The sequence below is a fragment of the Streptomyces sp. MMG1533 genome (assembly GCF_001279775.1).
Lineage (GTDB): Bacteria > Actinomycetota > Actinomycetes > Streptomycetales > Streptomycetaceae > Streptomyces.
In genome coordinates this window covers 57,079-114,333 of sequence record NZ_LGDG01000245.1, presented here as the reverse complement: position 1 = coordinate 114,333, position 57,255 = coordinate 57,079, and the positions used below count along the sequence as shown (strand labels likewise).

Below are 57,255 nucleotides of genomic sequence, written 5' to 3'. Positions count from 1 at the left end.
CATCATCAAGGACAGTCCGGCCCGGACCAGCGGGTCGTCGTCGACGAGGAGCAGTCTGATCGCAGTCATGGTCCCTACGTAATCACGGTTGCACGGCCTGCGAATCACCGTTGGGCCGGGCGAGTCGGGGGACGCGGCCGCACCGCCCGCCGTGGCGGTCACCTCCACGGCAACCACGCCCGCACACCGAACCCCCCGTCCTCCTCCGGCCCGTGTTCCAGACGGCCCCCGGCCAGGTTCGCGCGTTCGGCCAGTCCGATCAGGCCCTGGCCGGAGCCGGGGACGTGGGGTACCTCGCCGTCAGGCGGCGAATTGCGGACGGACATGGTCAGGCCCTCCCCCGGGACGCCGCCGACGGACACCGTGACCTCCGCACCGGGCGCGTGCTTGCGGGCGTTGGTGAGGCCCTCCTGGGCGATGCGGTAGGCGGTACGGCCGACCGAGGCCGGGACCGTCTCGGGGGCGGTGACACGACTGTCGAGGGTGACCTTCATGCCGGCTTCGCGGGACTCGGCGACCAGCGTGTCCAGGGCGGCGAGCGTCGGCTGGGGGCGGCCCGCGTCGTCGGAGTCGCCCGCCCGCAGGACGCCGATGATCTCCCGCAGGTCCTGCAATGCCTCGTGCGCGCTCTCCCGGATGACGCCGGCCGCCCGGGCGACCTCCTCGCGGGGCGCGTCCGGCCGGAACTCCAGGGCGCCCGCGTGCACGCTCAGCAGCGTGAGCCGGTGCGCGAGCACGTCGTGCATCTCCCGGGCGATGGCCTCGCGCGCCAGCCGCTGCGCCTGCTCGGCGCGCAGCCGCGCCTCCGTCTCGGCGCGCCGGGCGCGGTCGCGCAGGCTCAGCATGAGCTGCCGCTTGGACCGTACGAGCAGGCCCCAGCCGACCACGGCGGCGGTCAGCAGCACGAAGACGGCGACCGCGACGGCGTACGGAAGCTCGGGGTCGGGGCGCGTCCAGAAGTAGAACGGGATCAGCGCGATGGTGATGCCGCCCACCCAGGCCACGTACCGGAAGGGGCGGTGCACGGCGAGCGTGAACAGGGCGATCATGCAGGCGCCGCCCGCGGTGTCCGAGACCAACCCGACAGGGATCGTCGCCACGGCCAGCCCGACCGGCCACCGGCGGCGCAGCCACACCGCGGCGCAGGCGAGCGCGCCGAGCCACTGGTCGACGACGGCGAGGGAGTGCGGAACGTGCGGGTTGGCGGTCACGGCGTCGGCGCCGACCAGGCCGACGAGGACGGCGAGCAGGAAGCAGGAGAAGTCGACGATCCAGTCGTGCGCGGTGCGCCGGGGGCGGCGGCCGGGCCGCCCCGCGTCGGGGGTGAACTCGTGGATCACCGCGGACGGCAACAGCCGGCGCCGCCCGGGGAAGGCGGGCGATTCGGGCACCGTCGCGTCGTCGCTCACGGTCGACAAATCTACGCAGCGCAGGCTCCCGTCGTCCCTCCGCGCACCGGATCGTCGACCAAAGTCGGGGCACCGGAGACTTTCGGCGCGGTGGGCCCGACGGGTCGGGGACTTCCGTCGGACGTGCCTCGCCCCGCGGCCGATGTGGGTGGGGGGTCCGCGGGGCGAGGGTCTTTCCATGAAGCAGCTGCTGGAGCTACTCGGTTTGCTTGCCCTGGTGCAGGGCGTGATGGGCCTCTTGCACGAGTTCACCGACTGGCACGTGGGTCTCGTGCAACGGGTCGGTCTCCTCGACGGCTACGAGATCTACGCGAGCGTCACCTTGGTCGTGCTGGCGTTCGCGCTGTTCGCCGTCGCCGAGAACCGGAGATGACGTCCGGCTCAGCAGCCGTAGTCGACCAGGTCGAACGAGGCGTGGTGGTCGGCCATGGTGGTCGGCCGTGCAGTAGTCCTCCTGATACGCCTCATACTCCTCACCGGTGACGATGCGGCGAGCTCCGCGCGTGGACGAGCCAGGGGTGAACTCATGGTCCGTCTCCATCCTGCGGGCGGGCAGCCCGCGGCGCACCGCTTCCCCTTGCGTCACAGCGGTGACGGTGACCCCATGGCCCCACAAGTTAACTTCCCGAAAACTCATCGGACTTGACGGGAAAATCTCCGGAGTTGTCATTGACATGCCACTGTCTACGCGCGTCATCATGAGGGCATGAGATTCCCCCCACGAATCACCCGCATCGGCGCCGCAGCCGCCGTCCTGTCCGCCCTCCTCGTCGGCGGAACAGTCGCCGCCACCCCGGCGGCCGCCGCGGTCGGCAGCATCTGCTACAGCGACCTGCCCTCCCAGGCGTACGACACCCTCGAGCTGATCGAGCAGGGTGGTCCCTACCCGTACTCGCAGGACGGCACCGTCTTCCAGAACCGGGAAGGCATCCTGCCGAGCCAGTCCTCTGGCTACTATCACGAGTACACCGTGATCACGCCGGGTTCCTCCACGCGCGGTGCGCGCCGCATCGTCACCGGTGAGGAGACCCAGGAGGACTACTACACGGCCGACCACTACGAGTCCTTCGACCTGGTCGACTACGGCTGCTGAGTCCCCCACGGCTCAGACCGAGGAACGGTGCAACCCGCTGGAGGTCCGGCCCCGCGCCTGGCCGGACTTCCGGCCGCCACCGGTATACGGCACGCATCACTGAACTGGCGTACGTGGCACCCGGCCGGTGAAGCAGGCCCGCCGCTCGACGACAAACTCGCGACCGCGCAGTACGGCGAGTCGTGGGACAGCGGCGCGGCTGGGCGTCGGCCGAGTCCCTGACCGCAGAGCTCCTTGCCCCGCGTACCCCCCACGCCGTCATAGGCCGCGGGGCAAGGCAGTTCAGCTGCGAGCTACGGCAGTTGTGACGTCACTCGCCCCCGCTCGGCCTCGGCGGCCGACTCTCATCGCCGGTATCGCCCCACGAGGCCCGACACCTGAGCTTGTTCTCGTGGGGCACGCAGGCAGGCGCGTGCCCCTTGGCAGCGGCCGCGACGCCACCCCGGCTCTCCGGTGAACGCCTCTGGCGCATCCCGATCACCGGCGACACGGAGAACGTCGGCACCGCGGACGGGGCGGATCACGTCCCCGTGAGGCGACCTGCCTCCCTGCCCGCGGCCCGGCCGCCCAGCCGTGCGGTCAGGCGGTCGCGCAGTTCGTACCCCTCCGTCCCGGACACCTGCTCGTACACCGCAAGGGCCTCGGCCCAGCAGGTCCGGGCCCGCGCGGACTCCCCCCGCTCCTCCATGGCGTCGCCCAGCACGACCAGGACATCGGCTCTGCGCCGGGCTCCCCCCACCCGTCCCAGCACCGCGAGCGCCTGTTCGGCCTCCGCGGCCGCCTGGGCGGGCCGGCCCGCACCGAGGTGTATCTCGGCGCGCCGGTGGTGCGCCATGCCTTCCCCCAGCGCCTGCGCGCACTCCTGGTAGATCCCGAGCGCCTGCTCCAGTTGCTCCAGTGCTTCGGGGATCTGCCCCGCGGCGGACAGGGCGAGCCCCAGCGCGTACCGCGATTCGGCGAGGGCGAGGGTGGCAGCCTCGGAGCCGAGCCGCTCGATGGCTTCCTCGGCGAGCGCGACCGCGCTGCGGACGTTGCCCAGACTCGCCTCGACATGGGAGAGCTGGCACAGGGCACTGGCCACGCCGAACGGATTCTCGTCCTCGCGGAACCGTGACAGGGCCTCCCGCAGACAACGGTCCGCCTCCGTGTAGCGGCGCTCCTGGAGCGCGATGACACCGCGGTCGTACGGCACCCAGGCGCTGGTCACCGGGTCGTCGATCGCCACGGCCAGCGCCAACGCACGCTGCGCCTCCGCATCGGCCTCCCGCAGGTTCCCCGCCGTCAGGTGGACCGCGGTGAGCGCGGCACAGGCGCGTCCCTCCGCCTGGGCGTCGCGCGCCTCGCGTGCGGCACGCTGCGCCACGGCCGCCGTGTCCTGGTACTGGCGGAAGTTCCCGGATCCCACGATGTCCTTCACGCTCCACAGCAGATCGATCGACCTGCGCAGTTCGGTGCCGTGAGCGAGCTGACGGGCGCAGGACAGGATGCACTGCGCCTCGGCCGCCAGCCAGCGCCGCGCGTCGTCCAGGTACGAGAACTCGACGCCTGGATACCGGGCGGGTTCCAGATGCTCCACGGTTCGGTCGCCGGGATGCTCGACCGCGTACACCCCGGTCGCGGTCGCGAGATAGAAGTCGAGGAGGCGGGTCAGTGCCGCCCGTCGCTCACCGGGGGGTTGTTCGTCCCGCTCCGCGCAGGCGCGTGCGTACAGCCTGGTGAGGTCGTGGTAGCGATAGCGGCCCGGGGCCGCCGCCTCCAGGAAGCCGGTGTCGACGAGCACTTCGCAGATGTCCTCCGTGTCCTCGGGCGGCTGGTCGAGCATGGCGGCGGCCGCGGCGAGGGAGATGTCCGGTCCGTCGGCGAGGCCGACGAGACGGAAGGCGCGCGCCTGCGCCGGATCCAGCTGCCCGTACCCCATCTCGAAGGTCGCCTTGACCGCGAGATCTCCGGCCTGCAATTCGTCGAGGCGGCGGCGCTCGTCGGAGAGTTTGGCGGCGAGCACGGACACGGTCCAGGTACGGCGGACCGCGAGGCGCAAGGCTGCGATCCGGATCGCCAGCGGAAGGAACCCGCAGGCGGCGACCACGTCGAGGGCAGCACTGTGTTCGGTTTGGACGCGTTCGCCCCCCACAATCCTGGTGAACAGTTGCAGCGCCTCGTCCGGGCTCATCACATCGAGGTCCACGAGATGAGCCCCGGCCAGATCCACCATGCGGACGCGGCTGGTGACGAGCGTGGCGCACCCCTCGGTGCTCGGGATGAGCGGCCGTACCTGTGCGGCGTCGCGTGCGTTGTCCAGGAGCACCAGCACCTGGCGGCCGTTCAGGACCGACCGGTACAGCGCCGAGCGTTCCTCCAGCGAGTCGGGGATCGCCGAGTCCTCCATGCCCAGAGCGCGCAGGAAAGACCCGAGGACCGTCTCGGCCTCCGCCGGCCGGGCCCCGGTGCCTTGCAGGTCCACGTACAACTGCCCGTCGGGGAAGTCCTGGCGTGCCTGGTGGGCGACGTGCACGGCGAGGGTGGTCTTGCCGACGCCTCCGATGCCCGCCAAGGCGGAGATGGCCAGCACGGCCCCAGGGGAGTCGGCGAGGAGTTCACCGAGTTCACGCACGAAGGCGTCGCGGCCCGTGAAGTCCGGGACGGTCGCGGGCAGTTGCGAGGGCCGCACGACGATCGATCTCGCTTCGCGGGGCGGCACGGCCACGTCCTCAAGGCTCCGGTCGGCGCCAAGGATCCGCTGCTGCAGGTCGCGCAGGCCGGGGCGCGGGTCCACGCCGAGCTCGTCGGCGAGCAGGCGCCGGGTGTCCGCGTACACGGCCAACGCCTCGGCCTGGCGCCCGCTGCGGTACAGGGCCAGCATGAGCAGCTCGCGCAGGCGCTCACGCAAGGGGTGGGCGGCGGTGAGGGCGGTCAGCTCCGAGACCGCCTCCGCGTGAAGGCCGAGTTCCAGGTCCAAGCCCAGCCGTGTCTCGCAGAGTTGTAGCCGCCACTCTTCAAGCCTGACGCGCTGCGCTTCGGCATAAGGGCCCGGCACGCCTGCCAGGGGCTCTCCGTCCCAGAGAGCAAGGGCCTTGTTGAACATGTCACGCGCCTGCGCTCGTTCGCCGGCCGAACGGAGTCTCTCCGCTTCTGCCACAAGGCGCTGCGCATCCGCCAGATCGACGGATCCGGCCTCGGTGCGCAACGCGTACCCGCCCGACTCGCTGGCCAGCACTCCTGGGTCGAGCACCCTGCGGAGCCGGGACGCGTACGTACGAAGGGCGGCGAGGGCCTGCGACGGCGGGTCCTCGCCCCACAGCGCGTCGATCAGCTCGGAGGCCGTGGCGGTGCGGCCCTCGCGAAGCAACAGGGCGACGAGCAGAGCGCGTTGCTTCGAAGAGCCCGTGTTCAGGGGCTCCGCCCCGCGCCACGCCCGAACGGGACCGAGCACGCTGAAGCGCAGCGCCGGCGTGCCCTCGTCGCCCTGGCCCAGTGCCCTGTCCCTGACGACGGGCCGGTCGGTGAAGGGCCGCGGCGCCGGCCGCCGGACCTCGGGTACCCGACGCCTTTGGTGCTCGGGCGCCGGTCGCCGGACCTCGGGCAGCCGAGGAGGTCCTTGGGGCTCGGGCGCCGGGATCGGTGCTCGGGGAGCGTGGTCCGCGCCCCGCCGCATGACGCCCCATCGCCGCACGGCCTCCGTGACCAGGGCCCTGACCTCGTCGATCCCGCGCTCGTCCCGCGCTTCGCGGGCCGTTTCGCCTTCCACTGCGGCGAAGCTGAGCAGCGCGGCGACCGACTGCGGATGCTGGGCTCCCATCGTCGCCGCGGCCTTCTGGGACGCCACGGCCAGAACATGCGCGGCGCGTTGCATCCGGTCACGGTCTCCGGCGGCCCGCGCGGACTCGAACTCGGCAGTGGCCAGCGCGACCAGCGCCGACAGAGACTGCGGGTGCTCGCCGCCGAGCAGGTCCACCAGGCGGCGGACGGCACGTTCGAGGTCGTCCAGCAACCGGTCCGCGTCCTCGTGGCGGCCCTGTCGCCGCGCCGCCTCCGTCAGAACGGAGAACACCAGGAGGCGGACATCCGGCCGCTCCTCGGGGTGCTCGGCCGCGGCCAGCCGCTCCAGAGCCTGCGTGGCCGTCCGGTCGGCCCCTTCGATGTCTCTCAGCCGCATCTTGAGCGCCGCGAGGTTGGCGAGCGTGCGCGCGGCCGTCGCGGCGCGGTCCGGGTCGAAGTGGTCCGGGTCGAACTGGAGCGCGGAGGACAGCACGGTCGCGGCGGCGGCCAGATACCCGCGGTCGGCCAGCGTCACGGCCAGTTGGTTGCGCGAGGCGGTGTCGAGGTTGAGCCCGTCGGTGTCCCACGCCAGTCGGGACACCACGTGCTGGAGGAGGGCCTGCGACGAGCTCTGCAGGCCGAGGCTGTCGAGCAGTGCGGTGAGGAGGGCCAGATCGTGGCTGAGGACCGGGTGGTGCAGCACGTACTCGTCCGTGCGCAGGCGTTCGACGGCATGCATGACCTGCGCGGTCGCGGTGCTGTCGCCCTGCAAGGCGAGCGTGGCGTAGTAGACGGCGTCCTGCCAGGCCTCGTTCATGCGCCGCCCCTGTTCCCCTCGCCGTCGATGAGCGCCTTCACGGCCATGAACTTGAGCTCGGCGATCTGGGACGGATCGATGAGGCTGCGCTGCGCCCAGGCGTCGAGCTGGAGCAACAGCGCCTCCGTGCCGACGAACCGGGCGGGCGTCGCACTGTCCCGGGCGGGCTGGTCGCGGTCGGGGGCCGGTGGGCAGTCGCGGTCCGGACCCGGGTGCTTGCGGTCGGGGGCAGGGTGGTCGCGGTCGGGGGCAGGGTGGTCGCGGTCGGGGGCAGGGTGGTCGCGGTCGGGGGCCGGTGGCCTGAGCACGTCGATGAGGTGGACGACATCGAGGTGGTCGAAGCGGCGGATCGCTTCCCTGATGGTGGCGGCGAAGAGCACGTTGGCGGCGCGGGCCTCGGCGGACCGGTCGGCGGCCTGCTCGATGAGGATGCCGACGACCGAGGGCTGCCGGGTGCCGTCGTCCCCCACGCCCTCGACCGGCCCTCCCGAGTAGCCGGAGTAGTCGCCGAGATGCTGGTCCGCCGTGAGCTGCAGCGCTTCGATGGTCGCGCCTCCGACGCAAAGGTGCGGTGCGGCCCCGGCACTGACCCGACCACTGAGGTGCACTTCGTGCGCGGCGGGCCGGTAGGGGCCGCGCCAGCGGTCTCCGTCGCGGGCGACGTCGGCCATGGGGATCGGCAGCGTGACCTGGTGCCCCGCGCCGATCTCGACGAGGGCCAGGTCGGCTTCTTTGTCCTGGCGGCAGATGCGGCCCTCGACCCGCTCTCCGTCGGCCAGTTCGATGCCGACACTTTCGTCGAGGGCCAGGCCGCGCAGGCAGTGAAGTGCGGTGAGCACGAACCGGCGGGTGAGCAGAAAGCCACCGCCCAGCCGCTGCTGAGCCTGGTAGAGGTCGACCCAGTAGCCCGTGCTCGTCACGGGTTCCCCGGGGTGCGCTCCACGGTGAGGGTGACTTCGAAGGATGCCTCAGCCGACGCCTTGGACAGGATGACCCCGGCTTCGGCCGCGAGGGTCAGACCGAAGGTGACGTCCAAGCTGGTGACACGCCAGCCATCGCGCTCGGGGACCTGCGCCAGGGACTGCTGGGCGATGGAGGAGGCCTGGACGATCGCCTCCTCGATCTCGGCGGCGCGCTCGCCGAGGGACGACGTCGCCCGTGTTCTGCTGGCGATCTGCCTGTTCCCGGCTGTGTCGAGTGCGACCGTCTCGACCCTGACATCGGCCATGACCGTACTTCCCCCGTGTGCCCGGCACCTTCGTCGGTGATACGTGATCTCGGCGAGAGCCTAGTCGCGGGGCTCGGGCGGTGCGACCGCTTCCCGGACAAGTACCGGGTCGTCAGGCCGACTTGCGTGGGCGGTCCGGTGCAGACAGTCGCCGTGCCCAGGTCTGCGGACCGGGCGCGACTCTCAGGACGAGACTCACCATCCGGGAGGGCAGGTCGCGGTAACAGATGCTGCCGACCGCCGTGGCGGCCGCGTTCGCCGATGTGGCGGTGCCGGTGCCACCCACGAGAAGGGCGGGCATGAGAGCTGCTGCGGCGCCCCCTGAGTTTTCGGGAACTCAACCTGCGGGGAGCTCGTACGAGCCGTACTCCGGGCGGCCTGTCACGTCGTACGTCTGGATGGAGACGCCCGCTCCCGTGACCTCCCCGCCTGTGTGCCGGAAGGCGGTCGGCACGGAGCCCTCGGCGAAGAGGCGGCGGCCGGCGCCCAGCACGACCGGGAAGGTCAGCAGGTGGACGGTGTCGACGAGGTCGAGAGCGAGCAGGGACCGGGCGAGAGCACCGCTGCCGTGCACCTGGAGCTCGCCGTCGGTGCGCTCCTTGAGGGCGGCGACCTCCTTGGCCAGGTCGCCGCCGATCACGGTGGTGCCTGCCCAGGCGGGGTCGGTGAGGGTCTCGGAGGCGACGTACTTCGGGAGGGCGTTGAGCTTCGAGGCGACCGGGTCGGCCGGATCGGTGTTCTTCGGCCAGTACGCGGCGAAGATGTCGTACGTGCGACGGCCGAGGAGGAAGGCGCCGACGCGGTCGAAGACCCCGCTCACGAACCGGCCGAAGTCGTCGTCCCAGTAGGGGACGGTCCAGCCGCCCTGCCGGAAGCCGTCGCGGGTGTCCTCCTTGGGGCCGCCGGGGGCCTGGTGGACGCCGTCGAGGGTGACGAAGGAAGTGAGGACGAGCTTGCCCATGGTGGGTGCCTCTTCTCTCGGGTGGGGTCTGTTTCATCAGGGCAGACCCCACCGGCACCCGCAACTCATCGGTCGGCGACGGGTCAGTGGGCCGGAGGCGGGTCAGTGGGCCGGAGCCGGTCTAGACGTGTGAGCTCGGTGTCCGTTCGCCGCCAGCGTCCGGGGGCGCCGGCCGCTGGGATGGAGCCATGACGACTTCCCAAGGATCCCTGAACGGCAAGGTGGCCCTCGTGACCGGCGGCAGCCGTGGCATCGGTGCGGCGACGGCTCTGCGGCTGGCCCGGGAGGGCGCGGATGTGGCCCTGACGTACGTGAACGGCAAGGAGGCGGCCGCGGACGTCGTACGGGCCGTCGAGGCGCTGGGCCGCCGGTCCGTGGCCCTGCGGGCGGACTCCGCGGACGCGGAGGAGGCGGCGGGGGCGGTGGCCCTTACGGCGGAGGCGCTCGGAGGGCGTCTGGACGTGCTGGTGAACAACGTGGGGGTGGGGCTGCTGGGGCCCTTGGAGAGCCTCTCGCTCGCGGATGTGGACCGGGTCCTGGCCGTCAACGTGCGCGGGGTCTTCCTGACCTCACAGGCGGCCGCCTCCCGGATGGGCCCCGGCGGCCGGATCATCACCATCGGCACCTGCATGACCCAGCGTGTGCCGGGACCCGGCGGCACGCTCTACGCGATGAGCAAGTCGGCCCTGACCGGCCTGACGAAGGCCCTCGCCAGAGAGCTGGGCGGGCGGGGCATCACGGCGAACGTCGTGCATCCCGGGCCGATCGACACGGACATGAATCCGGCGGACGGGCCGTATGCGGCGGGGCAGGCGGCGATGACGGCACTGGGGCGTTTCGGCAACGCCGAGGAGGTGGCGTCCACCGTGGTCCATCTGGCGGGCGCGGACTACGTCACGGGCGCGGAGTTCTCGGTGGACGGAGGGCACGCGGCGTGACGCCGGGGCGGTGGGGCGGTGGGTTTCGCCCCCGCCGCCCCTTCCCGTCCCGTCCCTGGGGGCTGCGCCCCCAGACCCCCGCTTTCGGCCCGAAGGGCCTCGTCCTCAAACGCCGGACGGGCTGAAATCAGCCCCTCCGGCGTTTGAGGAGCGGGGTCTGGGGCGGAGCCCCGGATGGACGGGAAAGGGAAGGGGCGGCGGGGGCGGAAACCCACCACCCCGGTGTCAGCCGCCCAGCTCCTGATGGCGCGCCGTCAGTGCCGTGGCGCCGCTTTCCGTCAGCGAGCCGAACAACCGCAGTCGCGAGATCCCGCCGTCGGGATAGATGTCCACGCGCGCGTGCGTGCCGACGGCCGGGGCCGGGAGGACGAAGCGGTGGTTGGTGTCGGGCTGGAGACGGGTGCGCGGGAGGATCTCGCGCCAGTCACCGTCCTCGCCGTCCTTCACGGCCACCGAAGCCCAGCCCGCGCTGTTGCCCTTCAGATACGCGGTGTCGATCTCCAGCGCACGGATCCGGGACTGGGCGGCCAGGCGGTAGCGGATCCAGTCGTTGCCCTGGTCGCGCCGGCGGCGCGTCTCCCAGCCGTCGTCCATCTTGCGGGAGCGGCCCGGCTGGATGGTGTTGGTGGCCGGTGAGTAGAAGAGGTTGGAGGCGTCCTCTGCCTGGCCGCCGTTCTCCAGGGCGACCACGTCGAAGGTGCCGAGGACCTCGAGCCACTTCGGGTCCGGGACGACCTCGCCGTACACGCGCAGGCGGGCGATGCCGCCGTCGGGGTGCTGGTTGACGCGCAGGTGCGTGAAGCGCTGTTCCACCGCGACGGAGAAACCGTTCGCCGCATGGCCGCCGACCGCGGTGCGCGGGACCAGCGCCGTCCACTTCACGTCGTCCCCCAGCAGCTCCTCCGGCGACGGGGAGCCCGGCACCGACGTGCCCTCGATCGACACCGCCTGCGGGTAGTTGCCGCGGAAGTGGGCCGTGTCGACGACGATCCCCCGGATGACGCCGGGGGCGCCGAGGCGGACCAGCGCCCAGTCGTGGTCCTCGGCCGTCGGCCACGGGTGGTCGGCCGAGGCGCCCCGGCGGCGCCTGGTCTCCCAGCCGTCCATGATCTTGCCCTTGTGCCCGAAGTGCTCGGGGTCGAACTCGGCGGGCCCGGGCACCAGCAGGTTCTCGCGCTGGGCGAAGAACTCGTCGTTGGCGGCGATCACTCCGGCGCCGAGCTGCCGGTCGGCGAGGTTGGCGTACCGGGTGAAGGGGAAGTCGGCGGTGCGGTAGTCCGCGTAGGGGTCACCGCCTCCGTAGGGGTTCGCGTCGCCGGTGAAACGAGCCAGGGGGAGTTCAGGCTGCGCCGTCACGAGGTGTGCCTTTCAGGAGTCGGCCGCTGCGGGTGCGGGAGCGGTGGATCAGGGGATGCGGGTGAGCAGTTCGCCCTTCGGGTCGGTGAACTCGCCGTCCGCGACGATGCGTTCGCCGCGCAGCCAGGTGGACTTCACCACGCCGGACAGGGTCTTGCCCGCGTACGCCGTCACGCGGTTGCGGTGCTGGAGGGCCGCCGGGTCCACGGTGAACGTCTCGTCGGGTGCGAGGACCGCGAAGTCGGCGTCGCGGCCCACCTCTATGGCGCCCTTCCGGCCGAGGCCCACGAGGGCAGCGGTCCGCGTGGACATCCAGCGGACCACGTCCTCCAGCCCATGGCCGCGCCTGCGCGCCTCGGTCCACACCGCCGCGAGGCTCAGCTGGAGGCCGGAAATCCCGCCCCAGGCGGTCGCGAAGTCGTCCGTCTTCAGGTCCGCCGTCGACGGCGAGTGGTCCGTGACCACACAGTCGACGGTGCCGTCCGCCAGTGCCTGCCACAGCAGGTCCTGGTTGGCGGACTCGCGGATCGGCGGGCAGCACTTGAACTCGCTGGCACCGTCCGGGACTTCCTCGGCGGTGAGGGTGAGGTAGTGCGGGCAGGTCTCGACCGTGATGCGGACACCCTCCGCCTTGGCGGCCGCGATCAGCGGCAGCGCGTCGGACGAGGACAGATGGAGAACGTGTACACGCGCGTCGAGGCGCTTGGCCTGAGCGATGAGCCGGGCTATCGCCGTGTCCTCCGCGTCACGCGGGCGGGAGGCCAGGAAGTCGGCGTACCTGGGGCCGCCGTGCTGCGGGGCGGCGTCCAGGTGGTGCGGGTCCTCGGCGTGCACGATCAGCAGGCCGCCGAAGGAGGCGATCTCGGCGAGGGACCGGGCCAGTTGGTCCTGGCCGAGGTGCGGGAACTCGTCCACGCCGGACGGCGACAGGAAGGCCTTGAAGCCGAAGACGCCGGCCTCGTGCAGCGGGCGCAGGTCCTTGACGTTGTCGGGCAGAGCGCCGCCCCAGAAGCCGACGTCGATGTGGGCCTTGTCGGCGGCGACCTCCTTCTTCGTGCGGAGGTTGTCGACCGTCGTGGTGGGCGGGAGGGAGTTGAGCGGCATGTCGACGAGGGTGGTGATGCCGCCGGCGGCCGCGGCGCGGGTGGCGGTCCAGAAGCCTTCCCACTCGGTGCGGCCGGGGTCGTTGACGTGCACGTGGGTGTCGACCAGGCCGGGCAGCAGGACGTGGTCGCCGACGTCCTCCAGGCGGGCGCCGGCCGGCACCCCGGCGTCGTACGGCAGGACGGCGGTGATCGTGCCGGCGGAGACCGCGACCGAGGCGGCGCGTGTCCCTTCCGGGGTGATGACGCGCGTCGAGCGCAGCACCAGTTCTACGTCGGACACCCGGACCCCTCTCGCTCTGCCTCTGTCGCCGTTTTACTTCCGGGAAACGGGATTTACTTCCACGTAACGGAATTCAACGTTCTGTTGAAGGAGTCTTCACTCCCGCCCCCACGCCGTCAAGGGCACACTTCTTCAGGGGACCACAACGGCGCCCACTCTGGACGTTTCCACAAGACGGAATTAGAATTCCGATAGACAGAACGTAGCTACGCACAAGCAGGGAGTCAACCGACCGACGGGTAGGCTTCTGCTCTTCCCGCCTGTCCCGAAAGGAACGCGCCGTGCCGACGTCCAGCGCCAGCACCACCGACTCCGCGAAGTCCGCCAGCGGCGGAGTCCAGTCCCTCGAGCGCGCCTTCGACCTGCTGGAACGGATGGCGGACGCGGGCGGCGAGGTGGGGCTGAGCGAGCTCTCCGCGAGCAGCGGTCTGCCCCTTCCGACCATCCACCGCCTGATGCGCACCCTGGTGGCCTGCGGGTACGTACGCCAGCAGTCCAACCGCCGCTATGCGCTCGGCCCGCGGCTGATCCGCCTCGGCGAGTCCGCCTCCCGCCTGCTCGGCACCTGGGCGCGCCCCTATCTCGCCCGCCTGGTCGAGGAGACCGGCGAGACGGCGAACATGGCACTGCTGGACGGGGACGAGATCGTCTACGTGGCGCAGGTGCCGTCGAAGCACTCGATGCGCATGTTCACCGAGGTCGGCCGGCGCGTCCTGCCGCACTCCACGGGCGTCGGCAAGGCCCTGCTCGCGGGCACCCCGGACGGCGAGGTGCGCGCCCTGCTGGCCCGCACCGGCATGCCCGCCGCGACGGAGAAGACGATCACCACGCCGGACGGCTTCCTCGCGGCGCTGGAGGACGTGCGCCGCCTGGGATACGCGCTCGACGACAACGAGCAGGAGATCGGCGTCCGCTGCCTGGCGGTGTCCGTCCCCAACTCCCCCACCTCGGCGGCCATTTCGATCTCCGGACCCGCGGGCCGGGTCACGGAGGCGGCGACGGAGAAGATCGTGCCGGTGCTCCAGCAGGTGGCGGTGGAGTTGTCCGAGGCACTGGCGAGTTCGACGCCGACGGCCTAGATCGTCGGCGTACGCCCGGTCCGCCTCCGGGAGCGGCGCGGAGGCTCCGGCCTCCGTAGGGCGCGATTCAGCGCCGTGGCGGCTCCCCGAAGACCTCCACCGCGTCGCGGACCTCCGACAGGCCCCGGGACAGTGCGCTGACCGAGCCGATCGCGCCCGCGATCAGCAGCAGCGACCGCCGCAGCCTCGGGATCTCGGGCGTCCCGTGGAGCGTCATAGCGGCCAGCACCGCGAGTTCGTCCTCGGCGATGCCACGGTCGGGGAACTCGGCCGGGTGCGCGGCGAGTTCGCGGCGCAGCCGGGACACCGCGGTCCGCAGCTCCGCCACTCTCAGGTCCTCGTCGCTGCCGCTCACCGGTCTCTGCCCCAAGCTCCGCAACACAGCCCTCCCCCTCCTACGCCGTTGTGCGCCCGCACGCTCCCTCGTCCCGCCGCGCCGCCCCGCGCGCTGGTCGGGCGCCGGGGGACGCGGGCCAGTAAACGCCAACCCGCACCGGGTGCGCCACTGGACGGACCGAAATTCAGCCCACGGAAACCGGGCGCTTCCCGGGGCGTCAGGTATGCAGGACGCATGACGGAGAACGCACAGCAGGTGGCCGGGCTGCTCCTCGCCGCGGGGGGCGGGCGCCGGCTCGGCGGACGCCCCAAGGCGCTGCTCGAACACCGGGGGCGCCCCCTGGTCGAACACGCGGTCGGCGTACTGCGCGCGGCCGGCTGCACCCGCGTCCACGTGGTCCTGGGGGCCGGCGCCGCCGCCGTACGGGAGCGGGCGGAGCTCGGGGACTGCGTGCTGGTGGAGAACCCCGACTGGGCCGACGGCATGGGATCGTCCCTGCGGGCCGGGCTCGACTCGCTCACCGGTACGGACGTACGGGCCGCGCTCGTCTCGCTCGTCGACCAGCCCGGCATCGGGGCGGAGGCGGTCGGCCGCGTGCTCGCCGCGTACGAGTCACAGCAGTCACTGGTCTCGGCCGCCTACGACGGCGTACGCGGGCACCCGGTTCTCTTCGGCGCCGCGCACTGGGCGGGCATCGCCGCGACTGCGACCGGCGACCGGGGGGCACGCGCCTATCTGAAGGCGCACGAGGAGGCGATCACTCTTGTCGAGTGCGCGGACGTGGCCCGGCCGTACGACATCGACACCGCCGCAGACCTGAAGCACCTTGAGTAGGCGTGGTGGCACTGCGCGCCACCTTGCCTCGACTCGGAGAATCTCGATATCAACAAACCATTGAAGTTCCACGATGAGGAAACTAGTATCCACTGTTCAGAAGCGCCCGGCTGCTCCCCGGGCGTCCATCGCCGTACCGTGGTCGACTGGCACCCGGTGCCACGCTCGCTGAAGGAAGTGACAGCTCATGTCCGCACCAGCGCCGTCCCCGCTGGCCATCGTCGACGCCGAGCCCCTGCCCCGGCAGGAGGAGGTCCTCACCGACGCGGCCCTCGCCTTCGTGGCCGAGCTGCACCGCCGGTTCACGCCCCGGCGTGACGAGCTCCTCGCCCGCCGTGCGGAGCGCCGCGCCGAGATCGCCCGCACCTCCACGCTCGACTTTCTCCCGGAGACCGCCGCGATCCGCGCCGACGACTCCTGGAAGGTGGCCCCCTCCCCCGCGGCCCTGGACGACCGCCGGGTCGAGATCACCGGCCCCACCGACCGCAAGATGACCATCAACGCCCTCAACTCGGGGGCCCGGGTCTGGCTCGCGGACTTCGAGGACGCCTCGGCGCCGACCTGGGAGAACGTCGTCCTCGGCCAGATCAACCTGGCCGACGCCTACACCCGGAACATCGACTTCACGGACTCGGGGTCCGGGAAGACGTACGCCCTCAAGGACAACGCCGAACTCGCCACCGTCGTCATGCGGCCCCGCGGCTGGCATCTCGACGAGCGTCACCTCGTCGACGGCGACGGCAGCCAGGTCCCCGGCGCCCTCGTCGACTTCGGTCTGTACTTCTTCCACAACGCCCAGCGTCTGCTCGACCTCGGCAAGGGCCCGTACTTCTACCTCCCGAAGACCGAGTCGCACCTCGAAGCACGCCTGTGGAACGACGTGTTCGTCTTCGCGCAGGACTACGTCGGCATCCCGCAGGGCACCGTCCGCGCGACCGTGCTGATCGAGACGATCACGGCCGCGTACGAGATGGAGGAGATCCTCTACGAACTCCGCGACCACGCCTCCGGGTTGAACGCCGGCCGCTGGGACTACCTGTTCTCCATCGTCAAGAACTTCCGTGACGGCGGAGCCAGGTTCGTCCTCCCGGACCGCAACGCGGTGACGATGACGGCCCCGTTCATGCGGGCGTACACCGAACTCCTCGTCCGCACCTGCCACAAGCGCGGGGCGCACGCGATCGGCGGCATGGCGGCGTTCATCCCGTCCCGCCGCGACGAGGAGGTCAACAAGGTCGCGTTCGAGAAGGTGAAGGCCGACAAGGACCGTGAGGCGAACGACGGTTTCGACGGGTCGTGGGTGGCCCACCCGGACCTGGTCCCGATCGCCATGGCCTCCTTCGACGCCGTCCTCGGTGACAAGCCCAACCAGAAGGACCGGCTGCGCGAGGACGTCGACGTCAAGGCGGCCGACCTGATCGCCGTCGACTCCCTCGACGCCAGGCCGACGTACAACGGTCTCGTCAACGCCGTCCAGGTCGGCATCCGTTACATCGAGGCCTGGCTGCGCGGCCTCGGCGCGGTCGCCATCTTCAACCTGATGGAGGACGCGGCGACCGCCGAGATCTCCCGCTCCCAGATCTGGCAGTGGATCAACGCGGGCGTCGAGTTCGAGCACGCAGGAAACGTCGTGAAGGCCACGCCGGAGCTGGCCCGCAAGGTCGCCGCCGAGGAGCTCCGGAGCATCAGGGGCGAACTCGGCGAGGAGGCCTTCGCCGCCGGTCACTGGCAGCAGGCCCACGACCTGCTGCTGGAGGTCGCGCTCGACGAGAACTACGCGGACTTCCTGACGCTGCCGGCGTACGAGCAGCTCAAGGGCTGAGACTCAGGAAGACTCAAGAAGCCGGTGTGTCCGAGTGGCCCAGGGACTTCCCCGGGGCCACTCGGTCGCGTACGGCCTGCTTCACGGCCGTGGGCTCCGGGAATCCCTGCTCGCGTCGGTCCCAGACGACCTCGTCGTTCACACGCACGACGAAGATCCCGCCCTTGCCGGGCTTCAGGGACAGCTCCGTGAGCTCGGTCTCGAAGGTCGTCAGGAGCTCCTGGGCCAGCCAGGCGGCACGCGGCAGCCAGCGGCACTGGGTGCAGTACTCGATCTCAACGCGCTGGACGTCACTCATCCGAGGTGCACCGACCAATCCTGTTCCGCCGCCGGTTTGCCGTGCAGGTCGGGGACCCGCTTGAGCCAGTTCGGCCGGCCTTGCTGTGTCTTCGCCGTCCGCAGGGCCTCCTCGGCGGCGAGTTCCTCCCGGGTGGGAAAGTCGGTGGGGAGCCAGGACGCGGAGGCCCGCACGCGCGCGTGGAGGTAGTCGACGTACGCCTTGCGGACGTCGTCCGGGGTCGCGAAGCCCTCCTCGTCGGCCAGCCAGGAGTCCGGGACCGCCTCCGTGACCGCGCGCAACAGATCGAGCGTCACCCGAGGCGCCAGCTCCGCGTCCGCCGCCCGCACGTCCGGCGCATAGTGGCCGAGGGCGTGGTGGCGGAAGTCGTACGCCTTCTCGGGGTCCGACCCGTCCCAGCGGTGGTGGAAGACGAGCGCGGCCCCGTGGTCGATGAGCCACAGGCGCGGCGGTACGGTCCCGAAGGTGGGCCAGATCATGAGGTTGGAGCTGTGGACCGTACGGTCCACGTTGACCGTCAGGGCGTCCAGCCAGACGACCTTGCCGGCCTCCAGCGGGTCGACGCGGAAGGTCTTGGCGATCTCCGGCGTGAAGTCCTTCGCGCCCGGCAGGTAGTCCATGCCCAGGTTGAGTCCCGCGCTGGCGCCGTGGAGTTCGCGCACTTCCTGGTGCGGCTCGTGGTCGGCGATCGCGGGGTCGAAGTGGACGAGGACCAGCTCGGGGAAGCGCAGTCCGAGGGCACGGGCCAGCTCGCCCACGATCACCTCGGCGACCAGCGCCTTGCGGCCCTGCGCGGAGCCGGTGAACTTGACGACGTACGTCCCCAGGTCGTCGGCCTCGACGACTCCGGGCACGGAGCCGCCGGACCGCAACGGGTTCACGTATCGAACAGCAGTCACATCGCGCAGCACACCGGCCAGGGTATGCCAGCCCTCACCCCGCCAGGGGGTTGGGCAGCGGCAGATAGCGGGCGTCGGCGCCGTCCGCGCCGGTCCAGCGCAGCAGGAGGTTCGTCTTGCCAGGCAGCATGGGCGAGGCGAGCAGGGCGGCGACCTCGGGGAGGTCGTGCCGGGACAGTTCGCGGCGGACGGCGGGCCAGGGGTCCAGCCCGGGGTGCCGTTCGGCGAGGGCCGCGGCGACCTCGCAGAGGTGGTTGACGACCAGGCAGTACACCAGCCGCTCCCACCCGTCCTCCCGGGACACGTCCGGCAGCAGCTTCACGCCCTCGGCGTCCCGGAACAGGGCCTGCACGGGCGTCCCTTCGGCATCGACGGCGACCAGCGTGTTCTGCAGGTGTGCTTCGAGTACGACGCCGTGCTCGGCGAAGGCCGCCAGGGCCGGGGGCACCACCCGGGCCAGGTAGGCCTCCCACCACGCCGCCGGGTCCTCGGCGCCGTCGAGCGGGCTGCCGTCGAAGCCCTCCACCAGACCGGCCGCGAGCAGCGCCGTCGCACCGGGAACCACCCGGTCGCGCAGTCCGTCGCGGACCAGGACGGCGAGTTCCTCGAAGGCGAAGTCGGCGGTGCGGTAGCCGTTGTCGCCGAGCCAGGCCGCCGGGCCGTCGATCGCGGCGAAGGCCTCGCGCGCCGCCGTGTCCGTACGGCGCAGTTTCAGCAGGTCGTGTCGCCAGAGCCGGCGGATGTCGTTCGTGATGCGCACGTCGAGGCTGAACTTCAGGAAGAGGTCGCATTCGGGCGCGTACAGCGTGCGGATCGCGGCCGTCGGCCAGGTCTCGGAGGCGGTCGTGCCCAGGTGGATCAGCCGGCCGTCGGCGAAGGCCTGGGCCAGGTCGCGGGCGACGAGGTCGAGCTGCCAGGGGTGGGCGGGCAACAGCCGGTAGCCGGGCGGGGCCTCTCCGAGCGCGTCGAGGGCCGAGGTGTCGCCCTCCTCGACGACCGTGTCCGAGCGCAGCCCGAGCAGTGTCAGCGGGAAGCGGGCGTGCGCCTCGGGGGCGTACGGCAGCCAGCCGGCGACGGGGCCGCCGCCGCGGGCCTTGGGCGCGGGGTGGTGGGGGTGACCGGTGATGAGGGACTGCTCGGAGAGCAGGTACGGGTCCTCGGGCGGCGTCGCCCCGGCGCGGGCGGTGAGCAGCGCGGCCACCGCGTCCCGGCTGTCGATCATCTCGGCGGGCAGTTCGTGGTTGGACAGGCCGGTGTGGCGGACCAGTTCCTCGGCGACGAGTTTGACGAGTTCGGAATGGCGGACGGGCTGCCAGCCGCCCGTCGTGTGCACCTCGGGTGCGGCGGGCCGCCGCTCCCCGCAAACGCGCAGCAGTCTGCCACCCGGCAGCCGGTACACCCGGAGTTCGCCGGGTTCGCCGGTTCGCGGGAGGGGCTCGGCCACCTCCCGCAGCAGGCAGTTCAGCAGGGGCGCCGACGCGTACGCGTCGGCACGGTCCGCCACGTCGTCGCGCGGTGCGGCGTCGGCGGCGGGCGGGGGGATGAGATCCACGCGTTCCACTCGTTCTCTACGGTCCGTTCGGGCGGAGACGATCAGTATGTCTGTCGTCACCGCCCGTCGTGACATCCCCTTCGTACCCGACTTCGTACCCGAGGAGCCCGCCCGTGCACCGTCCCTTCAGCGCCGAAGCCGAGGCCGAGGTCGCCGGCGAGCTGGCCGCCGTACGCCCCGATCTCGTGCAGCGGTACACGGCCGGCTTGCCCGGTGCCCGCGCGGCCGTGCTGACCCGGCTGTGGCGTGCGCTCGCCCATGAACCGCTGCCGTGGCTCGCGGGCCGCGCGACCGGCCGGGAGGGGCTCACCCTGCGCCTTGCGGACGGCCGCCGGCTGCACGGCCCGCACCCGGACCCGTACGCCACCGCCGGGTACGTCACCGAGGTGCGGCTCGACGGCCTGTCGTACGACGATCCGGCCCGGCTGATGACCGACCTCGCCGTGCCGCACGGTTCGGACTTCGCCGCCGAACTCGGCCACAGCGTCGCGTCGTTGGCGCTGTCGCGGGCCGGGGCGCCGACCCCCGCGAAAGAGTGGCCGGCGTTCGACTGGGAGTGGGAGCAGCGGGTGGTCGACGGGCATCCGTTCCATCCGGGCTGCCGTTCCCGGCCCGGCTTCTCGGTGGCCGAGCAGCTCGCCTACGGGCCCGAGTTCGGTCCGGTGGTGCGGGTGGGTCTGCTGCCGGTTCCGGCGGGCGAGTGCCTGGTGACGGGTGAGTGGCCGGACCGGATGCGGGACGGGGAGCGGCTGTTGGTGCCGGTGCATCCGTGGCAGGCGGAGCATGTGCTCAAGCGGCCGTGCGAGGAGGGGCTCCCGGCTCACCCGTTGATGTCCCTGCGCACTCTCGCGCTGCCGGACGGGCCGCACGTCAAGACCGCGCTGAGCGCGCGGCTGACCTCGTCGGTGCGGGACATCTCCGTCTACTCGATCACTCAGTCCGCGACCCTTTCGGCGTTCGCCGAGGCGCTGGCGGCACGCATGGAGGGCCTGCTGCACGTCACCCGCACGCTGGGCGCGGTCACGGCCGACTCCCCCGATCTGGCGGCGGTGTTGCGCGAGTCGCCGCAGACGTACGCGGCGACGGAGCGCGGCGAAAGGGTGCTGCCGGTCGCCGCCCTCGCCACCACCGGCCTGCCCGACTCCCCCGCCTGGCTCGCCGACTTCACCCGCCTCGCCCTCACGGTGGGCCTGCGGCTCCTCGAGCTGGGCGTGGCCCTGGAGGCGCACGGGCAGAACCTCCTCGTCGTCCTGTCCGCGACCGGCGCCCCGCTGCGCCTGGTCTACCGCGACCTCGCCGACATCCGCGTCAGCCCGGCCCGGCTGGCCCGGCGCGGCATCCCGGTCCCGGAGCTGACGGGGCGGATCGTCACGGACGACGAGACGACCCTGCGCCGCAAGCTGTTCGGCTCGCTGGTGGCCGGAGCGCTCGCCGGTACGGCGGGGTCGGGTGCGGCGTTGCGGGCGGCGCTGGAGACAGCCGTACGAGATCTTCCGCGCACGCCGGATCTGGTCGCGCTCCTCGAAGAGCCGCTGCCGGCCAAGGCGTTGACACTGATGCGGCTGTCGCCCGGGACGCCGGGCGACCAGTGGACCGGGCTGCCCAATCCGCTGCTCCGAGGTGCCGGGTCCCCTGCTCTGAACGGCCGTTTTGGAGCGTGGCACCCCTGATCAATAGGATCCGCCGATGATCACAAGTAAACGGCTGGCGGCAGGAGTGTGCGCCCTGCTCGCCGCCCTGACGGCCGGGATCGCCTTCCCGGCCGCGGCCCTCGCCGGTGAACCCACGGGCGAGGCCACGCCCCAGGTCGACCTCGTCCTCGACGTCAGCGGCTCCATGCGAACCCGGGACATCGACGGCGGTACACGGATGGCGGCCGCGAAGCAGGCGTTCAACGAGGTGCTGGACGCCACGCCCGAGGACGTCGACCTCGGCATCCGCACCCTCGGCGCCGACTACCCGGGTGACGACCAGAAGACGGGCTGCAAGGACACCGCTCAGCTCTACCCGGTCGGCCCGCTGGACCGCACCGAGGCCAAGACGGCGGTGGCGACCCTCTCCCCCACCGGCTGGACGCCGATCGGCCCGGCGCTGCTCAAGGCGGCCGACGACTTCGACGGCGACGGGTCCAAGCGCATCGTGCTGATCAGCGACGGCGAGGACACCTGCGCCCCGCTCGACCCGTGCGAGGTGGCCCGCGAGATCGCCGCCAAGGGCATCGGGCTGACCATCGACACCCTCGGACTGGTGCCGAACGCCAAGATGCGGCAGCAGCTCAGCTGTATCGCCGAGGCGACCGGCGGGACGTACACCTCGGTGGAGCACACCGACGAACTCACCGACCGCGTCAACCAGTTGGTGGACCGGGCGGCCGACCCGGTGGTGACGCCGGTGGCCGTGGACGGTGCCGCCGCGTGCGCCGAAGCCCCGACCGTGAAGTCCGGGCTGTACACCGACCGCGAGGAGTTCGGGAAGCAGCGCTGGTACCGGGTGGACGTCGAGCCCGGCCAGGAACTGCGCGCCTCGGTGAGCGTCGGGGCCGACCGGGCCGTGAACCCCTCCTACGGGGTGCTGTTGCGGGCGGTCACCGTGCACGGCCGGGAGATCGTGCGCGGTGAGGCCGCGGGCAACGGCCGTACGGACGTGGTCTCGACGGGGCTGCGGTACCCGAAGGCGGAGAGCGACGAGGAGGACGCGGCTTCGGAGGCGGTGTGTCTCCAGGTCACCAACTCCTTCTCCGTCGCCTCCGGTGTGAAGACCACGCCGGGTCTGCCGCTGGAGCTGACCGTCGACGTGGTGGACGGGCCGTCGCCGGCGAGCGACGTGGCCTCCTTCGGCCTCGGGCGCGGCTGGTGGCTGCTCGGCGCGCTGATCCTCGCCGGCTTCCTCGCCGGTCTGATCTGGGGCTGGCTGTCTCGCTGGCGCCTCGCGGTCTGGAGGACCAACTGATGCGGATCACACGCGTGTTGAGCGCTTCCCTGCTGATGCTCGGCCTCGCGGTCTCCCCGGCCGCGGCCGACTCCTCACCGTCTCCTTCGGCTTCGGAGGACAGCGGAGCGCCCACCGAGGCGGGGACCTCCTTCCGGACGGCGACCGAGGTCGAGCAGGGCCAGGCGGCCACCGCGAACGGTTCCGCGGGCGACTACCTGTACTGGTCGTTCCCCGCGGACGCCGGCCAACGTCCCACCGTCAAGGCGACGGTGAAGCTCCCTCAGGCGCACGCCGCCGAGACCTGGCAGCTCGACGTGTACGACGGTCTGCGGCGCCGCCAGGCCTGCCAGTACGGGGCGCAGACGCGTACCGCGGCGGCGGGCGCGGCCTCGGTGGAGGTGACCTGTGTCCTGCGCACGGTACGCGCCTGGTCGGAGCCGTGGGCGAACGACCCGCTGCCCGGGACGTACTACGTCCGGCTGACGGTCGTCGACCTCACCACGGCCGACCTGGGCCTGCCCGTCGAGACGGAGCTCCGGGTCGACTCCAAGGACATCGGCGGTTCGGCCGCGGTGGACGGCTCGCTGGCCGAGCCGCTGGTGCCGGGGATCGCGGTCACCTCCGGTGCGGACGAGGACAGTTCGTCGGCCTCCGCCGTGCTGTCCAGCATCGAGCCGGACGACGGCTGGTCCTCCGGATGGTGGACCGACCGGTGGGTGTGGACCGCGCTCGGCGGCGTACTGGCCGCCCTCGCGGGTATCGGCGGGTACGCGCTGACGCGCGGAGCGGGACGGCCGTCACGGGTGCCGCCTGGCGCCTGACGGATCGTCAAGAGGCCCGCTGCGCTTCGGCACAGCGGGCCTTCACCTTCTTCAGCCTTCCCGCAACGCCTTCGCCGGCGTGCCGTCGCCGGTCACCTCGATACGACCCGCTCGCACCGCCTCCCGCACGCTCAACTCCCCCCTGCCGACCGCCATGCACGTGCCGGTGTCCAGCACGAGCCGCGCGTCGGGCTCGGCCGGGGCGGGCCCGTCGCCGTACACGGGACCGTCCTCGGTGCCGAGGTACAGATGGAAGTCGCCCTCCTCGAGCCGTACTTCGACGAGACCCTCGCCTTGAAGCGCCCGCAGCAGCGGCAGCGCGAACCAGTGCGCCCGCACGGCGTCCGTGGGCCGCCGCCCGCCCAGCTCGGCCTGCCCCCACCGACCCAAGGCCTGCAGTACCGGCAGCAACTCCCGCCCACGCCCGGTCAGTTCGTACACGTACGCCGCACCGGGCGGCGGCAGCCGACGCCGGGTCGTGAGGCCGTCCCGTTCCATGTCCTTGAGCCGCGAGGCGAGTACGTCCGTGCTGACGCCCGGCAGGTCGGCGTGCAGGTCGGTGTAGCGGCGCGGACCGGCAAGGAGCTCCCGGACGATCAGAAGCGTCCAGCGATCCCCGACGACGTCGAGCGCCCGGGCGGCGGAACAGTACTGGTCGTAGCTTCGGCGAGGCGACATGCGACGCAGTCTAGACATGTTGTTGGACTTTCCAAGCTCGAACTTGGTAAAACCAAGTAACACCACAACCGGAGGGGCGTAAGCGCATGGAGTTCCGGCAGTCGAACAAGCTGAGCGAGGTCTGTTACGAGATCCGCGGCCCGGTGATCGAGCACGCCGACGCACTGGAGGCAGCGGGCCACAGCGTGCTGCGGCTCAACACCGGCAACCCCGCGCTGTTCGGCTTCGAGGCTCCGGAGGAAATCCTCCAGGACATGATCCGCATGCTGCCCCAGGCGCACGGCTACACCGACTCGCGCGGCATCCTCTCCGCCCGCCGGGCGGTGGCGGGGCGCTACCAGACGCTCGGTCTGGAGGTCGGCGTCGACGACGTCTTCCTCGGCAACGGCATCTCCGAGTTGATCTCGATGGCCGTACAGGCGCTGGTCGAGGACGGCGACGAAATCCTCATCCCCGCCCCGGACTTCCCCCTCTGGACGGCGGTGACCACCCTCGCCGGCGGCAAGGCGGTCCACTACCTCTGCGACGAACAGGCCGACTGGTACCCGGACCTGGACGACATGGCCTCGAAGATCACGGACCGCACCAAGGCCGTGGTCATCATCAACCCGAACAACCCCACCGGCGCCGTCTACCCGAAGGAGATCATCGAGGGCATCCTCGACCTCGCCCGCCGGCACGGCCTGATGGTCTTCGCCGACGAGATCTACGACCGGATCCTGTACGACGACGCCGTCCACCACTCGGTCGCCGCCCTCGCCCCCGACCTGGTCGTCCTGACCTTCTGCGGTCTGTCGAAGACGTACCGGGTGGCCGGCTTCCGCTCGGGCTGGCTGGTGGTCACCGGCCCGAGGCAGCACGCGAAGAACTACCTGGAGGGCCTGACCATGCTGGCCTCCATGCGGCTGTGCGCCAACGCGCCCGCGCAGTACGCCATCCAGGCCGCGCTCGGCGGCCGCCAGTCCATCCACGAGCTGACCGCCCCGGGCGGGCGCCTGCACGAACAGCGCACCGTGGCCTGGGAGAAGCTCAACGAGATCCCGGGTGTGTCGTGTGTGAAGCCGAAAGGCTCGCTGTACGCGTTCCCGCGCCTCGACCCCAAGGTGCACAAGATCCACGACGACGAGAAGTTCGTCCTGGACCTGCTGCTGCGGGAGAAGATCCAGGTCGTGCAGGGCACGGGCTTCAACTGGCCGACGCCCGACCACTTCCGCATCCTGACCCTCCCGCACGCGGACGACCTGGAGGCGGCGATCGGGCGGATCGGACGGTTCCTGAGCGGGTATCGGCAGTAGCGGTGGCTCGGCGGGCACCACTGGGTATCTCCTCCCCATGAGCGACCGCCCCCTGCTCCTCCTCGACGTCGACGGCCCCCTCAATCCGTACGGCGCCCGGTTCCTGAGGCACCGCGGCTTCGTCACCCGCCGACTGCACCCGACGGCCTGGGCGGCCCGGCAGAGACCGGGTTCCCGTCGGCTGCGGCGGGGGCTGCGGGTGCGGCTGCACCCCGGGCACGGGGCACGGCTGCTGACACTGCCGTACGACCCGGCATGGGCCACCACCTGGATGCACCAGGCCAACGAGATGATCGCGCCGGTGATCGGGCTGCCGGACGACCTGCCGGTCATCGAGTGGCCCGAGCTGTTCGCAAGGGACCCCGAAGGGCTGTACTGGAAGACCCGGCACGTGGTGGCGTGGGCGGCGGGACGGCCCTTCGCCTGGGTCGACGACATGATCACCGAACTCGACGTACGGCATGTCGACGCCCACCACGACGGGGCCGCGCTGCTGCTGACGGTGAACCCCCGCACGGGGCTGCGCGAGCGTGAATTCGCGGAGTTGGAGCGGTGGGCTCGTAGCCTGTGACGCATGGGTGATCTCTTCCTCGTCCGGCACGGCGAGACCGAGTGGTCGCGGTCCGGGCGGCACACCGGCCGAACGGACGTCCCGCTGACCGAGCACGGCCGGCAGGAGGCACGGGGCCTGGTGCCGCTGATCCGCTCGCACCGGATCGGGGCCGCTTTCGTCAGCCCGCTGCAACGCGCCCGGGAGACCGCCGAGCTCATCGGGCTGCACGACGTACGGATCGACCCGGACCTGTGCGAATGGGACTACGGCGGGTACGAGGGGGTCACCACCGTCGAGATCCGGCGCACCAGGCCCGACTGGTTCCTGTTCACGGACGGGGTCACGCCCGGGCCGCCCGGCCGCCCCGGGGAGAGTCCGGAGCAGGTGGGCGAGCGCGCGGACCGGATGCTGGCCAAGGTGGACGCGGCGCTCGCCAACACCGAGGGTGTCGTCGTGCTGGTGGCGCACGGTCACTTCCTGCGGGTCCTCACGGCCCGGCGGCTCGGGCTGCCGCCGTCGGGCGGGGCGCTGTTCCAGCTGGCGACCGGGACGGTGTGCCGACTGGGCACCGAGCACGGGCGGCCGGTGATCGCCGGGTGGAATGTCAGACCCTGGCCGTAGTCTTCGAATGGGTTGATCGCATCCGCCGACCATGGCGGTGCGGAGCCCTTCGAGCAGGCTGTCCGCCGGGGAGGAGCACGCCGTGACACGACCACCCACCGCCGCGCAGCGGCGTGTCATCGACGCGGCCGAGCCGGTCACCGGGCGGCTGAAGGGCACGGAGGCGCAGCTCGCGGCGCTGGTGAAGCGGGGGCTCGCCTTCCGGCATCCGCGGCCGCCGCACGACCACTTCCTGACACCGGCGGGGCATCGGATCCGGGAGACGCCACCGGAAACGGTCGCCGCCGCACCCTCCGCCGAGCCACCCCCGGCAGCCGGTGTCTTCGCCGCCCGCATCGGCGGTGACGAGGAAGCGGACACCGGGCCCGGCCGCGTCCGCGAGGTGCACAGTGCCTGGCAGGGCCTGCTGGAACTGCGTCGGATGACCAACCAGGGCGGTGCGACGGACCGGCCGTGCGGCTGGGAGCGCGCGCATCTGGTGCAGGCCGCCGCGCTCGCCCTGGAGGCGGCGGGCCACCCGCCGGCGGGGCGGGAGGCCGAGGGCTACCGGGTGCGGGCCACGCCGCAGCCGGAGGCCGTCTCCGTGCACGCGCCGGACACCGGGCTGCTGCGGGCCTGTGCGGCCACGCTGGAGGGGGCGGGCTGGCAGGTCGGCGAGCACACGGAGCCGCGGACGAGAGACCGTTACCTGCTGGCGTCCCCCCGCCGCACGTGATGCGCATGCCAAGATCGACGGATCAGATCGTCCACGACGAGAAGGGGTAGCCGTGACCGAACCGTTTTCCGTCCCGGTGGCCGTCCGTGGGTATGAGACGGACGTCCAGGGTCACCTCAACCAGAGCGTGTACATCAACTACGCGGAGCATGCCCGCTGGTCGCTGCTCCGGGCCGCCGGGATCAGCCAGGCCGGCCTGATCGGCAGGGGCGTGGGTCCGGTGGCCCTGGAGACCACCATCCGCTACCGGCGGGAGCTGCTGGCGGGCGACGAGGTCGAGGTGACCTGCGGCTTCGACTGGGGCGAGGGCAAGACGTTCCGGATCGAGCAGACGATCCGGAAGACCGACGGCACGGTGGCGGCCGAGATCACGGCCGTCGGTGGGCTGATGGACCTCAAGGAGCGCAGGCTGGTGGCGGATCCGCGGGAGTACTTCAAGGAGTTGGCGTCCGATCCGAGCCTGTTCGGGCTCTGAGGCGCAAGGACGAATCCTGCAACGGTCGCGTCGCGAACGGATAGGCTCATTGCGCCGTTTGGGCCGAAACGCTCCATGCCGGGGGTGATGTTGCGTGCAGCAGTTCGTCAGGCAGACGCGACCCTTGTTCGTCTCGAGTACGTTTGACGACTTCCATTCCGAGCGAGACCTGCTGACCAGCATCGTTTTCCCCGAACTGGCCGAGCGGCTCGGCCGACGGTGGTACGACTTCGAGCCGGTTGATCTTCGCCTGGGCGTGGACACCATGGTCCATGCCGATGAGGCGGCCAAGTCGCGTCTGGTCATGCAGGTCTGCCTGCAGGAGGTCGCCCGCAGCAGGCCCTTCGTGCTGGGCATGATCGGAGACCGCTACGGCTGGGTGGTCCCGGACGAACTGGCACGAATGGCGGCCGAGGAGTCCGGATTCGAGGGGCCGACGGCCGGCCGAAGCATGACGGACCTGGAGCTGCAATTCGGAGTTCTCCAAGAGCGCGGCACCCGGGATTCCGTCGGAGCCCGGGTGTATGTCCGTGAACTGGACCTCAGTGGCGCACCCGACGAGGTCAGGGCCCGTTTCACGGATGCGGCAGGTGGTGCCGGGCGACTTCGCGAATTGAAAAGCGAGTTACTGGAGCGACTGGGCCCGACGCGCTGCCGGGAATACCGGGCGGTCTGGGATGCACGCCAGGCCCGCGTGGCGGGACTGACCGATTTTCGGGCCATGGTGACGGAGGATCTCTGGGAGGACCTCGACCTGGCGACATCGGGCGCCCGCGCCGTGGCCGTCGGTTGGGAGGCCCGGGAGCGGGCTGTACTCGACGAGTTCTTTCACCACTCCGCGGCGGATTTCGTCGGTCGCACGAACCTGCTGCGCGACTTGAGGGAATTTGCCACGACGCGACAGGCGGCAGCGGCAGCGGCAAGGGTCTGTGCGGTGACGGGTGTCCCGGGCTCCGGGAAGAGCAGTCTGGCGGCGGAACTGGTGCGCCGGCTGCGCGCGTCGGAGGACCTGGTGGTGCTCGATCACGCCGCCGGCATCAGCGGTGTGGCCGGCTCGGTGGACACCATGTTGCGGCGTTGGCTGACGGAGCTGCCGGGCGGTACGACGGCGACATCCGTCGACGACCTGGCGGGCGCGGACCTCGAGCGCGCTTTCGCCCGTGCGCTCACCCGAGTCGCCGCACAGCGGCCGGTCGTCATCGTCGTCGACGCGGTGGACGAGTTCGAGCAGTCGGTGCGAGCCCGCAGGATGACCTGGCTTCCGAAGATCTGGCCCCAAGACGCGAAGCTGGTCTTCACGGCCACCCCCGGTGACGACGTCGAATCGGTCGTCCGGCGTACCGGCGCCCTGCCCAGGGAAGTCGGTCCCCTCGGCTCCGACGAGGCTGCCGAACTCGTCGACGCGATCTACCGCAGGTATCGACGTCACGTCAATCGGAGCGTCAAGCAGGCAATTCTGGAAAAACGGACGGCAGACGGCGCGTCCGCCCACGGCTCGCCGCTGTGGCTGGAGCTGGTGTGCCAGGAAATGAACCTGCTGAACGCAGAGGACTTCGCGCGATCGACCGGTTTCCCGGGCCGTGCCGACGAGCGCCTCACCGCGATGCAACTCGCCGTCCTGGACGAACTGCCGTCGACACCGCAGGAGATGTATCTCCGCATGATGCGGCGCGCCGAGACGGTCGCGGAAATGGCCATCTCGGCGAGCACGGAATCCGTTCCACAGCAAGGATCGGTGTGGTTCCGGGGTCTGATTCAGCTGCTGGCGTTGGGCAGGCAGGGGTGGCGGGAGAGTGACCTTCGCGCCGTCATGGGCAGCCTGACCGGTGTGCAGTGGAACGACCTGCTGTTCTCGAGTGTCCGGCGGGTGTTCCGCGGTCATCTGGTGCAGCGCGGAGCCGCAGGACAGTGGGACTTCTCGCACAGCCAGTTCCGCACCGCGGCCCGGCAGGCCTACGCACTCCCGCCATCGCGCCGACAGGACCTGCACCGGCGTATCGCCGCACACCTGGCGGACCTTCACCCGGACGACGTCCACCGGCAACGTGAACTCATGCACCATCTCGTCGGTGCCGACGACCGGCTGGGTGCGGCACGGCTGTACGCGGGAACGCAGCCGACCACCGACCTGGCCCGCTCGGCCACCGAGTCCCTGGCGGCCCGGTATCACGCCGGACCCGACGGCAGACCATGGGTGGCAAGCCTGCTCGCCCAGGACGGACTTGGTTTTCTCGAAAAGTTGCAGCTCGGGCACATGATGCTGCGGCCGTTGGACGCGCGGCTGACGAGCGACGGAGTGGGAACAGACGAGCGCCGCCTGCTTCTCGAGCTGATCCGTGACAGTGCCGCCCTTGCGGCCAAGTCCGCTACCACGCCGATGGCACGGGGGCTGGCGGAGCGTCAGCACGCGGTGGCGCTGCTGCGCCTGGCCGACCTCGCCATGGACACCGGAGACCAGGCCGCGGCCAAGGTGGCGTACGAGCAGGTCGTCGAGATCAACCACCGGGCCGCGCGCCGTTCCACGGCACTGCCGCTCGCGGATTTCGATCTCGCCGTCGCTGTCGAACGGCTCGGCACATTCGCCATGCATGAGGGCCGGCCGGGCGAGGCGAAACACCACTTCAGCGAGTGTGCCCAGCTGTTCGAGCGGTTGATCTCCCAGGGCTCGGCGAGTCTGGGTGAAGCATGCATGGCCTACGGCACAGTCCTCCAAAACCTTGCCGAACTGAGCCTGCGAGAAGGCCTCCCCGCCACGGCCGAGGCCCACTACGCACGCATGGCCGCTCTGGAACCGCACCTCGACGGCAGCCCGCACCTGGTGGAATTCCGTATCCGAACGACCGTCAATCTGGCGCGTCTGGCCGAGAGCACCGATCGTCTTTCCGACGCCGGTCGCCACTACACGGAGGCTGAGGACATCGCGCGCCGCGCGGCCGAAGAGGCGTCTGAAGACGTCGAGTCGCAGCGACGATGGCTTCACATTCTGTCCAGCCTCGGCGACATCGAGCTCGCACGACGTCACCTGGCCCAGGCCACCCACTGGTACCTGCAAGCGCTCGAAGGCTTCCGGCGACTGGCGGTGGTCCTGCCCGACGACATCCCCACACAACAACATCTGGCTGCGGCGCTTGCCAGATACGGCGACGCGCTGATGAACGGGAGGACACCGGAAGACGCGCGAGAGGTGTTTCACCAGTCGCTTCGGATTCGATCTCACATCAGCACTCTGCTCCCGAACGACGTCGAGGCACTGCGGGACGTCGGTCTGGCATGCGAACGTGTCGCTGCGCTGGCCGACCAGTCGCCGGAAGACGCGATCGGTCATCTCCGACGCGCGGTGGAAATCTACCGACAACTGCAGGCCGCGCGGCCCGGACGTGAGGAGGAACCCCGGACGCTGGCGATTGCCCTGTTCGCCCTGGGGAGGGAGATGCTGCGCACGGGCCCCCGCCGATCGGAAGGACACGAAGTCCTGTCCGAGGCCCACTCGATACTCGGCGACCTCCGAGCGCGGGGTGTGCCGCTGCACCCCGAAGGCAAACGGGTCCTGTCCCTGCTGGACACGATGTTCGGCGGTTCAGGCCGCTGGACCCACACCGTCCGGCCCAGCGACCGAGCCGCCTACGCCGAACTGAACGCCCGGGGACGCTTGGGACAACAGGCCCTGAACCGTGGCGACTTCGCCGAAGCCGAAGAGGAATACGGAGAGGCGCTGGCACTCGCCCGCAGCATCGATCACCCACCCAGCGTCGCGCGCGCGATGGGCAGTCTCGGCCAGGTCGCACTCGCCCGCCAAGAGCCGCAAAGAGCCACCGAACTGCTGCGCTCCGCTGCCGAGTATGCCCATGCCCACGGTCTGACCGACGAGGAGAACGTCACGCTGTCTCTGCTGGCCCGTCTGGACGCCTCCGCAGGCGACGACGACAGCGGTCTGCGGACGACCCTCGCGCGCATCGAGTTGACCCGGCGGACCGGCAACGCCTCAGGGCTTGGCAGGGCACTTGGCACGGCAGCCGAGTACTACATCAACGCGCAGCAGTTCGATCGGGCGCTGCCGCTGCTGGAGGAGGCAGTCGAGGTGTTCGGCCAGTACCGCATGGACGCCGATCTCGCGAGCGCCTACATGTATCTCGGCTGGACACTGCAGGAGCTCGGTCGCACGGACGAGGCCGCAGACGCGTTTCTCCAGCACATCGAACTCAGTGCGGTGCCGGATCTCGAGCCCCAGGTCAACGTCGGGTTCCTGCTCGCCGCCGTGGGCCGATGGGACGAGGCGATCGAACAAGCGACGCGCGCGGTCGCCCGCCTCGAGGCCGAGGGGACCGGTCCGGTGGAGGAGCTCCGCGGTTTCATCGCCGACTGGGTGAGAGAGCGGGACGGCGGAAAGTGACGACCCTCTGAGCCGTACGGCCTACGCGTCGACCAACTCCGGGTCGTGCTCGGTGTCGTAGGACGCACGTGACTCGGCGATGTAGACCCGGTTGCGCTCCGCCCAGTCGGTCAGCCGTTGCAGAGTCTCGTGCAACTCGCGGGCCACCGGAGTCAGTTCGTACTCGACCTTCGGTGGCACCGTGGCGTGCACGGTGCGGGTGACGAGGCCGTCGCGCTCCAGGTTGCGCAGGGTGAGGGTCAGCATGCGGCGGCTGATGCCTTCGATGCTGCGCTCCAACTCGGTGAACCGGATGGGTCCGTGGGCGGCGGCGACGAGGATCTGCACGCTCCATTTCCCGGAGACCCTGTCAAGAACTTCGCGGACGGGGCAGGCGTGCGCGTTCACCATCTGGGAGGTAACACCGGTGTTCCTCTGGGACATCGAGCTGCCTCCTTATGGCGGGTCTCCATGGTCACCCACGATGTACCCCGTTACAAGTCGTGCACCTATGGTTTCGATGGAGATTGCGGAGGCCCGTCGCCATGACGTCCCTGATCGAGTCACCGACGCATACGCGTCGCCCGCAGCGAACGTACTCCCGTTGGGCGTCCCTCGTCGTGCTGTGCGCGGGGACGCTGATGACGATCCTGGACGGCAACATCGTCACGGTCGCCATGCCGGCCATCCAGAGCGACCTCGGTTTCTCGGCGCCGGGGCTGGCCTGGGTCGTCAACGCCTATCTGATCCCGTTCGGCGGACTGCTGTTGCTGGTGGGCCGGCTCGGCGACCTGGTGGGCCGCAAGCGGATGTTCACGGCGGGGCTCGCCGTGTTCACCGTGGCGTCGGTGCTGTGCGGGGTCGCTACCGACCGGGGCGTGCTCATCGCGGCCCGTGCCCTGCAGGGCGTCGGCGGGGCCATGGCCGCGGCCGTGGTCCTCGGCATGCTCGTCGCCCTCTTCCCCGAGCCGCGCGAACAGGCCCGCGCCATCGCGGTGTTCAGCGCGGTCGGCGCGGCCGGCGGCGCGCTGGGCACGTTCCTCGGCGGGGCGCTGACCGAGGCCCTGAACTGGCACTGGATCTTCCTGATCAACCTGCCGATCGGCATCGTCGCCTGGCTGGCCGCGGTCCGCGTCCTCGCCCCGGACCAGGGCGAAGGACTCGGCGAGGGCGCCGACTATCCGGGAGCGGCGCTGGTCACCGGCGCGCTGATGCTCACGGTGTACGTCATCGTCGGCGCCGGCGACCGCGACCTGACCGCCACTCTGCTGTTGGCCGCGCTCGCGCTCACCCTGTTCGTGGCGTTCACCGTCCGCCAGGCGCGGACCGCACGCCCGCTGCTGCGCCTCGGGCTGTTGGGCTCCCGGCTGCTGTCCGGCGCGAACGCCGTGCAGATCCTGATGATCGCGACGATGTTCGGCTTCCAGTTCATCGGCGCGCTCTACGTCCAACGCGTGCTGGGCTATGACGAGTTGCTCACCGGCACGGCCTTCCTGCCGGCTCCGATCGCGATCGGCGTGCTGATGCTGGGCCTGTCCGCGCGGACCATCGGCCGGTTCGGCGCGTACCGCGTACTGCTGGCGGGGCTCGTACTGATCGGCGTCGGCATGGCCCTGCTGAGCCGCGCGCCCGCCGACGGCTCGTACGCCACGGACGTACTGCCGCCGCTGCTCCTGCTCGCCGCCGGGTTCGCGGCCGCGATGCCCGCGCTGACCGGGATCGCCATGTCGGGCGCGAGCGAGGAGGACGCGGGAGTGGCGTCCGGGCTGTTCAACACCACGCAGGTGGTGGGCGGTTCGCTGGGTCTGGCGGTGCTCTCGGTCCTGGCGGCGAGCCGCACCGAGGGGCTCCTCGCCGATGGCCGGGAACTGGTGGCGGCCACCGCGGAGGGCTACCAGCTGGCGTTCCGGGTGGCGACGGTGATCGCGGCGCTGGCGCTGGCGCTGGCGGCGGCGGTGCTGCGGCCGAGGACGGGGGCACGGGACTGACGAACCGGCTTCAGGCGGCGGAGCACTCGCCCGCCGCCTTCCGCCTGTCAGGCCCCGGCGAAGACAGCCTTGTGGTCCTCGACCCACTCCCGGTACGACCGCGCAGGCCGCCCCAACGCCTCCCGTACGTCGTCCGTGACGAGCGAGTTGCCGCCCTCGCGGGCGAACAGAAGGCCACCGAGAACGCTCTCCACGGCAGCCGCGTCCATGCCCGAGGCCGCCAGCTGTTCGCGGATCTGGTCCGGCAAGAGGTCGCGCGTCTCCACCGGGCGTCCCACGACAGCGGCGACTGCGGCGGCCTGGTCGGGGACGGTGATCGCCGCCGGCCCGGTCAGCGTGTACGTCCGCCCGGAGTGCCGGGAGCCGGTCAGCGCCTCGACGGCCACCTCGGACACGTCACGCGGGTCGACCACCCCCTGTCGGCCGTCCCCGGTCATGTTGGGCACGGGACGACCCGAGCTGATCGCTTCCGCCCAGCCAAGGGTGTTCGTGGCGAAGGAGGAGGGCCGCAGGATCGTCCACTCCGAGCCACCGGACCGCAGGGCCTCCTCCCCCGGAAGGTGCCAGGTGCCGAAGGGGCCGTAGTCGGGGTCGCCGGTGCCGATGGAGGAGAGCTTCACGATCCGGCGGACGCCCGCCGTCCGCGCCCGCTCGACCAGCCGCGCGTCCCGCCCGCCGTCGGCCGGTCCGAGTACGGCCACCAGGAACACGGCTGTCGCCCCGGCCAGCGCCGCCGCCACGGACTCGGCGTCGAGGAAGTCCCCGCGCACCACCTCCACACCCACCGGCACCTGGGCCTTCGCCGGGTCCCTGGTCAGAGCGCGCACCTTTTCGCCGCGCGCCGCGAGCTGTCGTACGACTTCACTGCCGATGGTGCCCGTGGCACCGGTCACTAGGATCATGGCCTCCACGCTGACGGCCGGCCGCCCCCGGTCTCTAGGAAATTCCGGCACGGTTGCGGTGCCCGCACACGGTAGGCGCGCGCCTACCGTAGGAGGGTGACCCATGCCTTCGCCGAGCGCGCCCTGACCGTCCCCGCCTCCCTGCGCCCGTGGATCACCGGCATCGAGTCGGTGAGCGCCGGGGAGGAGCTGCCGGCGTCGTTCGCCCATGTGCCGGACACGGCGACGAAGTTGGTCGTCAGGGTCGAGGAGGGCGGCCGTCGCGGCGCCCTGGTCGTCGGACCGCGCACCCGTGCCGCGTACTACGCGGACGCCGACCGGCGGGTGGCGTCCTGCGTCCAGGTGAGCCTGGGACCCGGTACGGCGCGCCCGTTGCTCGGCACACCGGCGGTCGACCTCGTCGGGCGGGCCGTGCCGCTGGGCGCCTTGCCGACCCGTATGGCACGTCAACTCTCCGAGGATCTGGTCCACTTGGCTCCGGAGGAGATGGTGGCGTACCTGACGGAGCTGCTACCGGATCTGTCGATCGCCGACCACTCGCGCACCCGCCTGTTGCGGGACGCCGTCGAGGCCCTGTCGACGCGAGCGGGCCACGCCCCCGCTCAGGTCAAGAACGTGGCCCGTGAACTCGCCGTGAGCGAGCGGCAGTTGCGTAATCTCTTCACGGACGGCGTCGGCCTCTCCCCGAAGCACTATGCCCGCATCGACCGTGTACGCCATGTACTGACCGAGGCGCCCCGGGCCGGCTGGTCCGAACTGGCCGCCGCCACCGGCTACTACGACCAGTCGCACATGACGTCCGACTTCCGCACCCTGATGGGGGTGCCGCCGAGGTCGTACTTCACCGGACGGCTGCCGGACCCCCAGCCCTGCCAGGCCTTCAGGCGGGGGTGACGTTCGCGATCTCCTCCCCCGCCTCCATCGGATGGGTCACGTCCTGCGCGTCCCGGTTCCGTCCGAGGTGGTTGAAGACGAGGTTGAGCAGGACCGCGGCCACGCAGCCGGTCGAGATGCCGGAGTCCAGGACGATCCTCGCCGTCTCCGGGAAGGCGTGGTAGAACTCCGGCGCGGTGATCGGGATGATGCCGACGGCCAGCGAGACGGCCACGATCAGGACGTTGTTGTCCTTGTCCAGCCCGGCCCGGACCAGGGTCTGGATGCCGCTGGCGGCGACCGAGCCGAAGAGGACCACGCCGGCCCCGCCGAGCACCGGGCGCGGTACGACCGCGATGAGCGAGGCGGCCATCGGGCACAGGCCCATCAGGACGAGGAAGCCGCCGCCCGTCGCCACGACGTAGCGGCTGCGGATCCTCGTCATGGCGACGAGGCCGATGTTCTGCGCGAAGGCGCTGCACATGAAGCCGTTGAAGAGGGGGCTGATCGCCGAGCCGAGGGTGTCGGCGCGCAGCCCGGCCGCGATGGTCCTCTCGTCGGCCGGGCGCTCGACGATCTCGCCCAACGCCAGCATGTCCGCGGTCGATTCGGTCATCGAGACCACCATCACCACGCACATCGAGACGATCGCGGCGAGCTGGAACTGCGGGGCGCCGAAATGGAACGGCGTCGGGAAGCCGACGACGTCCGCGTCCGCCCGGGAAGAAGTCCGTGACGCCGAACGGGATGGCGACGAGCGTGCCGACGACCAGGCCGAGCAGCACGGCTATCTGTTTGACGAAGCCGCGCGTGAAGCGCCGTAGCAGCAGGACGATCACCAAGGTCGCCGCCGCCAGGCCCAGATACGTCGTCGAACCGTAGTCGGCCGCGGACGGATCGGGGCCCTGCGCCCAGCCGAAGGCGACCGGCAGCAGCGAGACACCGATCAGCGTGATCACGGTGCCGGTGACGACCGGCGGGAAGAAGCGGACCGCCCTGCTGAAGAAGGGGGCCGCGACGAAGCCGAGGAGGCCGGCGACGATGACCGCGCCGAAGATGATCGGCAGGGCGTCGGACTTGTCCTCGGTGGAGGCGACGACCGCGGTCATGGGGGCGACACCGGCGAAGGTGACGCCGTTGACGAAGGGCAGCCGGGCGCCGATCCGCCAGATGCCGAGCGTCTGGAGGAAGGTGGCGAGGCCCGCGGTGAACAGGCAGGCGCCGGTGAGGAAGGTGAGTTCGGTGCCGGTCAGGCCGATGGCCGCGCCGACGATCAGAGGCGGGGCGACGACTCCCGCGTACATGGCGGCCACATGTTGCAGACCGCTGGTCGCCATCTTCAGGGCGGGGAGTTTCTGGTCTACGGGGTGTATCTCATGTATCTCATCGACTGGTTGGACGGACACTGCGGCTCTCCTCCGGTCGGTTGACAGCACGTCGGCTCTGACGTGGGTTTCAAGGAGGTGGTGCGCGGTCGTGCGGGACCGGGACGGGCCGTTCGGTGGGGAACGGTGGCCGTTCCGGGGCGCGCACGTCCATGCGCACCCCGGACACGGCCGCCATGGACCCCGCTCGGGTCCACGGCCACCGGTCGAAAGCCGTCCCTCTCGACCGGAGATCAGTAGCCGTACATCGGTACTGAGCTTCATCTGCCGTACATCGGTACGGGGATTCAGCTGCCGTACATCGGTACGGGAATCAAGTGCCCTACGTCGCTGCGGAGTTACCGCCCGGCGATCTCGGCCAGCCGCTGCGCCTCGGCCCGCGTGGAGCGCGCGATCGCGTCCTCGTCGACGGTGAGCAGCCGGTTGTCCGCCACGATCTGACGGCCGTTCACGAAGGAGGCGGTGACCGGGGCGGCCGCGCCGAAGACCAGGGCGGTCACCGGGTCGGCGATGGAGGCGTGGGCCAGCGTGTCGAGCTTCCACAGCACCAGGTCGGCGAGCTTACCGGGCTCCAGGGAACCGATCTCGCCCGCGCGGCCCAGGACTTGGGCGCCGCCGTACGTCCCCAGGCGCAGGGCCTGACGGGCGTTCAGGGCGGCCTCGCGGTGGGCGCCGAGGCGGTTGATGAGGAGGGCGTTGCGCAGTTCGGTGTGGAGTTCGCCGGACTCGTTGGACGCCGTGCCGTCGACGCCGAGACCGACCGGGACGCCGGCGGCGAGCATGTCCGGGACCCTCGCAATCCCCGCCGCCAGGCGGGCGTTGGACGAAGGGCAGTGGGCGACACCGGTCTTCGTACGGGCGAAGGCGGCGATGTCGGAGTCGTTCATGTGGACGCAGTGCGCCATCCACACGTCCTCGCCGAGCCAGCCGGTGGACTCGAAGTAGTCGGTCGGGCCCATGCCGAACAGTTCCTTGCAGAACTGCTCCTCCTCCACGGTCTCCGAGCCGTGGGTGTGCAGTCGTACGCCGAGGCGGCGTGCCAACTCGGCGCCCTGCCTGAGCAGTTCGGTGGAGACGGAGAACGGCGAGCAGGGGGCCACGGCCACCTGGGTCATCGCGCCGAAGGAGGCGTCGTGGTGCCGCCTGACCGTCTCCTCGGTGGCGGCGAGGGCGCCGTCCAGGGTCTCGACGGCGAAGTCCGGGGGCAGGCCGCCGTCCTTCTCGCTGCGGTCCATGGAGCCGCGGGCGAGGGTGAAGCGGACGCCCATGTCACGGGCGACGCCGATGATCGCGCCGGAGAGGTCGCCGGAACCCTGCGGGAAGACGTAGTGGTGGTCCATGGCGGTGGTGACACCGCCGCGGGCCATCATCGCGAGGGAGCCCTCGGCGGCCGCGCGGACCATCCGCTCGTCGATGCGCGCCCAGGTCGGGTACAGCGCGACGAGCCAGTTGAAGAGGTTGTGGTCGGTGGCCAGGCCCCGGGTGATCCACTGGTAGTAGTGGTGGTGCGAGTTGACCAGGCCCGGGGTCACGAGGTGGCCGGTGGCGTCGATACGGCGGTCGACGTTCTCCAGGCCCTCGGGGGCCCTGCCCGCGCCGAGCGACTCGATGCGGTTGCCGGCGACGACGACGTGTCCGCTCGCGTACTCGGTGTCGTGGGCGTCGACGGTCGCGATCGAACAGTTCTCGATGACGATGCGCCGGTCTGCTGCCATGATGCGTCCTTTTCCCTCAGCGGACTCAGTGGAGTGGGCACGGCAGGACCCTGGAGATTTGAGTGCCGGGCCGAGGGACGGGTGGTGCGAGTGCCCCCGGCCACGGGTGCCGAAAATGGAGTTGATCGAAGGGGTCGGCCCGGCGGAGGGCTCAGAGGTTGGTGAGGTCCACCGGGATCTTCGCCTCGCAGCCGTCCCGCAGGACGGTCGCCTCGATCAGGCCGTACGGGCGGTCGGCGGCGAAGTACACGGCACCGTCCTCGGTGGCGTTCTTCAGCCCGAAGGGCTCGAGGTCGACGAGGAAGTGGTGCTTGTTCGGGAGCGAGAAGCGGACCTCGTCGATCTCGCTGCGGCTGTTGATGATCCGCGAGCCCATTTGGTACAGGGTCTGCTGGAGCGACAGCGAGTACGTCTCGGCGAAGGCCTGGAGCATGTGCTTCTTCACCTGCTCGTAGGACTCCTCCCAGTGGGGCATCTTCTGCTCGTCGTCGGACCAGTTGAAGCGCCAGCGGGCGGCGACCTGGGTGGCCAGGATCCGGTCGTACGCCTCGGGAAGCGTCGTGTACTTGTCCTTGACGTACCCCCAGAACTCGGAGTTGGTCGAGTTCATCACGACGAGGTCCTTGAGGCCCGAGACGACCTCCCACGACTCGCCGTCGTACGTGATCTGGGTCAGCCGGGTCTCCTGGCCCTTCCGTACGAAGGAGTGCCCGACCTCGTCGGCGCCGATGACCTCCGAGTTGGCGTCGGAGGTCTCGATCCGCTCCCAGGCGTACTCCTCGATGCGGATGCGCGCCGTCCTGATCGGCTCCTGCGACGTCACGAAGTGACGGGCGAGGTGGATGCCGAACTGCTCGGCGGACTCGATGCCGTGCTCCTTGGCGAACGCGTACACCGTGTTCTTGGTGGTGTCGGTCGGCAGGACGTTGGCGTTCGAGCCGGAGTAGTGGACCTCGTCCATGTCGCCGGAGAGCGCCACGGAGACGTTCAGGTCCTTGATGTGGTGGGTGGCGCCGTCCCGCGTGATCTTGACGACTCGGTTCTCGGCCTTGCCGTACTGGTTCTGTCCCAGGATGACAGGGCGGGCAGGGCGGGAAATGTCTGTCATTTAGCTAGCTCCCTCGGTAAACGGAGTAGCCGAACGGGTTGAGCAGCAGCGGTACGTGGTAGTGCTCGCCGGGCTTGACGGCGAACGTGATCGCCACCTCCGGGAAGAACACCCCGGGGCCGCTGTCCCGATTCGCGGGGGCGTCCTGCTGCGCATCGGCTTGCTTCTTCTCGGCGTTCTCTTCGAAATACGGCTCCACCGCGAAGTCGAGCCGTACGTGCGTGGTGCCCTCCGGCAGCACCGGCAGGTCCTTGCACCGCCCGTCCGCGTCGGTCGCCGAGCCGCCGAGCGCCTGCCAGTCCGCCTCGCGCCCCGAGCGGGCGGAGAGCCGGACGGCGACACCCTCGGCGGGGCGGCCGATGCTGGTGTCCAGGATGTGCGTGGACACCGAGGCGGTGGTGCTGGTGCTCATGCTGCGTCAGTCCTCTTCAGTCTGCTTCGACGATGCGGGCGAGCCGGATACGGTTGATCTTGCCCAGCTCGGTGCGGACGATCTCCCGCTCCTGCTCCGGCGCGTTGCCGATCCGCTCCTTGACCGCGTCCCGCATCTGCTCGCCGGTCCGGCCGGTGGCGCAGATCAGGAAGACATGGCCGAACCTCTCCTGGTACGCCAGGTTCAGTTCCAGCATCTCCGTCTTCAGCCCCTCGGAAGCGCCCGCCATGCCGCGCTGCTCCCGCGCCGAGGTCGGATCGCCCGGCTTGGGGCGGCCGATCGGGGGGTGCCCGGCCATGGCCTCGGCCAGGTCCTCGGCGCTCAGCTCGGCCGTCGCGGCGTCACTGGCGGTGTAGAGGTCGTCGGGAGCGGCGTAGGGGCGAGCGGCGAGCAGCCGCCTCGCCCACGCCGTGGAGGCGCACGCCTCGTGGAGGGCGGCGAAGGCCGCGTGCTCCTCCAGGGCGTTGAACCGGGCCAGGCCCGGGGGCGTGGAAGTCGACGTCACGGGAGCCTCCGTGGCCGCGAACGGCCTTCGTACTGATCGGGCTGCCGCCAGCTAACGCCCTCCCGAAGAGTGCGTCAACACTTTGTTGAAAATTCCGGGTAACAAAGCCCGGCAAGACCGGCGATCAGGCCCATTTGCCCCACCGGCCCGGGCTCAGCCCTGTTTCTCGCGGTTCAGGTAGTTGTAGACCGTGAAGCGGCTCACCCCGAGCGCGCTCGCCACGGTCTCCACGCCGTGCCGTACGGAGAAGGCGCCGCGCGCCTCCAGTATGCGTACGACCTCCTGCTTGGCCTTGCGGTCCAGGTCGGCGAGGGGCTTGCCCTTCTTGCGCTCCATGGCGGCCAGGATGTGGTCGAGGGAGTCGGCGAGCTGGGGCAGGCGTACGGCGACGACGTCGGCGCCCTCCCAGGCGAGCACGACGTCGTCGGGGCCGGCCTCGTCCGGCGGGAGCAGCTCGCCGCCCATCGCGTCGACCAGCGGCTTCACGGCCGAGATGAAGGGCTCGTCCCCGGTGCCGGTCACTTCTCGCCCTCCCCGGTCACGTTCTCGCCGATCACATTGAGCTGGAGCGAGATCCGGGTGGCGCCGGACTCCAGGGTCCGGCGCAGCAGGGCGTCCACGGTGGTCAGTACGGCGTCGGCGCCGCCCTCCGCCGTGTTGCCGAACGGACCGACGTCCACCGCGTCCAGCTCGGCCGCCTCGATGACCTCACGGGCCACCACCGCATGCGCGGGCGCCTCGTCCAGATCGAAGGGCTCGGTCGTGAACTCCACTCGCAATCGCACTGTGCCCCCATAGCGGCTCTGACCTGCGCGTTCTCTCAGCCCTCCGATGGAGAGGCCACCTCTGGGGCACATCCGGGGCACGTTCCGCAGCGCAGTGCCCGATCGCTCCGAGACGACCTTAACGGACTCACCTGCGGCGATCAGCAGGAATGTGCGGGCCGGCCGGGCCGCTCAGGACGGCGTGGCCCGGCCCGAGCACCGGTGCCGGGGGGCCGGGTCACCGACCGATCGAGGACCGCCGCCACCTCCTCCTGTTCCTGTCGGGGCGTGCCGGATCATCCCGTGACGGACGGGAAGAAGGCCGCCAGGCGCCGGATTCCGGCGCGGCCGTGTACGGCGGTCTCGTGCACGGTGAGCTCCGAAACGGGAGGTCGAGGGGGAGTGTCCGGCCGGCGCTCCCGCCCGTGGGGAGCGGGAGCACCGGCGCGTGCGGACCGTCAGGACGGGAGGCTCTCCCAGAAGTCGAGGTTGTGCTCCTCGTCGAACTGGGTGGAGACCTTGGAGCAGGCGGCCGGGGACTTGCCGCTCGCCGGGGAGGTGTCGCAGGCGGAGAGTGACATCAGGGCCTCGGTCCTGGTGGTGTACTTCGGCCAGGCCGGGGTGCGGGCGCCGTTCGGGTCACCGTTCGCGGCGAAGTGGCCCCAGTAGCGGATCATCTGCGAGGACAGCTCCAACTGGTCGTCGTCGTACGGCATGGTCTGGCCGAGGTAGTCCCAGAGGTAGCCGAGGTCGTCGACGTGGATGGCACCGCCGAACGGGAAGTTCCGTGCGGTCTCGCTCTTCTGCTGGATCAGGAAGATCGAGGTGAAGTGCGGGGTGTCGCTCTCGGCGAACTCGTAGGCGTAGGTGGGCGTCCAGCGCGACAGCGTGCCCATGAGCTGCCAGCGGGCGTAGGAGGTGGAGCCGTTCTGGGCGGCGGTCCACGCCTCGCCCGGGGTGTCGTAGGCGCTGAGCGGGTATTCCGCGAGCACCTTGTCGGCGCCTGCTCCGTAGGCGCCGCGCACCTCCGTCTCGTACTGGGCGGCGGTCATCGGCTTGCCGAGGTAGTCGTAGTTCTGGAACGTGGAGAGGCCGCGTTCGCTGTTGGTCTGGCCGAGCATCACCGGGACGCGGCTGAACTTCCCGGTCTCCACGGCGACCGCGGGATCGGTCGGGAAGGCGGCGCCGCCGAGGGAGGGCCGCACGGCCGCCTTCTGCTGGGCGGTGACGATCGCGGAGGCGGGCTTGGCGCGCAGGCACGCGAGGACGTCGGAGGCGGTGGAGCAGCCGATCTCCTTGACGAAGGCCTTGCTCTGCGTCTCACCGGCCGACGCGGACTGCATGCCGCAACTGCCGCTCATGATGCCCGCCCGCGCGAAGAGGCCCTTGGCGGTGGGCGAGGCCAGCTGTGCGCACACGGAGCTCGCGCCGGCGGACTGTCCGGCGATGGTGACGTTCTTCGGGTTGCCGCCGAAGCCGGCGACGTTGGCCTGCACCCAGCGCAGGGCGGCCTGCTGGTCCAACAGGCCGTAGTTCCCGGCGCCGTCGGCGCTCTCCTTGCGCAGCTCGGGCAGGTTCAGGAAGCCGAGCGGGCCGAGGCGGTAGTTGACGGTGACCACGACCGAGCCCGTCTGCTCCACGAACTTGCGCGGGTCGGTGTCCTGGCCGGCGCCGCCGAAGTAGCCGCCGCCGTGGATCCACACGAGGACCGGGAGGCGCCCCTTCGTGCCCTGGGGCACATAGACGTTGAGGGAGAGGCAGTTCTCGGTGGTCGTCGGGTTCTCGTAGCCGGGATCCCAGCCGCTGGGCTGGGCGCAGCGCTCACTGAACGCGGTGGCGTCGCGCACGCCTTTCCACTCGGCGGTCGGCTGCGGCGCGGTCCACCGCCGGGCGCCGGTGGGCGAGGCGGCGTAGGGGATGCCGAGCCACTCGTCGTACCCCGTCCGGCTGTTGCCACGGACCTTGCCGTCGGTGGTCTCCACCACGGTCGAGGCGGGGCGTTCGGTGCCTTGCGCCGACGCGCCGGTCGTCGTCGCAGGCAGGGTCGTCAGGCCCAGGCCGAGCAGGCCCGCGGAGGCCAGGGCGATACCGATTCTGCCGTTCAGTCTCCTGAGTCTCATCGTTCCCTGCTTCCTGTCGAGGTAAGGAGGTCGAGGTGAGGAGGTGGGGAGGTGGGGCCCGACGTGTGTCAGGCGAGCCAGAAGTCGCAGTGGTGCTCCGCCGCGAACGTGGTGATCGCCTGGCCGGCGCCACCGGAGCGGAGCTGCATCACCTTCTGGCCGGTGCCGTAGAGGGGCCACGCCGGGGCGCCCTTGACATGTGGGTCGCCGCTGCGGGCGAAGGCGCCCCAGTAGCGCATCATCTGGTCCGAGAGCCGCTCCTGCACCGCGGTGAGCGGCTTCTCGCCGAGCGTGAAGTCGAAGAGGTAGGCGAGTTCGGCACTGTGCGCGTTGGACATGTCCTCACCGGGGATCGCGAATCCGTAGAGGGTCGGCGAGGTCGGGTCGTTGAACTCGTAGCGGTAGGTCGGCACTTCGGCCGCCGTCGCCCGGGCCGTCAGCTCGACCCGGCAGGCGTTGCCGGCGTCGGTCTGCACCTGCGTGATGGCGTCGTACGGGCTCTTGAACCTGCTCAAGGGGTACAGCTCCAGGACGCGTGCCGCCCTGTCCCCGTACGTCTTGTCGACGAGGTCGACGTACCCCTGCGCGGTGATCTGGGCGAGGGCGGTGGACAGAAGACGGTTCTCGGAGCGGGTGCTGCCGGTCATCACGGGAACGGCGTTCCAGGTGCCGTCGGCGAGCGCTGCCTTGAACGACTCGGGCAGCAGCGCGCCGCCCACCTTCGAACCGCCCAGATAGTTGGCCTGGTTGGCGACGAGCCTGCCCGGCCACGCCTTGCGCAGGCAGCTCACGACCGCCGCCGCGTCGGTGCATCCCACGGACTCGGCGAACGTGACTCCGCTCTGCTCCCCGGCCGGCAGCGAGGTCCGGTCGCTCATGCACCCGGAGCTCTGCACGATCGCCTTGGCGAACAGACCGCGCGCGGAGGGCATGGCCATCAGGTCGCAGACGGCTCCGCCGCCCGCGGACTGGCCGTAGACGGTCACGTTCGCCGGGTCGCCGCCGAAGTTCGCGATGTTGTCCTGGACCCACCGGAGCGAGGCCAGTTGGTCCATGCGCCCGTAGTTGCCGGACCCGCCCGGCGTGACCTCGCTGAGGGCCGGGTGGGCGAGGAAACCGAGCGCGCCCAGGCGGTAGTTGACCGAGATGACGATGGTGCCGGTCTTCGCGGCCATGGTGCTGCCGCCGTAGATGACGCCGGTGCCCTGGGTGTTGGCGCCGCCGTGGAACCACACCATGACGGGGAGTTCGGCGTTCTTGGACACCCGGGCCGGACGGTATACGTCCAGGTACAGGCAGTCCTCGCTGACGGCCTGCTCCTCGCGAATGCCCGTGGGCTCGAACTGGATGCAGGCGGGCGACTGGCGGGTGGCCTGGCGAACTCCTTTCCAGGCGGCGGGTGTTGCCGGTGGCGCGAACCGCAGCTCACGCAGGGGCGGCGCCGCGTAGGGGAGGCCGAGGAACCGGTCGGCCTCGGCGGCCGCGACGCCGCGGACCGGGCCGCTGTCGGTCCGGACGACCGGGGCCGGCCTTGCGCCCTGGTCCGCCTCGCCCGCGGAACGTGCCGCGACGGCCGAGGTTCCGAGGGTTGCGGCGGGCAGGACGACGGCCGCCGTCCATGCGGCCAGGCGCCGACTGAGGGCATGTCTGATCACGCGCGCCTCCGGGGGAGAGGGCCGCGCGGGGACCGGCGGGATGGTGCGGCTGCGGAAAACCCATGAATGGAGTACGCACCGGTCGGCGCGGCGGAGCGAGGTGCAGGTACGTGTGTATGGGAGGTGTGCCGGCTGCTCACACTGCGGCGGAACGTGAGGCAAGAGCACTGTGAGCCGTGCTTGCGTGTCCGAAAACGTAACCGGGCCGCAATACTGTTAGCAATATGTGCGCCGAAATTTCCAACAATACTTGAAGTGAACCGAGATGGTGCCCGGCCTCATGCCTTCACGCCTCGAGGGCGAGCGGACGGGACAGTCGCCCTGGTCACCCCCTGTTCGAAGTGCCCCCGCGCAGCCCCGCGCGGGGGCACCTTTTTGCGAGCGCTCTTGACAGTCCTCCCCGACCCCGGGCAATCTTCCATTAAGCAGAAACAAACTTCCGCAATACGAAATAGATTCGAATCGCCGGTACGGCCGCGAGCACGGAAGGGAGCGCCACCCCGATGGGATTTGCAGACCAGCGCTTCAACGTCAACCTGTCGATCCTCTTCACGGAACTCCCGCTCCTGGAGCGCCCCGCAGCCGCCGCCGCGGCGGGCTTCACGGCGGTCGAGCTGTGGTGGCCCTGGGTCGGCTCCCCCGCCCCCGAGCGGTCCGAGCTCGACGCCCTCAGGAAGGCGATCGAGAACGCGGGCGTCCGGCTCACCGGGCTGAACTTCTACGCCGGACAGCTGCCCGGCCCGGACCGGGGCGCCCTGTCGATCCCGGGCGAGGAGTCGGAGCGGTTCCGCGCCAACATCGACGTGGCGGCCGACTTCGCCGAGTCCCTGGGCTGCAAGGCCCTCAACGCGCTCTACGGCAACCGCGTCGAGGGCGTGGCCCCTGCGGAACAGGACGCGCTCGCGCTGGAGAACCTGGTGCTCGCAGCCCGGGCCGCGAGCCGGATCGGCGCGATCCTGCTGATCGAGGCCCTCAACAAGCCCGAGTCGCCCCTGTACCCACTGGTGAGCGCACCCGCCGCCATGGGGATCGTCGACACGGTCAACCAGGCGTCGGGGCTGGGCAACGCGCGCTTCCTGATGGACCTCTACCACCTGTCGATGAACGGCGAGGACCTGCCGTCGGTGATCGAGCAGTACGCGTCGCAGACCGGCCACGTGCAGATCGCCGACAACCCGGGACGCGGTGCGCCGGGGACGGGAGCGCTGCCGCTGCAGAACCTCCTCGACCAGCTGAGGAAGGCCGGTTACGAGGGCTGGGTCGGCCTGGAGTACAAGCCGGGGGACGGCCCGAGCACGGAGGCCTTCGGCTGGCTTCCGCAGGAAGCACGCGCGGCGCACTGAAAGCGGCGGCAGGGCCGCGCGGCATCGACCCGTCCGAGGTCGGGTCCGTCATTACAGGTGGGCCGGGCCGGTCGACGACGCACTGCGCCGCACCCGGACGCCGCGTGTGCGCGGGCCGCGAAGCCTGCCCACGCCGTACCACCACCAGACGCAGCACAGCAGTGAGAGAGGTACCCCATGACCACGAACCTCCCCAAGATCGCCTGGATAGGCCTCGGCATCATGGGCTCCCCCATGTCCGAGAACCTGATCAAGGCGGGTTACGACGTCACCGGCTTCACGCTGGAACAGGACAAGCTCGACCGTCTGACCGCCGCCGGCGGCACCGCGGCGGGCTCGATCGCCGAGGCCGTGCGGGACGCCGACGTCGTGATCACGATGGTGCCCGCCTCCCCGCAGGTCGAGGCCGTCGCGTACGGCCCGGACGGCATCCTGGAGAACGCACGGTCCGGCGCGCTGCTGATCGACATGTCCTCGATCACCCCGCAGACCTCGGTCGACCTGGCGAAGGCGGCCGGGGACAAGGGCATCCGCGTCCTGGACGCACCCGTCTCCGGCGGTGAGGCCGGTGCGGTCGAGGCCGTGCTGTCCATCATGGTGGGGGGCGAGCAGGCCGACTTCGACCGGGCGGAGCCTGTCTTCGAGGCGCTAGGCAAGACCATCGTGCTGTGCGGTCCGCACGGCTCGGGCCAGACCGTGAAGGCCGCCAACCAGCTGATCGTCGCCGTGAACATCCAGGCGTGCGCCGAGGCGGTGGTCTTCCTGGAGAAGTCGGGCGTGGACCTGAAGGCCGCTCTCGACGTCCTGGGCGGCGGGCTCGCCGGCTCCACCGTGCTGACGCGCAAGAAGGACAACTTCCTGAACCGCGACTTCAAGCCGGGCTTCCGTATCGACCTGCACCACAAGGACATGGGCATCGTCACGGACGCCGCCCGCAATGTCGGCGCGGTCCTGCCCGTCGGTGCCGTGGTCGCCCAGCTGGTCGCCGGCCTGCGCACGCAGGGCGACGGCGGCCTGGACCACTCGGCGCTGCTGCGGGCGGTGGAGCGCCTCTCCGGCGCCCGGGTCTGACGCCCCTCCCCCAAGCCCCGGGCGGCATCGGCGCTGACAACTGTCCTGTCGCGCCCAGGCGTCGGCGCCGCCCGGATCCACTTCAACACGACGTTCGAAAACCTCACCCACTTCCACGCCGCCGACCCGGAGTACGGAAGGCGCGTGGAGGAGGCGGTCCGCGCCCTGCGCGAGGACTGAACTCCCTGACCGCGCCCGACCAACGGCGACCCGGATGAGGGGTGGCCGACCGGTACGGGGCGCGGGCAGGGCAGGGACCGCGGCGGCGTGCGAGCCAGTGCGGTGGTGAAGGACCCCGGATCCCCTTCTCGACCTGAGGGAAGGGCGTCCAGGCTCCGTCGCAACCGCCGCGGTCCCAGGATCTCCGGCAGGCGCCGGATGCGGACGATCCCGTATCCGGCGCTTCTCGGCGTTCCCGGGCTGTGCGGGGGTACGCCGGGGTGCGGATCCGGCCCGCCCGCAGGAGCCTGAAGGCATGGCACCTCCAGCACACCCCACGCAGCATCCGCACATCGTGGTCCACGCCCCCGCCCTGGACGGCTCCCGGCGCGTCACCTGGGACGAAGAGAACCTCGGAGTCGCCTCCCACCTGGACGACGTGGTCGAACTCCTGCGCCTCGCGGACCTCGACCAGGTCGAGGTCGAGGAGAGCGACATCATCGAGTGGCAGGGCGGCGGCCCCGACGACTGGCCGGGGCTGTCCGAGCACCACGAGCAGTGAGCCCGCGCAGCCCGCGCACACGCACGTACGCCACCGGTCGTAGGCGGGCTACGGAACCCTCAAATCAAGCTCTGAACCAGGCCCGGGAGGCTTCACCCGCCCCCGGGTCGGGGCACATTCTCATCACGCGGGGCCCGCCGGCACGGGGGCGGCGGGCCCCGTGCAAGGGGAGTGTCATGGACAGCGGTACGACGGTCCGGCTGGAGCCGCACGAAGTCGCATCGCTGCGGGGGCGGTCCCCGCGCCACCGTCACGGTCTCCGTGCCCGCGCTGCGTCTGCGGGGCGCCGCCGGCGCCGGCCGACCGGGACGGTACGGGTCTCGGGGGAGCCCATGGGTGCGGGGCATGCCCTCGTGCGTCCTCGTCCCTCGCTTCGCCTTGCGGGCGGGCCTGATCCCCCGGGCGGAGTGGCGGACACGGGACTTCGACAGCGCGCCCCGCGCAACGTCGGCGAAGGTGACGGCCACGGCTGCGGGGACGGCGACGGCTCGGAGTGAGCCGGCGGACCGAGCGTCCGCGGGCACACGGACAGAGCCATCGGCCCCGAGGACGCGGGCGCCCCGGCCCGGACCGCGCACGCGAAAGGGCGGCCCACTCCCGGCTGGGCCGCCCTTTCGCGTGACCGACGATGTGCGTCAGACCTTCAGTGTCCTGATCGAGGTCGGGGCGTGCCCCGGTTCGGTCGCGATCTCCTCGAACTCGACGACATTGCCGATGTCGTTGGTGGTGGACATCGAGATGTTGGTGACGCGCTCCAGGATCGCCTCGACGACCACCGGCACCTGGAACTCGGCGGCGAGCTTCTTCGCCTGTTCGAAGGCCGCGCCCAGTTCGGCCGGGTCGGTCACCCGGATCGCCTTGCAGCCGAGCCCCTCGGCGACCTTGACGTGGTCGACGCCGTAGACGCCCAGCTCCGGGGAGTTGATGTTCTCGAACTCCAGCTTGACCTGGAAGTCGATGTCGAACGCCCGCTGTGCCTGGCGGATCAGGCCCAGGTAGGAGTTGTTGACGAGGACGTGGACGTACGGGATCTTGTGCTGCGCGCCGACCGCCAGCTCCTCGATCATGAACTGGAAGTCGTAGTCGCCGGAGAGGGCGACGACCTGCGCCTCGGGGTCGGCCTTGGCGACGCCCAGCGCGGCCGGGACGGTCCAGCCGAGCGGGCCGGCCTGGCCGCAGTTGATCCAGTGGCGCGGCCGGTAGACGTGCAGCATCTGGGCGCCGGCGATCTGCGAGAGGCCGATCGTGGAGACGTACCGGGTCTCCGGTCCGAAGGCCTTGTTCATCTCCTCGTAGACGCGCTGCGGCTTGATCGGGATGTCGTCGAAGTGCGTACGGCGCTGGAGCGTGGCCTTCTTCTGCTGCGCGGCGCCGGCCCACGCGGAGCGGTCGGGCAGCTTCCCGGCCGCCTTCACCTCCCGTGCCACCGCCACGAACAGCTCCAGCGCGGCCTTCGCGTCGGAGGCGATGCCGTAGTCCGGGGCGAAGATCCTGCCGATCTGGGTGGGCTCCACGTCGACGTGGACGAACGTCCGGCCGGCCGTGTAGACGTCGAGTTTTCCGGTGTGGCGGTTGGCCCAGCGGTTGCCGATGCCGAGGACGAAGTCGGACTCCAGGAAGGTCGCGTTGCCGTAGCGGTGCGAGGTCTGGAGGCCGACCATGCCGGCGTTCAGCTCGTGGTCGTCGGGGAGCACCCCCCAGCCCATGAGGGTGGGGACGACCGGGACGCCGGTCAACTCGGCGAATTCCACCAGCAGTTCGGCGGCGTCGGCGTTGATGACACCGCCGCCGGCCACGATCAGCGGGCGCTCGGACGCGTTGAGCATCCCGATCGCCTTCTCGATCTGGGCGCGGGTGGCGGCCGGCTTGTAGACCGGGAGCGGCTCGTACGTGTCCGGGTCGAACTCGATCTCCGTCAGCTGGACGTCGATCGGCAGATCGATCAGGACCGGGCCGGGGCGGCCTGAGCGCATGAGATGGAAGGCCTGCTGGAAGACGCCGGGAACCTGCGCGGCCTCCAGGACGGTGACCGCCATCTTCGTCACCGGTGTGGCGATGGAGGCGATGTCGACGGCCTGGAAGTCCTCCTTGTGGATCACGGCCGTCGGGGCCTGGCCCGTGATGCACAGGATCGGGATGGAGTCACCGATGGCCGAGTACAGACCGGTGATCATGTCCGTGCCGGCCGGCCCCGAGGTGCCGATGCAGACGCCGATGTTGCCCGGGTGGGTACGGGTGTAGCCCTCGGCCATGTGCGAGGCGCCCTCGACATGGCGGGCGAGGGTGTGGTGGATGCCGCCGGAGGCCTTGAGCGCCGCGTAGAACGGGTTGATCGCCGCGCCCGGGACGCCGAACGCGGCGGTGACGCCCTCACGCCTGAGAATCTCAACTGCCGCGCGGGCAGCGGTCATTCGAGCCATCGAGTACTCCTGCTTCGGCTGTCGGATCCGCACTCCCGTCGCGCCCCGCGGTGAGTACTTCCCGTGTCTTCTCTCCCCGCAGACATTTTCCGTATTGCGGAAAGTAATTTCTACTATCTGGAAGCAATGTAAGTGGGCGGACGAAGGCCGTCAAGAGACGGACAAGCGGGGGTCGACGGGAGGACGATGGGGGCCATGTCCGAGAGCGTGCCGGTGCGCTGCCCGGCCTGCAGACGCGAGCACTTCTACGAGGCGCCGTCGTACCCGTGCGTGTGCGGGGTGCCCGCCGCCCCGGCACTCGACCAGCACAAGGCGGCCACCGCGGTCGCCCACCGTGCCTGGGACGAGGACTGGGTCACCGTGCGCTGCGAGGCCTGCGGCCGCCGGAACCAGTGGCCGTACCCGGAGCTGGGCTGCGGGTGCGGGACCGTGCTGCGCATCCCGGTGGCCGGGCCGTCCGCCGAATCAACCCCCCCGGTCTCCGCTCCGGCCCGGCGTCGCGTCTTCCAGCCCGTCACGATCCGTACCGCCCGTGACGCGGTCACCGCCGCCGCCCTCTATCTGCGCTGGCTCGGCTACCGGGACATCCGCCGCGCCGACCAGCGGCCCCCGTCCGGCATCGGCCTGGCCGCGCGCGGCCTGCTGGCCCGGGTCGACCCGACCGTCCGCCCGGCGACCCTGCGCGACGTGGAGTGCCTGTGGCTGACGGCCATGGCGGAGTCCACGTCCTGCGTCTACTTCTCCCTCGCCGGGTTCTCCCCCGACGCCCGTGGCCGCGCCGACGCGCTGCGCATCCCGCTGTTCGTCCTCGACCTCACGGGGGCGCCGCAGGCGGTGAACAGCCACGCGGACGACCTGGATGCCGCGGGGGCATGACGTGCGTGATATCCGCTGGCGCCGAACCCCTCGGCACCCGACACTCGCCGTATGCGCATCCGCCCCGCCACCGCCGCCGAGCTCCCGCTCCTGCAGGACGTCGAACGCGCGGCCGGCGCCCCCTTCCGCGACCTCGGCATGGCGGCTGTCGCCGAGGACGAACCGCCCGGCCCGGACGTCCTGGAGCGCTACCGCCGGGCCGGCCGCGCCTGGGTCGCCGCCGACGAACGCGACAGCCCGGTCGCGTATCTCATCTGCGAACCGGTGGACGGCGCCCTCCACGTCGAGCAGGTCTCCGTCCACCCCGACGCCGCGCGCCGGGGCGTGGGCCGCACCCTCCTCGCGTACGCCGCCGACCGTGCCCGCGAGGAGGGCCTGACCGGTCTCACGCTCACCACCTTCGCAAAGGTGCCGTGGAACGCGCCGTACTACACACGCCTCGGCTTCCGCGCACTGGACGAGGCCGAACTCACCCCGGGCCTACGCAAGATCCGCGCCCATGAGAAGGAGCTGGGCCTCGACCGGTGGCCCCGGGTGTGCATGCGCCTCTGCGAGGACCAGGGCGTGTTGCGAAAGTCCCGTCGTTCGCCCGGAGGGCGGGCCCTGCGGCGTCTGGTGCGTGCTCTCGTCGTACTGGACGTACTTGGGCTTTCGGCCGGTGCGGCGAGTGGGGGTGCCCCCTCTGGGGGAGCGTGCCGGGCGTCGCGGGGCAGGCGGGACTTTCGCAGCACGCCCTTAGTTCCGGGCGGTCGTCGTCGGCCCGATCCCCGCGCGCTCGGCGTGCAGTTCGGAACGGACGAGTTCGAGGAGACGACCGGTCCAGTTCCGGCCGCGGCCGGCGTTGTCGCCCCAGAAGCGGGAGTCGCCGTCGTCGTAGACGATCGTCGCGTCGTCCGTGGCCAGGAGGACCCGGGCCAGGGCCGGATGCTGGGCGTACTTGGCCCGCATCAGGCGAGTCATGACCGCCGTGCGGGCCTGCTCCCAGCCGTCGCACCGGCGGGCGCCGACGGCAAGGTTCCGGGCGGCGAACGCGGTGTCCGCCGCGGCGATCGCGGCCCGGACGCCGGGGTCGGCGGTCGAGAGGGCCCAGTAGGCGTGGGCGACGGAGGGATAGGTGACACCGTCGACGTCGACGGGTGCCGGGTAGTTGTTGCGCAGGGCCCTCGTGTCCGGATCGTCGGACGGCTTCAGCGGATAGCTGTCGTAGAGCTGGATCGCGGGGGCGACGGACGTCACCGGTCCGTCCGCCGGAACCCGTGAGGAACTCTTGGCGATCCACTGCGCCCGGTCCTCGAAGTAGTCGACCGCCTCGTCGTACTCCTCCTGCGTGACCGGGGCTTCGTCGCCGTCGGGCCGGGAGTCCATGTGCCCGCCCGGTCCGGCGACCAGCACCTGGAGCGGCCAGTCCTTGCGGTCCATGTCGCCGAGCGCGTAGTGCCGTTGGGTCCTCGGGATGGCGAGGTAGGCGGCGCGGGCCACGGCCCGCTTCTCCTCCGTCCGGTCGGCGAGAAACGCGTCGACGGCGTCCAGGCACCGATCCGTGGAGTCCGGCCGCCCGTTGAGCTGGTCCACGGTGTCCCGCACCTCGGCGAGCAGCAGCTCGGGGGTGTGCCAGGTGCGCGGCTCGCTGAACTTCCAGGCGGCCAGCTCATGTCCGGACGCCCTGGCACCCTCGGGAAGCTCGGTGGCGACCCACCCGCGCCGCAGCTTCTCCTCGAACTCCTCCAACGTGACCAGACCCCAGCAGTCGACCAGACCGTCCGCGTAGATGAACAGGTCCGTCAGGAAGTAGTCGCCGTTGCGAATGAAGGCGTGCCGCCAGGTTCCGGGTACTCGTACACCGTCCGCCATGCGGTGGGTGATGCGTCTGCCGATCATCGCGACATTCTGACGGACGGCTCAGCCACGCGCCGCATGATTTTCCCGCAGCTCGATCTTGCGCACCTTCCCGGACACCGTCATCGGGAAGGAGTCCATGACCCGAAGCCGACTGGGGATCTTGTAGTGCGCCAACCGCCCCTCGCAGAAGGCCCGCAGCTCCTCCAGCGTCGGCGGGTCCGCCGCGTCCCGCGCGATGACACAGGCGAGGACCTCCTCGCCGTACCGCTCGTCGGGTACGCCGACGACCTGGACGTCCGCGATCTTCGGGTGGGCGTAGAGGAACTCCTCGATCTCGCGGGGGTAGATGTTCTCGCCGCCCCGGATGATCATGTCCTTGATGCGGCCGACGATCTCGACGTATCCGTCCTCGCGCATGACGGCGAGGTCGCCGGTGTGCATCCAGCGGCCGGGGTCGACGGCCTCGGCGGTCTTCTCCGGCTCGTTCCAGTAGCCGAGCATCACGCTGTAGCCGCGGGTGCACAACTCCCCCGCCGTGCCGCGCGGCTGGGTGACTCCGGTGGCCGGGTCGACGACCTTGGTCTCGATGTGCGGCAGGACGCGGCCGACCGTGGCCGTGCGGTGTTCCAGGTCGTCGTCCCGGCGGGTCTGGAGGGACACCGGGGAGGTCTCGGTCATGCCGTAGCAGATGGAGACCTCCGCCATGTGCATCTCGGCGACGACCCGCTTCATGACCTCCACCGGGCACGGCGAGCCCGCCATGATGCCGGTGCGCAGGGAGGAGAGGTCGTAGGTCGCGAAGTCGGGGAGGTTGAGCTCCGCGATGAACATCGTCGGGACGCCGTAGAGGGACGTGCAGCGCTCGTCCTGGACCGCGCGCAGGGTCGCCGCCGGGTCGAAGGAAGGGGCCGGGATGACCATGCAGGCGCCGTGCGAGGTGGCCGCCAGATTGCCCATCACCATCCCGAAACAGTGGTAAAAGGGCACGGGGATGCAGACACGGTCCTGTTCGGTGTAGGCGATCAACTCCCCTACGAAGTAACCGTTGTTGAGGATGTTGTGGTGGGACAGGGTGGCCCCCTTGGGGAAGCCCGTCGTGCCCGAGGTGTACTGGATGTTGATCGGGTCGTCGCAGGACAGGACCTCGTACGGGCCGGGGGTCCCGCGCCCGGCCAGTGCCTCCCAGCTCGAGTCCCCGATGTACACGGTCTCGCGCAACTGAGGGCACCGGCCCCGCACTTGTTCGACCATCGCCCGGTAGTCGCTGGTCTTGTGGCCGAGGGAGGCGAAGAGCAGGGAGACCCCTGCCTGCTTGAGGACGTACTCGACCTCGTGCGTGCGGTACGCCGGGTTGATGTTCACCATGATCGCGCCGATGCGCGCGGTGGCGTACTGGACGAGCACCCACTCGGGGCAGTTGACCGCCCAGATGCCCACCCGGTCGCCCTTGGCGACCCCGGACGCGAGCAGCGCGTACGCCAACTCCTCGACGTCCGCGGCGAACCGGGCGTACGTCCAGCGCCGCCCGGACGGCACGTCGACGAGCGCCTCGCGGTCCGGCCAGGCCGCCACCGCCCGGTCCAGGTTCGCCCCGATCGTGTCGCCCAGCAGCGGCGTCCCGCTCGTCCCGTGCGTGTACGACAGTCCGCTCGTCCCGTCCGTGTACGACGTTCCGCTCACCGGAAGTCCTCCTCGCGGTACTCGGCATCGGAGCCCGCGGCCGTGGCCTCGCGCAGCTCGATGCGGCGGATCTTGCCGGAGACGGTCTTGGGCAGGGGCGCGAACTCCAGGCGACGGATGCGCTTGTAGGGCGCGAGCGCCTGCCGGGCGTGCTCGAAGAGGACCTTCGCGGTGTCGGGGCCGGGCTCCCAGCCCTGCGCCAGCACCACATAGGCCTTGGGGACGGCGAGCCGCAGTTCGTCCGGCGCGGGTACGACGGCCGCCTCCGCGACCGCCTCGTGCTCCAGCAGCGCGCTCTCCAGCTCGAAGGGGCTGATCTTGTAGTCGGAGGCCTTGAAGACGTCGTCGGCCCGCCCGACGTAGGTGATGTAGCCGTCGGCGTCGCGCGCGCCGATGTCCCCGGTCCGGTAGTAGCCGCCGGCCATCGCCTCCGCCGTGCGGTCGGGGTCGCCGTGGTAGCCGGTCATCAGGCCGACCGGGTGGGTCGACAGGTCGAGCGCGATCTCGCCCTCGGCCGCGCCCGGCGCACCGGACACCGGATCGAGGAGTTCGACGCGGTAGCCCGGGCCGGGGCGGCCCATGGAACCGGTCTTCAGGGGCTGGCCGGGGCTGTTGGAGACCTGGACGGCGGTCTCGGTCTGGCCGAAGCCGTCCCGGATGGTGACGCCCCAGGACCGGCGGACCTGTTCGATCACCTCGGGGTTGAGGGGTTCACCGGCCGCCACGACCTCACGCGGCGGGGTGCGCAGCTGGGTGAGGTCGGCCTGGATGAGCATGCGCCACACGGTGGGCGGGGCGCAGAACGTCGTCACGCCCGCACGGTCCATCTCGGCCATCAGGCGGGCCGGGTCGAAGCGCGTGTAGTTGTGGATGAAGACGGTCGCCTCGGCGTTCCACGGCGCGAACAGGTTGGACCAGGCGTGCTTGGCCCAGCCCGGCGAGGAGATGTTCAGGTGTACGTCGCCGGGCTTGAGACCGATCCAGTACATGGTCGCCAGATGCCCGATCGGGTAGGAGGCGTGGGTGTGCTCGACGAGCTTGGGGCGGGCCGTCGTACCGGAGGTGAAGTACAGCATCAGCGGGTCGTCGGCGAGGGTGGGCCCGTCGGGCAGGAAGTCGGCGGAGGCGACGTACGCGTCCTCGTACGGCTGCCAGCCCTCCGGCAGGCCGCCGACGGCGGTGCGCGTGTAGTCGCCGGGCACGTCGTCGAACTTGGCGGTGTCCTCGGCCCGGACGAGGACGTGTCGCACGCGCCCCCGCTCGACCCGGTCGCGCAGGTCGGCGGGCCCGAGCAGCGGGGTCGCCGGGATGACGACGGCACGCAGCTTCATGGCGGCGAGCGCCGTCTCCCACAGCTCGGCCTGGTTGCCCAGCATGACGAGGATCCGGTCCTCGGCACCCACCCCGCGCTCGCGCAGCAGGTTGGCGACGCGGTTGGACCGCTCGGCCAGCTCGGCGAACGAGAGCCGGATCTCGGAGCCGTCCTCCTCGACGATGTGCAGGGCGGTGCGGTCGTTGCCGTCCGCGATCACGTCGAACCAGTCGAGGGCCCAGTTGAAGTGCCGGGGGCGGGGCCATGCGAAACCCGCGTATGCCGTGGCGTAGTCCTCGCGGTGTTCCAGCAGGAAGTCCCG

At 70.9% G+C, this 57,255-nt stretch carries 48 protein-coding genes and 3 pseudogenes (2 of these 51 cut by a window edge); 22 read left to right on the top strand and 29 right to left on the bottom strand.

Going from position 1 to position 57,255, the window contains the following annotated elements; all coding sequences use genetic code 11:
• Positions 1-69, bottom strand: partial view of a response regulator transcription factor gene (locus ADK57_RS33965; protein ID WP_053753493.1) — the start only. It extends 612 nt beyond the left edge of the window; 69 of the gene's 681 nt are visible here — the first part of the coding sequence; it begins with the start codon at positions 67-69; the stop codon falls past the left edge of the window.
• An 89-nt stretch (positions 70-158) separates the two neighbouring features.
• Positions 159-1,418 carry a histidine kinase gene (locus tag ADK57_RS33960; RefSeq protein WP_053753492.1) on the bottom strand — a complete coding sequence of 420 codons (1,260 nt, stop codon included), beginning with the start codon at positions 1,416-1,418 and terminating at the stop codon, positions 159-161.
• 169 nt (positions 1,419-1,587) lie between these two features.
• Between ADK57_RS33960 and ADK57_RS33955 the strand changes: the two genes are divergently transcribed.
• Both ADK57_RS33955 and ADK57_RS33950 read left to right on the top strand, forming a co-directional pair.
• A complete protein-coding gene (locus ADK57_RS33955; protein ID WP_053753491.1) occupies positions 1,588-1,782 on the top strand; it encodes a hypothetical protein in 195 nt (64 codons plus the stop codon).
• A 333-nt stretch (positions 1,783-2,115) separates the two neighbouring features.
• A complete protein-coding gene (locus ADK57_RS33950; RefSeq protein WP_053753490.1) occupies positions 2,116-2,502 on the top strand; it encodes a ribonuclease domain-containing protein in 387 nt (128 codons plus the stop codon).
• Positions 2,503-3,022: 520 nt separating this feature from the next.
• Here the strand turns inward: ADK57_RS33950 and ADK57_RS33945 are convergent.
• The 5 genes and pseudogenes from ADK57_RS33945 to ADK57_RS33930 form a co-directional block, all read right to left on the bottom strand.
• Complete coding sequence (locus ADK57_RS33945; RefSeq protein ID WP_078973497.1) at positions 3,023-6,154, bottom strand: BTAD domain-containing putative transcriptional regulator; 3,132 nt, start codon at positions 6,152-6,154, stop codon at positions 3,023-3,025.
• Between the two features lie 917 nt (positions 6,155-7,071).
• Positions 7,072-7,995, bottom strand: a complete 924-nt coding sequence (locus ADK57_RS52090) for a trypsin-like peptidase domain-containing protein (protein WP_053753489.1) — start codon at positions 7,993-7,995, stop codon at positions 7,072-7,074.
• On the bottom strand, positions 7,992-8,303 hold the full coding sequence (locus ADK57_RS33935) for a CU044_2847 family protein (protein ID WP_053753488.1): 312 nt from the start codon (positions 8,301-8,303) through the stop codon (positions 7,992-7,994). Before ADK57_RS33935 ends, ADK57_RS52090 begins: the two co-directional genes overlap by 4 nt.
• A gap of 202 nt (positions 8,304-8,505) precedes the next feature.
• A pseudogene (locus ADK57_RS49405) lies at positions 8,506-8,604 on the bottom strand (ribonuclease); the annotation flags it as partial.
• A gap of 36 nt (positions 8,605-8,640) precedes the next feature.
• The gene (locus ADK57_RS33930; RefSeq protein ID WP_053753487.1) at positions 8,641-9,264 is read right to left on the bottom strand and encodes a dihydrofolate reductase family protein; all 624 of its coding nucleotides are present in this window, start codon (positions 9,262-9,264) and stop codon (positions 8,641-8,643) included.
• A 188-nt stretch (positions 9,265-9,452) separates the two neighbouring features.
• Between ADK57_RS33930 and ADK57_RS33925 the strand changes: the two genes are divergently transcribed.
• Positions 9,453-10,202, top strand: a complete 750-nt coding sequence (locus ADK57_RS33925; protein WP_053753486.1) for an SDR family oxidoreductase — start codon at positions 9,453-9,455, stop codon at positions 10,200-10,202.
• A gap of 225 nt (positions 10,203-10,427) precedes the next feature.
• On the opposite strand, the gene alc is transcribed toward ADK57_RS33925, so the two are convergent.
• Complete coding sequence (gene alc / locus ADK57_RS33920; RefSeq protein WP_053753485.1) at positions 10,428-11,558, bottom strand: allantoicase; 1,131 nt, start codon at positions 11,556-11,558, stop codon at positions 10,428-10,430.
• Positions 11,559-11,606: 48 nt separating this feature from the next.
• Positions 11,607-12,944, bottom strand: a complete 1,338-nt coding sequence (allB, locus tag ADK57_RS33915) for an allantoinase AllB (RefSeq protein WP_053753484.1) — start codon at positions 12,942-12,944, stop codon at positions 11,607-11,609.
• Positions 12,945-13,225: 281 nt separating this feature from the next.
• On the opposite strand from allB, the gene ADK57_RS33910 reads away from it, so the two are divergent.
• Positions 13,226-14,023, top strand: coding sequence for an IclR family transcriptional regulator (locus tag ADK57_RS33910; RefSeq protein WP_053753483.1), 798 nt, complete (start codon positions 13,226-13,228; stop codon positions 14,021-14,023).
• A 67-nt stretch (positions 14,024-14,090) separates the two neighbouring features.
• Here ADK57_RS33910 and ADK57_RS33905 read toward each other — a convergent pair whose 3' ends face one another.
• Complete coding sequence (locus ADK57_RS33905) at positions 14,091-14,378, bottom strand: DUF5955 family protein (RefSeq protein WP_234390493.1); 288 nt, start codon at positions 14,376-14,378, stop codon at positions 14,091-14,093.
• Positions 14,379-14,594: 216 nt separating this feature from the next.
• Here ADK57_RS33905 and ADK57_RS33900 point away from each other — a divergent pair, with 216 nt between their 5' ends.
• Both ADK57_RS33900 and aceB read left to right on the top strand, forming a co-directional pair.
• A complete protein-coding gene (locus ADK57_RS33900; RefSeq protein ID WP_053753481.1) occupies positions 14,595-15,194 on the top strand; it encodes a nucleotidyltransferase family protein in 600 nt (199 codons plus the stop codon).
• Between the two features lie 187 nt (positions 15,195-15,381).
• The gene (gene aceB / locus ADK57_RS33895; RefSeq protein WP_053753480.1) at positions 15,382-17,016 is read left to right on the top strand and encodes a malate synthase A; all 1,635 of its coding nucleotides are present in this window, start codon (positions 15,382-15,384) and stop codon (positions 17,014-17,016) included.
• Positions 17,017-17,029: 13 nt separating this feature from the next.
• Here the strand turns inward: aceB and ADK57_RS33890 are convergent, their stop codons facing one another.
• The 3 genes from ADK57_RS33890 to ADK57_RS33880 are packed head-to-tail and all read right to left on the bottom strand — an operon-like array spanning position 17,030 to position 19,774.
• Complete coding sequence (locus tag ADK57_RS33890) at positions 17,030-17,314, bottom strand: SelT/SelW/SelH family protein (RefSeq protein WP_053753479.1); 285 nt, start codon at positions 17,312-17,314, stop codon at positions 17,030-17,032.
• On the bottom strand, positions 17,311-18,225 hold the full coding sequence (locus ADK57_RS33885) for a HipA family kinase (RefSeq protein WP_053753478.1): 915 nt from the start codon (positions 18,223-18,225) through the stop codon (positions 17,311-17,313). Before ADK57_RS33885 ends, ADK57_RS33890 begins: the two co-directional genes overlap by 4 nt.
• A gap of 22 nt (positions 18,226-18,247) precedes the next feature.
• The gene (locus ADK57_RS33880; protein ID WP_053753477.1) at positions 18,248-19,774 is read right to left on the bottom strand and encodes an IucA/IucC family protein; all 1,527 of its coding nucleotides are present in this window, start codon (positions 19,772-19,774) and stop codon (positions 18,248-18,250) included.
• Between the two features lie 104 nt (positions 19,775-19,878).
• Here ADK57_RS33880 and ADK57_RS33875 point away from each other — a divergent pair, with 104 nt between their 5' ends.
• Genes ADK57_RS33875 through ADK57_RS33865 form a run of 3 tightly spaced genes read left to right on the top strand, consistent with a single transcriptional unit; the run spans position 19,879 to position 23,517 of the window.
• Entirely contained in the window at positions 19,879-21,435 is a 1,557-nt protein-coding gene (locus tag ADK57_RS33875; protein WP_053753476.1) for an IucA/IucC family protein, read from the top strand.
• Positions 21,436-21,451: 16 nt separating this feature from the next.
• On the top strand, positions 21,452-22,714 hold the full coding sequence (locus tag ADK57_RS33870) for a vWA domain-containing protein (protein ID WP_053753475.1): 1,263 nt from the start codon (positions 21,452-21,454) through the stop codon (positions 22,712-22,714).
• Positions 22,714-23,517: a hypothetical protein gene (locus ADK57_RS33865; protein WP_053753474.1), complete on the top strand. Its 804-nt coding sequence runs from the start codon at positions 22,714-22,716 to the stop codon at positions 23,515-23,517. The genes ADK57_RS33870 and ADK57_RS33865 overlap by 1 nt, the downstream gene beginning before the upstream one ends.
• A 51-nt stretch (positions 23,518-23,568) precedes the next feature.
• Here the strand turns inward: ADK57_RS33865 and ADK57_RS33860 are convergent, their stop codons facing one another.
• Positions 23,569-24,195, bottom strand: coding sequence for a winged helix-turn-helix transcriptional regulator (locus tag ADK57_RS33860; protein WP_053753473.1), 627 nt, complete (start codon positions 24,193-24,195; stop codon positions 23,569-23,571).
• Between the two features lie 86 nt (positions 24,196-24,281).
• Between ADK57_RS33860 and ADK57_RS33855 the strand changes: the two genes are divergently transcribed.
• From ADK57_RS33855 to ADK57_RS33830, 6 genes are all read left to right on the top strand, one after another.
• Positions 24,282-25,490 (top strand): pyridoxal phosphate-dependent aminotransferase, encoded by a 1,209-nt coding sequence (locus ADK57_RS33855; protein WP_053753472.1) that lies wholly within the window; start codon positions 24,282-24,284, stop codon positions 25,488-25,490.
• Between the two features lie 37 nt (positions 25,491-25,527).
• A complete protein-coding gene (locus ADK57_RS33850; RefSeq protein ID WP_053753471.1) occupies positions 25,528-26,061 on the top strand; it encodes a hypothetical protein in 534 nt (177 codons plus the stop codon).
• Positions 26,062-26,064: 3 nt separating this feature from the next.
• The gene (locus tag ADK57_RS33845; RefSeq protein WP_053753470.1) at positions 26,065-26,664 is read left to right on the top strand and encodes a histidine phosphatase family protein; all 600 of its coding nucleotides are present in this window, start codon (positions 26,065-26,067) and stop codon (positions 26,662-26,664) included.
• A gap of 82 nt (positions 26,665-26,746) precedes the next feature.
• Positions 26,747-27,379 (top strand): hypothetical protein, encoded by a 633-nt coding sequence (locus ADK57_RS33840; protein ID WP_053753469.1) that lies wholly within the window; start codon positions 26,747-26,749, stop codon positions 27,377-27,379.
• 52 nt (positions 27,380-27,431) lie between these two features.
• The gene (locus ADK57_RS33835; protein WP_053753468.1) at positions 27,432-27,854 is read left to right on the top strand and encodes an acyl-CoA thioesterase; all 423 of its coding nucleotides are present in this window, start codon (positions 27,432-27,434) and stop codon (positions 27,852-27,854) included.
• A gap of 94 nt (positions 27,855-27,948) precedes the next feature.
• Complete coding sequence (locus tag ADK57_RS33830; protein WP_053753467.1) at positions 27,949-32,244, top strand: tetratricopeptide repeat protein; 4,296 nt, start codon at positions 27,949-27,951, stop codon at positions 32,242-32,244.
• A 21-nt stretch (positions 32,245-32,265) separates the two neighbouring features.
• Here ADK57_RS33830 and ADK57_RS33825 read toward each other — a convergent pair whose 3' ends face one another.
• The gene (locus tag ADK57_RS33825; protein ID WP_078973493.1) at positions 32,266-32,667 is read right to left on the bottom strand and encodes a winged helix-turn-helix transcriptional regulator; all 402 of its coding nucleotides are present in this window, start codon (positions 32,665-32,667) and stop codon (positions 32,266-32,268) included.
• A gap of 101 nt (positions 32,668-32,768) precedes the next feature.
• Here ADK57_RS33825 and ADK57_RS33820 point away from each other — a divergent pair, with 101 nt between their 5' ends.
• Complete coding sequence (locus ADK57_RS33820) at positions 32,769-34,211, top strand: MFS transporter (protein ID WP_053753466.1); 1,443 nt, start codon at positions 32,769-32,771, stop codon at positions 34,209-34,211.
• Between the two features lie 47 nt (positions 34,212-34,258).
• Here the strand turns inward: ADK57_RS33820 and ADK57_RS33815 are convergent, their stop codons facing one another.
• Complete coding sequence (locus ADK57_RS33815; RefSeq protein ID WP_053753465.1) at positions 34,259-35,113, bottom strand: NAD(P)H-binding protein; 855 nt, start codon at positions 35,111-35,113, stop codon at positions 34,259-34,261.
• 96 nt (positions 35,114-35,209) lie between these two features.
• On the opposite strand from ADK57_RS33815, the gene ADK57_RS33810 reads away from it, so the two are divergent.
• The gene (locus ADK57_RS33810) at positions 35,210-36,007 is read left to right on the top strand and encodes a helix-turn-helix domain-containing protein (RefSeq protein WP_053753464.1); all 798 of its coding nucleotides are present in this window, start codon (positions 35,210-35,212) and stop codon (positions 36,005-36,007) included.
• Here ADK57_RS33810 and ADK57_RS33805 read toward each other — a convergent pair.
• From ADK57_RS33805 to ADK57_RS33765, 9 genes and pseudogenes are all read right to left on the bottom strand, one after another.
• A pseudogene (locus ADK57_RS33805) lies at positions 35,994-37,323 on the bottom strand (nucleobase:cation symporter-2 family protein). The gene ADK57_RS33810 and the pseudogene ADK57_RS33805 overlap by 14 nt on opposite strands.
• 386 nt (positions 37,324-37,709) lie before the next feature.
• Entirely contained in the window at positions 37,710-39,086 is a 1,377-nt protein-coding gene (locus ADK57_RS33800) for an 8-oxoguanine deaminase (RefSeq protein WP_053753463.1), read from the bottom strand.
• Between the two features lie 151 nt (positions 39,087-39,237).
• A complete protein-coding gene (pucL, locus tag ADK57_RS33795; RefSeq protein ID WP_053753462.1) occupies positions 39,238-40,194 on the bottom strand; it encodes a factor-independent urate hydroxylase in 957 nt (318 codons plus the stop codon).
• Between the two features lie 4 nt (positions 40,195-40,198).
• Positions 40,199-40,606, bottom strand: coding sequence for a hydroxyisourate hydrolase (gene uraH, locus ADK57_RS33790; RefSeq protein ID WP_053753461.1), 408 nt, complete (start codon positions 40,604-40,606; stop codon positions 40,199-40,201).
• Between the two features lie 16 nt (positions 40,607-40,622).
• Entirely contained in the window at positions 40,623-41,132 is a 510-nt protein-coding gene (gene uraD / locus ADK57_RS33785) for a 2-oxo-4-hydroxy-4-carboxy-5-ureidoimidazoline decarboxylase (protein ID WP_053753460.1), read from the bottom strand.
• Between the two features lie 153 nt (positions 41,133-41,285).
• The gene (locus ADK57_RS33780; protein ID WP_053753459.1) at positions 41,286-41,654 is read right to left on the bottom strand and encodes a helix-turn-helix domain-containing protein; all 369 of its coding nucleotides are present in this window, start codon (positions 41,652-41,654) and stop codon (positions 41,286-41,288) included.
• Positions 41,651-41,917: a hypothetical protein gene (locus tag ADK57_RS33775; RefSeq protein WP_078973492.1), complete on the bottom strand. Its 267-nt coding sequence runs from the start codon at positions 41,915-41,917 to the stop codon at positions 41,651-41,653. Before ADK57_RS33775 ends, ADK57_RS33780 begins: the two co-directional genes overlap by 4 nt.
• Positions 41,918-42,354: 437 nt before the next feature.
• Positions 42,355-44,016, bottom strand: a complete 1,662-nt coding sequence (locus ADK57_RS33770; protein WP_078973491.1) for a carboxylesterase/lipase family protein — start codon at positions 44,014-44,016, stop codon at positions 42,355-42,357.
• Between the two features lie 68 nt (positions 44,017-44,084).
• Entirely contained in the window at positions 44,085-45,671 is a 1,587-nt protein-coding gene (locus ADK57_RS33765; RefSeq protein ID WP_053753457.1) for a carboxylesterase/lipase family protein, read from the bottom strand.
• 503 nt (positions 45,672-46,174) lie between these two features.
• Here ADK57_RS33765 and ADK57_RS33760 point away from each other — a divergent pair.
• The 3 genes from ADK57_RS33760 (at position 46,175) to ADK57_RS33750 (ending at position 48,806) form a co-directional block, all read left to right on the top strand.
• Positions 46,175-47,014, top strand: a complete 840-nt coding sequence (locus ADK57_RS33760) for a TIM barrel protein (protein ID WP_053753456.1) — start codon at positions 46,175-46,177, stop codon at positions 47,012-47,014.
• Between the two features lie 177 nt (positions 47,015-47,191).
• On the top strand, positions 47,192-48,085 hold the full coding sequence (locus ADK57_RS33755) for a 2-hydroxy-3-oxopropionate reductase (RefSeq protein ID WP_053753455.1): 894 nt from the start codon (positions 47,192-47,194) through the stop codon (positions 48,083-48,085).
• Between the two features lie 475 nt (positions 48,086-48,560).
• Positions 48,561-48,806: a hypothetical protein gene (locus ADK57_RS33750; RefSeq protein WP_053753454.1), complete on the top strand. Its 246-nt coding sequence runs from the start codon at positions 48,561-48,563 to the stop codon at positions 48,804-48,806.
• Positions 48,807-49,441: 635 nt separating this feature from the next.
• Here the strand turns inward: ADK57_RS33750 and gcl are convergent.
• Complete coding sequence (gene gcl, locus ADK57_RS33745) at positions 49,442-51,226, bottom strand: glyoxylate carboligase (protein ID WP_053753453.1); 1,785 nt, start codon at positions 51,224-51,226, stop codon at positions 49,442-49,444.
• 186 nt (positions 51,227-51,412) lie between these two features.
• On the opposite strand from gcl, the gene ADK57_RS33740 reads away from it, so the two are divergent.
• Complete coding sequence (locus tag ADK57_RS33740; RefSeq protein WP_053753452.1) at positions 51,413-52,102, top strand: hypothetical protein; 690 nt, start codon at positions 51,413-51,415, stop codon at positions 52,100-52,102.
• 51 nt (positions 52,103-52,153) lie between these two features.
• Positions 52,154-52,648: pseudogene (locus ADK57_RS48135) on the top strand (GNAT family N-acetyltransferase); the annotation flags it as partial.
• Between the two features lie 189 nt (positions 52,649-52,837).
• On the opposite strand, the gene ADK57_RS33735 reads toward ADK57_RS48135, so the two are convergent.
• The 3 genes in view from ADK57_RS33735 to ADK57_RS33725 are tightly spaced (at most 21 nt apart) and all read right to left on the bottom strand, a layout consistent with a single transcriptional unit that may run on beyond the window.
• On the bottom strand, positions 52,838-53,980 hold the full coding sequence (locus ADK57_RS33735) for an NADAR family protein (protein WP_053753451.1): 1,143 nt from the start codon (positions 53,978-53,980) through the stop codon (positions 52,838-52,840).
• A gap of 21 nt (positions 53,981-54,001) precedes the next feature.
• The gene (locus tag ADK57_RS33730) at positions 54,002-55,621 is read right to left on the bottom strand and encodes an AMP-binding protein (RefSeq protein ID WP_053753450.1); all 1,620 of its coding nucleotides are present in this window, start codon (positions 55,619-55,621) and stop codon (positions 54,002-54,004) included.
• Positions 55,618-57,255, bottom strand: partial view of an AMP-binding protein gene (locus tag ADK57_RS33725; protein WP_053753449.1) — the 3' portion only. It continues 33 nt past the right edge of the window; only the last 1,638 of its 1,671 coding nucleotides appear in the window; its start codon lies off the right edge, out of view — the gene reads right to left on this strand; it ends in the stop codon at positions 55,618-55,620. The genes ADK57_RS33730 and ADK57_RS33725 overlap by 4 nt, the downstream gene beginning before the upstream one ends.

What these genes read in the sequence shown, in the direction of transcription:
- ADK57_RS33870 (WP_053753475.1), top strand. Translation starts at nt 21,452, where the DNA reads ATGATCACAAGTAAACGGCTGGCGGCAGGAGTGTGCGCCCTGCTCGCC.
- ADK57_RS33770 (WP_078973491.1), bottom strand. Translation starts at nt 44,016, where the DNA reads ATGAGACTCAGGAGACTGAACGGCAGAATCGGTATCGCCCTGGCCTCC.
- pucL (WP_053753462.1), bottom strand. Translation starts at nt 40,194, where the DNA reads ATGACAGACATTTCCCGCCCTGCCCGCCCTGTCATCCTGGGACAGAAC.
- ADK57_RS33760 (WP_053753456.1), top strand. Translation starts at nt 46,175, where the DNA reads ATGGGATTTGCAGACCAGCGCTTCAACGTCAACCTGTCGATCCTCTTC.
- ADK57_RS33855 (WP_053753472.1), top strand. Translation starts at nt 24,282, where the DNA reads ATGGAGTTCCGGCAGTCGAACAAGCTGAGCGAGGTCTGTTACGAGATC.
- ADK57_RS33800 (WP_053753463.1), bottom strand. Translation starts at nt 39,086, where the DNA reads ATGGCAGCAGACCGGCGCATCGTCATCGAGAACTGTTCGATCGCGACC.
- ADK57_RS33950 (WP_053753490.1), top strand. Translation starts at nt 2,116, where the DNA reads ATGAGATTCCCCCCACGAATCACCCGCATCGGCGCCGCAGCCGCCGTC.
- ADK57_RS33750 (WP_053753454.1), top strand. Translation starts at nt 48,561, where the DNA reads ATGGCACCTCCAGCACACCCCACGCAGCATCCGCACATCGTGGTCCAC.
- ADK57_RS33945 (WP_078973497.1), bottom strand. Translation starts at nt 6,154, where the DNA reads ATGCGGCGGGGCGCGGACCACGCTCCCCGAGCACCGATCCCGGCGCCC.
- gcl (WP_053753453.1), bottom strand. Translation starts at nt 51,226, where the DNA reads ATGGCTCGAATGACCGCTGCCCGCGCGGCAGTTGAGATTCTCAGGCGT.
- ADK57_RS33930 (WP_053753487.1), bottom strand. Translation starts at nt 9,264, where the DNA reads ATGGGCAAGCTCGTCCTCACTTCCTTCGTCACCCTCGACGGCGTCCAC.
- ADK57_RS33825 (WP_078973493.1), bottom strand. Translation starts at nt 32,667, where the DNA reads ATGTCCCAGAGGAACACCGGTGTTACCTCCCAGATGGTGAACGCGCAC.
- ADK57_RS33735 (WP_053753451.1), bottom strand. Translation starts at nt 53,980, where the DNA reads ATGATCGGCAGACGCATCACCCACCGCATGGCGGACGGTGTACGAGTA.
- ADK57_RS33815 (WP_053753465.1), bottom strand. Translation starts at nt 35,113, where the DNA reads ATGATCCTAGTGACCGGTGCCACGGGCACCATCGGCAGTGAAGTCGTA.
- aceB (WP_053753480.1), top strand. Translation starts at nt 15,382, where the DNA reads ATGTCCGCACCAGCGCCGTCCCCGCTGGCCATCGTCGACGCCGAGCCC.
- ADK57_RS33890 (WP_053753479.1), bottom strand. Translation starts at nt 17,314, where the DNA reads ATGAGTGACGTCCAGCGCGTTGAGATCGAGTACTGCACCCAGTGCCGC.
- ADK57_RS33740 (WP_053753452.1), top strand. Translation starts at nt 51,413, where the DNA reads ATGGGGGCCATGTCCGAGAGCGTGCCGGTGCGCTGCCCGGCCTGCAGA.
- ADK57_RS33955 (WP_053753491.1), top strand. Translation starts at nt 1,588, where the DNA reads ATGAAGCAGCTGCTGGAGCTACTCGGTTTGCTTGCCCTGGTGCAGGGC.
- ADK57_RS33900 (WP_053753481.1), top strand. Translation starts at nt 14,595, where the DNA reads ATGACGGAGAACGCACAGCAGGTGGCCGGGCTGCTCCTCGCCGCGGGG.
- ADK57_RS33860 (WP_053753473.1), bottom strand. Translation starts at nt 24,195, where the DNA reads ATGTCGCCTCGCCGAAGCTACGACCAGTACTGTTCCGCCGCCCGGGCG.
- uraH (WP_053753461.1), bottom strand. Translation starts at nt 40,606, where the DNA reads ATGAGCACCAGCACCACCGCCTCGGTGTCCACGCACATCCTGGACACC.
- ADK57_RS33935 (WP_053753488.1), bottom strand. Translation starts at nt 8,303, where the DNA reads ATGGCCGATGTCAGGGTCGAGACGGTCGCACTCGACACAGCCGGGAAC.
- ADK57_RS33820 (WP_053753466.1), top strand. Translation starts at nt 32,769, where the DNA reads ATGACGTCCCTGATCGAGTCACCGACGCATACGCGTCGCCCGCAGCGA.
- ADK57_RS33865 (WP_053753474.1), top strand. Translation starts at nt 22,714, where the DNA reads ATGCGGATCACACGCGTGTTGAGCGCTTCCCTGCTGATGCTCGGCCTC.
- ADK57_RS33755 (WP_053753455.1), top strand. Translation starts at nt 47,192, where the DNA reads ATGACCACGAACCTCCCCAAGATCGCCTGGATAGGCCTCGGCATCATG.
- ADK57_RS33925 (WP_053753486.1), top strand. Translation starts at nt 9,453, where the DNA reads ATGACGACTTCCCAAGGATCCCTGAACGGCAAGGTGGCCCTCGTGACC.
- ADK57_RS33850 (WP_053753471.1), top strand. Translation starts at nt 25,528, where the DNA reads ATGAGCGACCGCCCCCTGCTCCTCCTCGACGTCGACGGCCCCCTCAAT.
- ADK57_RS33845 (WP_053753470.1), top strand. Translation starts at nt 26,065, where the DNA reads ATGGGTGATCTCTTCCTCGTCCGGCACGGCGAGACCGAGTGGTCGCGG.